Source organism: Streptomyces sp. 2P-4 (genome assembly GCF_030167965.1).
GTDB lineage: Bacteria > Actinomycetota > Actinomycetes > Streptomycetales > Streptomycetaceae > Streptomyces > Streptomyces globosus_A.
This window is the reverse complement of sequence record NZ_CP095011.1, coordinates 4956616-5012596: the sequence shown is the minus strand read 5'-3', so window position 1 is coordinate 5012596 and position 55981 is coordinate 4956616. Positions and strand designations below refer to the sequence as shown.

Sequence of the window (55981 nt, the reverse complement as noted above, 5' to 3'; positions counted from 1 at the left end):
AGTCGAGCCGCTGCTGGTCTCGGGCGGCCCGCTGGCGGACCTGGTCGACGTCCTGCTCGGCCTTGGCCTGCTCGCGGGCGGCGTCGCTCGCCTGCGTCTGCGCCGCCACGAGCAGGTCGCGCTGCTGGGAGAGGTCCTTGGTCAGCGAGTCGACCTCGGCGTGCTCCGGCAGCGACGTCCGCTTGTGGGCGAGCTGCGACAGCCGCACGTCCAGGGCCTGGACGTCGAGGAGTCGGATCTGGTCGGCGGGCTCGGCGTTCAGTTGGGGGCTCCAGGGGTAGTCGGGGAGGTTGCGGACGGCGCGTGCGCCGTCCAGGGGTCGGTGACCGTGCGGGACACGTGGGTGCGCAGGCCCCAGCCGTGGCGCTCGGAGACGGCGTCGAGCTGGGCCGCGGCCTGCTCGCACCAGGGCCACTCGGTGGCCCAGTGGGCGGCGTCGACGAGCGCGAGCGGGCTCTGCTCGCGGGCCTCGGACGCCGGGTGGTGGCGCAGGTCGGCGGTGAGGAAGACGTCCACGCCGGCCGCCCGCACCTGCGCGAACAGGCTGTCGCCGGAGCCGCCGCTGACGGCGACGGTGCGGACGGTCATGTCGGGGTCGCCGGCGATACGGATGCCCTGCGCGGTCCGCGGCAGCCGGGCGGCGGCGCGGGCCGCGAACTCGCGGAGCGTCTCCGGGTGGTCGAGTTCGCAGATCCGGCCGAGGCCGCGGCGGCCCTGCGGGTCGGTCGGGTCCGGCACCAGCGGGCCGGTGATCCGCAGGTCGAGCGCGCCGGCGAGCGCGTCGGAGACGCCCGGGTCGGCCGTGTCCGCGTTGGTGTGGGCGACGTGCAGCGCGATGTCGTTCTTGATCAGCGTGTGCACGGCACGGCCCTTGAACGTGCCGGCGGAGACCGTGGTGGTGCCGCGGAGGTAGAGGGGGTGGTGGGTGACGAGCAGGTCGGCTCCCAGCCCCACCGCCTCGTCGACGACCTCCTGTACGGGGTCGACGGCGAACAGGACCCGCGCGACCTCGGCGTCGGGGTCGCCGCAGACGGTTCCGACCGCGTCCCACTGCTCGGCCCGCGAGGGGGGCCAGAGAGCGTCCAGCGCGGCGATGACTTCAGAGAGACGTGGCACAGGCCAAGGCTACCGTCCGTACGGAATCGGAAAGGTCCGCCCGCGGCTCCCCCGCCGCCGGCCCCCGGCGGGCAGCACAGGCGGCGGCGCGGCCCGGCGCGAAACGCCGCCGGGCCACCCTTAAGGGTGAAGCGGCGGAGGTCGTGTTGTTCGGCTGGAAGTGCGAAAACTAGCTTCCTCACCGGAGGTGACGCACGGATGACTGTCTGTGCCATCGAGATCACGACGGCTGCCCCGTTCACCATCGCAGCGGACGGCTCGTACGCGGCCCGGCTCGCCGGGAGCGGCGAGGCGCGCTACCCGGAGCGCTGGACGCTGGCCGGCCCCGAGCCGTACGCGGTGCCGCTGCCGCTGGCCCAGCCCGAGGAGGCCGACAGCGAGGTGCTGCCGCTCGCCGACGGGCGGGTCCTGATCCACCGGCGGGTCGCGGACCGGCACGCCTTCGCCCTGCTGTACCCGACGGGCGGCGCCGGGGCCGGGTCGCGGACGGGCGAGCTCGCACTGGGCTCCGTTGTCCCGGGCCGGGAGGACGTACGGGTGTCCCTGCTGCCCCCGCCGCCCGGCGGGTCCTGCGCCTACGCCCTGGCCTCCTCGGCCGGCGGCTCCGCCGTCTGGCGGGTGGCGGGCGGCCCCTTCGGGCCCGTGGCCCGGATCCCCGGCCGCTGCACGGGCGGTGTCTGGCTGGACCGCGGCGGCCGCATGCTGGCCCTGGACCGCGAGCGGGAGGGCACGGTGAAGGCGGTCGCCGTGGATGTGGGGTGCGGCGAGGCCACCCCGCTGCTGCAGATCGCGGACGGCAGCGACGACCGGCTGCTGTTCGCCGACCCCGACAGCGGGCTCGTGCTGGTCCGGTCGGACGCCGCGGGCGAGCCGCGCCTGGGCTGGGGCGTCCTCGGCAGCGCCCGGCCGGTCCGCTTCCCCGAGTGCCTGCGCGGCCTGCCGGCGGTCCCGTTCGCGGTCCAGCCGGGCCAGGCGCTGATGCCCGAGACGTGCGGGGTCGCGTTCCGGCTGGAGGACCCGGCGGGCGGCTCCGGCGACTGGGGCGGCGTCGCCCTGTGGCGGCCCGCCGACCGGCGCGTCTTCCGCCTCGCCGCGCCCGCCGGCTGGCTCGGCACCGGGCTGTGGAGCCCCGAGGGCCGCCTGCGGCTGCCGTACTCGACGCCCGAGGTGCCCTGCGGGATCGCCGCCGTGGCGATGCCCGACGCGCCTGCGCCCGCGGTCCGGGTCGAGGCTCGGCCCGCAACCGAGCCGGCCGCACCCGGGGCCGCGGCGGGGGCGGCACCCTGCGCGGCGCCGCCCCGCCCGGTGCCGCCCCGCCCGGTGCCGCTCCAGCAGGCCCCGCTCCAGGGCGCGGCGCACTGACCGGCCCCGGGCCCGCCCCGCACCCGTCCCGGGCCCGCCCTGTGCCCGCCCGATCCGCGCCTATCCGGCCGCCGCCCGGCCGTGCCGCAGGCCGAACACCTCGGCCGCGGCGAAGGTCTCGCCGTCCGGGCGGCCCGCGTAGTGCGGTGTGAGGAGCGCGTCCAGCTCCTCGTACGAGAAGACGTCCTCGGCGGTGTCGAACACGGCCGCCACCCTCGGCCGCTCCATCACCGCGACGATCCCGCCGTGGACGACGAGCAGCTGCCCGTTCACCCGGCCCGCCGCCGGCGAGGCCAGGTAGCCGACGAGCGGGGCGACGTGCTCGGGGGCCAGCGGGTCGGGCCGGCCGTCGTCGGGCACGCCGAACCCGGCGAAGACGTCCTCCGTCATCCGGGTCCGCGCCCGCGGGCAGACCGCGTTGGCCGTGACCCCGTACTTGGCGAGGGCGAGCGCGGTCGAGGTGGTCAGGCCGACGATGCCGCCCTTGGCCGCCGCGTAGTTCGGCTGGCCGGCCGAGCCGCCGAGGAAGGCCTCGGAGGAGGTGTTGACGATGCGCCCGAAGACCGGGCCGCCCGCCGCCTTCGACCGCTCCCGCCAGTGCGCGGCGGCGAAGCGGGTGGTGTTGAAGTGGCCCTTGAGGTGGACACGGACGACCGAGTCCCACTCGTCCTCGGACATGGAGAACACCATCCGGTCGCGGAGGATCCCCGCGTTGTTGACCAGGACGTCCAGCTTGCCGAAGGTGTCGACCGCCAGCCCGACGAGTTCGCGGGCCTGCCCGAAGTCGGCCACGTCCCCGGCGTGCGCCACGGCCAGGCCGCCGGCCGCGCGGATCTCCTCGACGACCTCCTGCGCCGGGCCGGCGGACGCGTCGCCCGAGCCGTCGCGGCCGGACCGGCCCAGGTCGTTGACGACCACGGCGGCCCCGAGCCGGGCCAGTTCGAGCGCCTCGGCGCGGCCGAGGCCCCGGCCGGCGCCGGTGACGACGGCGGACAGTCCCTCAAGCGGAAGCGGCATCTGCGGGTTCCTCTCCGACGGGCGTACGGGCGTACGGGCGTGGGCGCGTGCGCAACGTGCGCAACCCCTCTAGAGCTCGATGCAGGTGCGCAGGGCCGTGCCCGTGCGCATCTGGTCCAGGGCGTCGTTGACCTCGGCGAGCTGCACCCGGTGGGTGATCAGCCCGGCCAGGTCGACGCGCCCGGCCCGCCACAGGCCGATCGTGCGCTCGTAGGACCGCAGCACGTCCCCGCCGCCGTACATCGACGGCAGGATCCGCTTCTCGTCGAAGAAGAGGGAGAACATGTTGACGGAGTAGTCGTCGTCGAGGGCGCCCGCGCCGACCACGACGACGGAGCCGCCGCGCCGGGTCATCTCGTACGCGGTCCGCACCGTCGCGGACCGGCCCACGACCTCGAAGACGTAGTCGAAGCCCTCGCCGCCGGTGATCCGCTGCCGGGCGTCGGCGAGGGCCTCCGGGGCGACGGCCTCGGTGGCGCCGAACCGCAGCGCCGCCTCGCGCCGGCCGGCGACCGGGTCGACGGCGACGACCTGCGCGGCGCCCTGCACCTTGGCGCCCTGGACGACGGAGATGCCGACGCCGCCGCAGCCGATGACGGCGACGGACGACCCGGCCTCCACCTTCGCCGTGTTGATCGCCGCGCCGAGGCCGGTGGTGACGCCGCAGCCGATCAGGGCGGCGATGTCGTACGGCACGTCGTCGGGGATCTTCACCGCGCAGGCGGCGGGGACGACGAGCTCCTCGGCGAAGGTGCCGGTGCCGGCGAAGCCGAAGACGTCGCCGCCTCCGGCGCGCCGGAAGTTCGGGGCGGCGGCGTTCCCGAAGGCCGCCAGGCACAGGTGCCCCTGGCCGCGCCGGCACGCCGGGCAGTCCCGGCAGGGCGGCAGCCAGCAGACGAGGACGCGGTCGCCGGCCGCATGGGTGGTGACGCCGTCCCCGACGTCGGTGATCTCCCCCGCGCCCTCGTGCCCGGGGACGAACGGCGCGGGCTGCGGCAGCACCCCGCTCATCGCGGACAGGTCGGAGTGGCAGAGGCCGGTGGCCCTGATGCGGATCCGCACCCGGCCGGGCCCGAAGCCCACGGCCTCCATGTCGTCGACGACCTCGAGCTTGTCCTGGCCTGTCTCGCTCTGCAGCGCTGCGCGCACGGTGCGGCTCCTCGGCTTGGGGCTACGGGGGTGCGGGGGCGGTGGCGGTGGGGCGGGTGGTGCTAGCCGTGCTCGACGACCGTGTCCGCGAGGACGGGGGCGTCGTCCCGCTCGGCGGCGCCCACCTCGACGCGCACCCGGCCGGGCTCCTCCCACATCCGGATCCGCAGCGTCTCGCCGGGGTAGGCGACGCCGGCGAACCGGGTGCGGTAGGCGCGGACGCGGTTGACGTCCCCGCCGAGCGCGGTGTCGACGACGGCCTTGAGGGCCATCCCGTACGAGCAGAGGCCGTGCAGGATCGGCCGGTCGAAGCCGGCCGTCTTGGCGAACCCGGGGTCGGCGTGGAGCGGGTTCCAGTCCCCGGAGAGCCGGTAGAGCAGTGCCTGCTCCTCGCGGACGGCGCGCTCCACGACCCGGTCGGGGGCGCGGCCGGGTGCCTCGGAGCGGGCGGAGGGGCCGCGGTCGCCGCCGAAGCCGCCCTCTCCGCGGACGAAGACCTGCGCGTCGCTGGTCCACAGGGGGCCGTCGGCGTCGGCGGCCTCGGAGCGGAGCACGATGACCGCGGCCTTGCCCTTGTCCCAGACGGCCGCGACCCTGGACGTGGCCGTGGCCCTGCCCGTGACGGGGATGGGCCGGTGCAGCTCGATGGAGTGGCCGCCGTGCAGGACGGCGGCGAGGTCGACCTCGATCCCCGGTGCGGAGAGCCCGCCGAGCATGGCCATGCCCGCGCCGGCGACGGTGGCGAAGCTGGGCAGGACGTGGAGCCGGGACTCCAGGGTGTAGCGGAGCTCGTCGGGGTCGGTGGCGGGGATTCCGGCGCCGAGGCCCAGGTGGTAGAGCTGGACGTCCTTGTGGTCCCAGGCGATGTCCCCGCGGCGGGGGTCGGCGGCGAGGGCCCTGGCGGCGTCGATCGGCATGGGGATGGTGCTCCTTGTCCGTGGAAGACCTCGGCGCGGTCGTCCGCACCGTCGGCCGCACCGAGGTCGCATGCGGGACCGGTTCTAGAACACGTTCCAGTGTCCACCGGTGAGGCATGTATAACGCACCCCCCACCACTTGGGAAGGCTGCTGACTGCGTGTCAGACAGACGGGTTCCGGCGCGTGTTGCGGCCTCCGGGACGGGGGCCGCGCCCTACGCTGGCGGCGTGGACGACATGCCGGTGGACCGCCGCCCCGCCAGGTCCCTGCGGGTGCTCCTCTTCCCGCCGGACGCGGCGCTGGCGCTGCGGCTGGGGCTCCAGCCGGACATCGAGATGGTCGGCTCCGCGCTGGCCCGGCCCGCGGTGGCGCTCGTCGAGGAGCTGTCGGCCGTCACGGCGCTGCTGGCGGAGGATCCCGAGTGCCGGGTGCTGGTGAGGGCCGGCTCGGCGCACCCCGGGCTGGTGGACGCCGCGCTGGCGGCCGGGGCGGCCGGGCTGGTGGTGCGGGACGGGCCGCTGGAGGAGCTGGCGGACGCCCTCCGGCGTGCCTCCCGCGGCGAGACGGTGGTCGACCCGGCCCTGGCGGCCCCCGCCCGCCCCGGCCCGCGGCCCGACCCCGGCCCGCGCCCCGGCCGCAGCTCCGGCTCCGACCCCGGCTCCGGAGGGCTCAGCGGCGCAGCAGGGTGACGACGGCCGCGCCGCCGAGGCCGATGTTGTGGGCCAGGCCGACCGCGGCGCCGGAGACCTGCCGGGGCCCGGCCTGCCCGCGCAGCTGCCACACCAGTTCGGCGGTCTGCGCGAGCCCGGTGGCGCCCAGCGGGTGGCCTTTGGAGATCAGCCCGCCGGAGGGATTGACCACCCAGCGCCCCCCGTACGTCGTCGCGCCGCTCTCCGCGAGGGCGCCCGAGTCCCCGTCCGCGCACATGCCGAGGGCCTCGTAGGTGAGGAGCTCGTTGACGGAGAAGCAGTCGTGGAGCTCGATGACGTCGACGTCGTCGATGCCGAGGCCGGCGGCGGCGAAGGCCTGCCGGGCCGCGGCCGCCGTCACCGGCTTGCCGACGACGTCGATGCAGGACCCGGAGGCGAAGGTGGCGGGCGTGTCGGTGGCCATCGCCTGCCCGGCGATCTCGACGGCCTCGGCGTGCAGCCCGTGCCGTACGAGGAACCGCTCGGAGACGACGACGGCCGCGGCGGCGCCGTCCGACGTGGGCGAGCACTGGAGCCGGGTCAGCGGCTCGTGGACGGGCTTCGCGGCGAGGACCTCCGCGACCGTGTACACGTCGCGGAACTGGGCGTGCGGGTTGTCCGCGGAGTGCCGGTGGTTCTTCGCGGCGACCGCCGCGAGCTGCTCCGGGGTGGTGCCGTACCGCTCCATGTGCTCGCGGGCCGCGTTCCCGAAGAGCTGCGCGGTCGGCGGCGACTGCCCGAAGCCGTGCCGGGCGGCCATGATCCCGTAGTGCCGGGCGACCGGGGAGGCCCCGAAGTCGCCCGCGCCGGCGCCGGAGCCGAGGGAGCCCTTCTTCATCTTCTCGAAGCCGAGGGCCAGTACGCAGTCGGCGAGGCCTCCCGCGACGAGCTGCCGGGCCATCACCAGCGCGGTGGCGCCGGTCGCGCAGTTGTTGTTCACGTTGTAGACGGGGACGCCGGTCAGGCCCAGCGCGTACGCGGCGCGCTGGCCTGCGGTGGAGGGCTGGAAGCAGTAGCCGACGAGGACGTGCTCGACCTGCTCGTAGCCGATGCCGGCGTCCGCGAGCGCGGCCCGCCCGGCCTCCTCGGCGAGCTCCCAGTACGGCCGGTCGGCCGTTTCGGGCTTCTCGAAGCGGGTCATCCCGACTCCGGCGACGTACGACTTCATGCCCGTCCCTTCCTTCAGTCCCTGGGGAGGCCGAGGATCCGCTCGGCGACGACGTTCAGCTGGACCTGCGTGGTGCCCCCGGCGATGGTCAGGCAGCGGGACAGCAGCATCCCGTGGACGGCCCGCTCCCCCGGCCCCTCCCGTACGGCGCCCTCGGGGCCGAGGAGTTCGAGGGCGAGCTCGGCGACCCGCTGCTGGTGCGCGGTCTGGACGAGCTTGCGGATCGAGGCGCCGGCGCCCGGCTCCAGCCCGGACACCTGCCGGAGCGTGGTGCGCAGCCCGATGCAGGCCAGTGCGTGTGCTTCGGCGGCCAGCGCCCCGATGCGGGCGCGGCGGGCGCCGTCGAGGCCGGGGGCGCGGGCGAGGAGCGCCTCCAGGCCGGTGCCGAAGGCGACCTGGTCGGCCATGTGGACGCGCTCGTTGCCGAGGGTGGTGCGGGCGACCGCCCAGCCGTCGCCGGGCCTGCCGAGGAGGGCGTCGGCGGGCAGCAGCGCGCCGTCGAACCAGACCTCGTTGAAGAGGGTGTCGCCGGTGATCTCGCGCAGCGGCCGGATGTCGATGCCGGGGGTGGCGCGCATGTCGACGAGGAAGCAGCCGAGGCCGCGGTGGCGGGGGGCGTCGGGGTCGGTGCGGGCGAGGAGGATCCCGTGGTCGGCGGTGCGGGCGGCGCTCGTCCACACCTTCTGGCCGGTGATCCGCCAGGCGCCGTCCGGGCCGGTCCGCTCGGCCCTGGTACGCAGGGAGGCGAGGTCGGATCCGGCGCCGGGCTCGGAGAAGAGCTGGCACCAGGCGAGGTCGCCGAGCAGCGTGGCGGGGAGGTACGCGGCCTGCTGCTCCGGGGTGCCGTGGGCGATCAGCGAGGGCACGACCCAGGTGGCGATCCCGAGGTCGGAGATCCGTACGCCGGCCCGGGCCAGCTCCTGGCGGACGACGAGCTGCTCCAGGGGCCCGGCGCCGAGCCCCCAGGGCGGCGGCAGGTGGGGGGCGGCGTACCCGGTGGGGGCGAGGGCGCGGCGGGCGGCGGCCGGGTCGAGGCCGCGGGCGGCTTCGGCGGCGCGGCGGGCGGCGGGCCGGTACCGCTCGGCGTCCCCGGGCAGGTCGGTGCGGATCTCGCGGCGGGCGCCGGCGGCGGCGAGGGCGGCGGCGTGCAGCCGGTGCTCGTCGCCGGGGCCGAGGAGCTGCCGGGCCACGAGGGCGCGCCGCAGGTGGAGGTGGGCGTCGTGCTCCCAGGTGAAGCCGGTCCCGCCGAGGATCTGGATGCAGTCCTTGGTGCAGCCGTACGAGGCGTCCAGGGCGGTGGCGGCGGCGAGGGCGGCGGCGAGCGGGCGGCCGCCGGGCGGGCCGTCGGCGGCGCGGGCCGCGTCCCAGGCGAGGGCGCGGGCCTGCTCCAGCCGTACGAGCATGTCGGCGCACAGGTGCTTGACGCCCTGGAAGCGGCCGATGGGCCGGCCGAACTGCTCGCGGACCCTGGCGTGCCCGGCGGCGGTGTGCACGGCCCAGGCGGCGGTGCCGCAGGCGTCGGCGGCGAAGAGGGTCCGGGCGAGGTCGCGGACGAGGCCGTCGTCGAGGGCGAGGAGCCGGTCGGGCGGGACGGGGGTGCGCAGGGCCCGCACCTCGGCGGTGGGGCGGGTCGGGTCGGCGGCGGTGTGGGTGCGTACGGCGAGGGCGGCGGTGTCGACGGCGAACCAGCGGGTGCCTGCGGGGGTGGCGGCGGCGAGCAGGACGAGGTCGGCCTCGCCGGCGCCGAGGACGGGAGGGGCGAGGCCGTCGAGGAGGTGTCCGCCGCCGGGGGCGGGTGCGGCGGTCAGCGTGCCGGGCCCGAGGGCGACGGCTCCGATCCGGGCGCCGCCGGCGAGGGCGGCGGCCAGTTCGGCGGCTCCGGCCCGGTCCAGCAGGGCGGAGGCGAGGGAGTTGGGCAGGAACGGGCCGGGCAGCGCGGCGCGGGCGGCCTCCTCGACGACGACGGCCAGGTCGAGGAGGGTGCCGCCCTCCAGGTGGGGGGCGAGGAGCCCGGCCGTGGCGAGGCCGTCCCACCAGGCGGGGCGCTCCCCGGTGCGGGGCGGCGCGTCCAGCAGGGCGCGGACCCGGTCGGGCGGGACGTGGCGGGCGGCCCAGCCGCGCACGGCGGCGGCCAGGTCCTGCTGCTCCTGCGTGATGGCGATGCCCATGCGGATCCTGCCGCCTCTCCGGCGTCCCGACGTCCCGGCGGCCCGCCCGGGGTCCCCGGTGGCGCGACCGCGGGCCAGGGTAGAACACGTTTCATTCTGACGGAAGGTCAGATACGTTCCGGGGGTCGCCTCCTGCTCGGACGCCGCAGCCGGAAGCGGCCGGAAATCGCTCTGGATCCGGCCCGCCCCGAATGATCGAATCCGGGGGCGGCCCAGGCCGCCCCCGCAGCCGCCTCCGGGAAGGAAACGGCCCGTGCACCCCCTTCCGTACGCGGACCTCCGCGCAGTGGCGCCCCTCGACATCGAGGCGGAACTGGACGCCGCCGTCCGGCTGCTCGGGCCCGAAGCGGACACGCGCGCCGCCCGCGGCGCGGTCGCGGGTCTCCTGCGCCGCCACCCGCTGCGGCACCCCCTGTGGGTGCTGCCGCTGCTCGTCCACGGCGCACAGACCGGCGACCCCGCCCCCGCCGCCCCGCTCGCCGCCCTGCACGTGCTGTGGTGGACCTCCGCCTGCCACCTCGACGACCTGGCCGACGCCCCCGGCCGTACGCGCCCCGGCGAGCCGGGGCCCGATCGCGGGCCGGGGCCCGATCCCGGACCCCGGCCGAGCGAGGAGCTGATGGCCGCCTTCCTCGCCGGGAGCGTCCTGCCGCTGCGCATCGTCGAGGCCCTTCCAGCCCCTCCGGCGGTACGCGCGGCCCTGGCCTCGGAGATCCTGACCGCCTGGACTGCCGCCGCTCAGGGGCAGCTGGCCGACATCGGCACGGACGCCGCGCACGCCACCCGCGGATCCGCGGTGGCCGCCTACCGCGGGAAGTCCGGCGGCCCCTTCGCGATGATCGCCTCGATGGCAGCGGAGCTGTCGGGGGCGGAGCGGCAAAGGGTGGATTCCTGGCGGGAGTTCGGCACCCTCTTCGGCATCCTGTGGCAGCTGTTCAACGACCAGGAGGACATCCTCACCGGCCGCCACGAGGACCTCCGCAACGGCACACCGACCTACCTGCTCGCCTGCGCCCTCGAAGGCGCCGCCCCGCCCGCCGGCCGGGACCGCCTCCTCACCCTGTGCGGGGCCGCGCGCGTGTCCGCCGCCGCGCGGTCGGAACTCCTGGCGGCCCTCCTCGCGCCCGCCGTGCTCCGCCGCTACGGCGCCGGACTCGGCGCGTTCCGCGCCCGTACGCACCGCGTACTCGCCGCAGTCGGCGGCCACGAGCGGTACCTGGCGGCGCTGCGGCGCCTCGTGGACCACGCCTCGGCCCTGCTGCTGCCGCCCGCCGCCGCGGCGGCCGCTGCCGCGACCGCCCGGCCGACCCGGCCGTGGCGGCCTACCGGGCGGTAGGGCAGCATGGGCTCCGCCCACGCGCAGCACAGGAGGAACCCATGGCCCCCGCCGCCACCCCCAAGCCGGAGACCCTCGCAGCCTTCGAGGCCGCCAAGGGCTTCATGCCCCTGCGCGAGGGGCTCGCCCTGTACGAGGCGGCCGCCGCGGCCGCGGCCCTGGGGCTGCCGCTGCTGGAGGTGGGCACGTACTGCGGGCGCTCGACGATCCTGCTGGCCGACGCCGCCCGCGAGGCCGGCGTGAGCGCCGTCACCGTGGACCACCACCGGGGCAGCGAGGAGCAGCAGCCCGGCTGGGAGTACCACGACCCGTCCGTCGTCGACCCCGAGATCGGGCTGATGGACACCCTTCCGACCTTCCGGCGCACCCTGCACCGGGCGGGGCTGGAGGAGCACGTTGTCGCCGTCGTGGGCCGGTCCCCGCAGGTGGCAGCCGTCTGGGGCGGCCCGCTCGGCTTCGTCTTCATCGACGGCGGCCACACCGACGAGCACGCCGCCGGGGACTACGAGGGGTGGGCCCCGCACCTGGCCGAGGGCGGCACCCTCGCCATCCACGACGTCTTCCCCGACCCGGCCGACGGCGGGCAGGCCCCGTACCGGATCTACCTGCGCGCGCTGGACTCCGGCGCCTTCGAGGAGGTCTCGGCGACCGACTCGCTGCGGATCCTGCGCCGCACGGGTCCCGGCATCTGAGCGGGCGCCGGCCCGGCATCCGGGAGCACGCGGGGCATATCAGCACACGATCGCACCGCGCCCTCGGACGGCCCAGTGCCCGGTCCCGCCCGGGGGCCCGGTCTAGCATCGCGCCGTGCGCTACGACGACAGCCCCCCGCAGCCCGAGAACGCCCCCGCGCCCGGCGCGGACCGGCGGCGCTTCGCACGCCGCTCCGCCCTCGCCGTCGCCGCGGCGGTGATCGCCCCGACCACCCTGGCCGGCTGGGTCCTGGTCCAGGTCGGCACCGGCGCCGGGGCGGACGACGCCCGTCCGCCCCGCGTCGCGGCGCCGGCCGCCGCGGCCTCCCCGCCCGCCTCGGCCACCGCCCCCGCCTCCCCGTCCACGGGCACCGGCCCGAGCACCGCCCCCTCGGCGAGCGGCGCCCCCGCGCCCTCCCCCGGCGCCACCTCCCCCCTCGCCGGCAAGACCGTGGTCGTCGACCCCGGGCACAACACCGGCAACTTCGACCACAGCCGCGAGATCAACCAGCAGGTGGACATCGGCACCGCCCGCAAGGAGTGCGACACCACCGGCACCACCACCCGCGCCGGTTACAGGGAAGCCGACTTCACCCTCGACGTGTCCCGCCGGCTGCGCACCATCCTCGAAGACCGCGGCCTGAAGGTGGTGTTCACACACGAGGCCGACCGCGCCTGGGGGCCCTGCATCACCGAGCGGGCCCGCATCGGCAACGAGGCGAACGCGGACGCCGTCGTCTCCGTCCACGCGGACGGCGTCTCCGAGGGCAGCCGCGGCTACCACGTCATCCTCCCCGCCAAGGTCAAGGGCGGCGCCGCGGACACCGCCGCGATCGTGGGCCCGTCCCGGACGCTCGGCGAGCGGATCGCGGCGAACTTCGCCCGCACCACCGGCTCCGGCCCCGCCAACTACCTGGGCGGCGGAACCGGACTGGTCGTCCGCGACGACCTGGGCGGCCTCAATCTCTCGACCCGGCCCAAGGTGTTCGTCGAATGCGGCAACATGCGTGACAGCAAGGACGCGGCGCTGCTGACGAGTCCGCAGTGGCGGCAGAAGGCCGCGCAGGGCATCGCGGACGGGATCGTCGGCTTCCTCGGCGGGTAGTCCTGAAGAGGGGGGCGGCCTGCCGCCCCGGTCCTCTCGGCCGCGGGAAACCTCCGTACCATGGTCCAGCCCGCCCCCTGCTCCTGGTTGCACGACCGCACCACGAGACGACCGAGACCGAGAAGGACACCTAAGACGTGAACATCCGCTCCCTCACTCGAGGCGACGGCGTGGTGATCGGAGCAGCGGTGCTGCTGTTCATCGCCTCGTTCCTCGATTTCTACTCCGCGACCGGCCTGGACCTGCCGAGCGTGTGGGACACCGACGTCTACCGGCTGGCGCTGCCGTCCGTCTTCCTGCTGGGCTTCGCCGCCGCCGGCCTGCTCGTCGCCGGGCGCTTCCTGCCGGCGGGCCGCCAGCTCGCCGGCCTGCCGCTGTCGGCGTGGGGGACGGTCCTCGCGGTCTCCGCCGCCTGGTCCTCGCTGTGGTCGCTCATCACCAGCCCGAGCGGCGCCGACCTGGGCGCGGGCTGCATCATCGCCTTCCTCGCCACCCTCGTCCTGGCGGGCACCGCGCTCTTCGGCCAGAAGGTCCCGGCGCTCGCCGGCCCGCTGCTCCCGGAGGCCCGCCCGGCCGCGCCGGCGCCGTACGGCGGCCAGCCGCAGCCGGGCACCGGGTACGGCTACCCGGGCGGCCAGCAGCCCCCCGGCTACGGCGCCACCCCGCAGCCCGCGCCGCCGTACGGCGGCACCCCGGGCCCGCAGGACGCGGCGCCTGCCCCGGCGGCGGACTTCGCCCCGTTCTGGTTCGCCGTGCCGGTGGCCCGCCCCCTGTACGCGGAGGACGGCTCGCCGTCGCCGATCGCCGAACTCGCCCCCGGCACCTGGTACCTGGCGGTGGACCAGCGCGGCCCGTCCACGCTGATCGCCCAGACGCAGGACGGCCGCCGCGGCGTCCTGAACGACACCTCCGGCATCCAGCGCGGCTGACGCGCCCGGACGGTTCCGACGGCCCTCCGCCCTTCCGGGCGGGGGGCCGTTGTCCTACAGTCGCCCCGTTCACTGACGTACCGTCAGGAACGGTCGGCGGAAGGGACCGCTCATGCGCCTCGGACTCGCACTCGGCTACTGGGGCCGCGGCCCCGACCCCGCCCACCTCGCCCTCGCCACCGAGGCCGAGCGCCTCGGCTACTCCTCGGTGTGGACCGCCGAGGCCTGGGGCTCGGACGCCTTCACCCCGCTCACCTGGATCGCCGCGCACACCTCCCGCATCCTCCTCGGCACCGCCGTCGCGCAGATGGCCGCCCGCAGTCCGACCGCCACCGCCATGCACGCCCTCACCCTCGACCACCTCTCCGGCGGCCGCATGATGCTCGGCCTCGGCCTGTCCGGACCGCAGGTCGTCGAGGGCTGGTACGGGCGCCCGTTCCCGGCGAGCCCGCTGACCGCCACCCGCGAGTACGTCGACGTCGTCCGCCAGGTCCTGCGCCGCGAGGCCCCCGTCGCCCTGGAGGGCCGCTTCCACAGCCACCCCTACCTCGGCCCCGACGCGACCGGCCTCGGCCGCCCGCTGCGGCCGATCACCCACCCGCTCCGCGCCGACCTGCCGCTGCTCCTCGGCGCGGAGGGCCCCCGCAACGTCGCCCAGACCGTCCGCATCGCCGACGGCTGGCTGCCCCTGTACTGGTCGCCGCTGCGGACGGGCGTCTTCCGGGAGGCCCTCGCCAGACTGCCCGAGGGCTTCCTGATCGCCCCGATGGCCCGCGCCCGTGTCTGCGACGATGTCGCCGAGGGCCTGCTGCCCGTCAAGGCCATGCTCGGCTTCTACATCGGCGGCATGGGCCACGCCGCCCGCAACTTCCACGCCGACCTCATGGCCCGCATGGGCTTCGCGGAGGAGGCCCGCCGCGTTCAGGAGTTGTTCCTCGCCGGGCGCAGGAAGGAGGCGGTGCTCGCCGTGCCGGACGCGTTCGCCGACGAGATCAGCCTGGTGGGGCCGCGCGAGCGGATCGCGGAGCGGCTGGAGCTGTGGCGCAGCGGCCCGGTCACCGACCTGCTGGTCACCGCCCCGGACCCGCACACCCTGCGCGTCCTGGCGGACCTCGGCACCTGAGGCCGCGCCGCGCGCCGCCCGGCCGGGAAGGGCCCCGGCCGGGCGGGCCGCACCCGGCTATCCGCCGAGCTCGGACACGCCGGGCACCTGGTCCTTGACGGGGGCGCCGGCGCTCTGGCCGGCGTCCTTCACCCCGTTGATGATGTTCTGGAAGGAGGTGATGTCGGCGGCGTCGATGTCGCCGCTGCGCAGCTTCGCCCCCATCTCCTTCAGGGATTCGATCCCCGCGGTGAGCGGGGCGAGCGCCTTCGACAGCAGCGGGTCGGCCTGGGCGTTGCCGACGGCCGCCTTCAGCCGGTTGTACGCGAACGCGCCCGCCAGGCCCGCCTTGATCAGCGTGAACGTGCGCCCGCTCGCCCCCTTGCGGAACTTGCCCTGCTGGTACGGCTTGATGATCCACTGGTAGGTGGCGCCGGCCGCGAGTCCCGCGTTCGCGACGAACCGGGCCTTGGCGAACCTCTGGCGCTCGGCCGAGGTGGTGGGCGAGGGCTCCACCTGCGGGAGCGCGGCCCGGGCCGCGGCGTGCGCGGCCTGCGCGCGCAGGGCGCCGCCCTGCTCCGCGTGCCCGAGGACCCGGGCGGCCGCGATGGCCTCGGATCCGGCTCCGCCGCCCTGGCCCCCCGCCCCGGCGGCCGCCGAGCCGCCGCACGCGGCGCCTCCGGCGACCAGCGCGCCCGACAGCGCGAGCGCCGTCAGGCCGCGGCTGCATCGGATGCTCCTGGGTATCGACACGGTTGCCTCCCGATGGAGTGGGGTGTCCCCGGCAGCGTCACCCCCGGGCCCGTGCCCCGCCACTCGGGCCACCCGACCGGCCCACCCGGGTGGCGCGGGCGGCCCTCCGCCCCCACCATCCCCGGCCGCGCCCTCCGGCGGGGAGGCCCGTCAGGGGCGTCCGCAGCAGTCCGGCTCCAGCCCGGCGGGCAGCGACAGCCCCCCGAACACGGTCGTCGTGGCCTCGTCGCCGCCCAGCGCGGCGGCCGCCAGCAGCAGCGAGCCCGCCGTCCACGTCGTCTGCTCCACCGGCCAGACCGCCTCGTCCTCGAAGACGTACCCGGTCCAGTACATCCCGTTCTCGGCGCGCAGGTGCGTGATGGAGCGCAGGATCTCCAGGGCCCGGTCCGACTCGCCGACCGCCCACAGGGCGAGCGCCAGCTCGCAGGACTCGCCGCCGGTCACCCACGGGTTGGGCAGCACGCAGCGCACCCCGAGGCCGGGGACGACGAACTCGTCCCACCGCTCCCCGATGCGCTCCCTGGCCGCCGCGCCCGTCACGGCCCCGCCGAGGACCGGGTAGTACCAGTCCATCGAGTAGCGGGACTTGTCCAGGAACCTCTCCGGGTGGCTGCGTATCGCGTGCCCGAGCGCGCCGGCCGCGAGCTCCCAGTCCGGCTGCGGGTCCGCGCGGTGCTCGGCGATCGCGAGTGCGCACCGCAGTGCCTGGTGGATCGAGGAGGAGCCGGTCAGCAGTGCGTCCGCGACGGGCGTGCCGTCGGCCTCGCGCTTCCAGCCGATCTCGCCGCCGGGCTGCTGGAGCTCCAGGACGAACTCGACGGCCGCGTACACGACGGGCCACATGAGCTCCAGGAACCGGTCGTCGCCGGTGGCCAGGTAGTGGTGCCACACTCCGACCGCCACGTACGCGGTGAAGTTGGTCTCCCGGCCGGCGTCCTGCGGGCTCACGGTGTCGACGCCGCCCGGCCGGTCGGCGTACGCCGCGTACCAGGAGCCGTCGGCGTTCTGGTGCCGTGCCAGCCACCGGTAGGCGCGCTCGGCGGCGGCGTGCTCGCCGGCCGCGTCGAGGGCCATGGCGGCCTCGGTGTGGTCCCACGGGTCGAGGTGGTGGCCGCGGAACCAGGGGATCGCGCCGTCGGGACGCTGCACGGCGAGGATCCCGGCGACGGTCGCCGCTGCCTGGTCCGCCGTCAGCACCCCGTCCAGGGCGAGGCGTTCGGTGCGCCCGGTGGAGCTCACTGGGCGGCACCGACGGGGAGGTGCGGCTTCGTCGCGTACACGACGAAGCTCTTGCCGATGACGGGGTTCAGGGCCTGCTCGGCGAGGCGCGTCGCGAGCGGCTTCTTCATGATGTCCCAGACCAGCAGCTTGTGGTACGCGCGGACGGGCAGGGCCTTGTCGTTGTCGACGCCGAAGGCGCACTTGAGCCACCAGTACGGGGAGTGCAGGCCGTGCGCGTGGTGGGTGCCGTACGGCTTGAGGCCGGCGGCCCGCATCTTGCCGAGCAGCTCGTCGGCCTTGTAGATGCGGATGTGGCCGCCCTCGACCTCGTGGTAGGCGTCGCTGAGGGCCCAGCAGACCTTCTCCGGGCCGTAGCGGGGGACGGTGACGGCGATGCGCCCGCCGGGCCTGAGGACGCGGACCATCTCGGCGAGGACGCCCTTGTCGTCGGGGATGTGCTCCATCACCTCGGAGATGATGACGACGTCGAAGGAGTCGTCGGGGAAGGGCAGTGCGAGGGCGTCGCCCTCCATCGCGGTGGCGGTGGCGCCGGCCGGGGCCTCGCCGGCCTCCTTCATGGCGGCGAACCACTTGGCGACCTCGCGGATCTCCTCGCCGTTGCGGTCGACGGCGACGACCTGCGCGCCGCGCCGGTAGCACTCGAAGGCGTGCCGGCCTGCGCCGCAGCCCAGATCGAGCACGCGGTCGCCTGCGGCGAGCGGGAACCGGGAGAAATCGACGGTCAGCACGGGGTCCTGCCTTCGCGGTCGCGGTGGTGGGGGAACATTCAGCGGGTGCGGCGGGCCTGCGCGATCGCGGCCCGGTAGTGGGCGGCGGTGCCCTCGGCGGCCTTGGCCCACGTGAACCGGGTGAGGACCCGCTCGCGGCCGGCGGCGCCGAGCCGGGCCCGCAGCTGCGGGTCGCCGAGGAGCCGGCCGAGCGCGGCGGCCAGGGCCCCGGCGTCGCCGGGCGGCACCGCGAGGCAGGTCTCGCCGTCGGGTCCCGCGACCTCGGGGATCGCGCCGCCGGTGGTGGCGACCAGCGGGGTGCCGGTGGCCATGGCCTCGGCGGCGGGCAGCGAGAAGCCCTCGTAGAGGGAGGGGACGCAGGCGACCTGGGCGCTGCGCACGAGGTCGACGAGTTCGGCGTCCGTCACACCCTTGACGAAGCGGACGGCGTCCCGGAGGCCGTACGTCTCGATGGCGCGGGCGACGGGCCCCTCCTCGGCGCGCTTGCCGACGACGACGAGGTGCGCGGCGGGCTGCTCGGTGCGCAGCTTGGCGAGGGCTTCGACGAGGAACACCAGGCCCTTGAGGGGCACGTCGGCGCTGGAGGTGGTGACGATCCGGCCGGGCACTTCGGCGACTGCCGGGTCGGGCGACCACAGGTCGGTGTCGGCGCCGATGTGGACGACGTGGATGCGCTCGCCGCGTACGCCGAGGTGCTCGGCGATCTCCTGCTTGGAGGAGCCGGAGACGGTCAGCACGGAGGGCAGGCGGCGGGCGACGCGGCGCTGCATGCGCGTGAAGGCGTACCAGCGGCGGACGGAGACGCGCCGCTTGCGGTCGGGGGCGGCGTCGAGCTCCAGCTGCCGGTCGACGGTGATCGGGTGGTGGATCGTGGTGACCAGCGGGGCGCCGAGGTCGCCGAGGAGTCCGTAGCCGAGGGTCTGGTTGTCGTGGATGACGTCGAACTCGCCCGCGCGCGCGGCGAGGTGGCGGCGGGCGCGCAGGGAGAAGGTCAGCGGCTCGGGGAAGCCGCCGGTCCACATGGTGGCGACCTCCAGCGCGTCGATCCAGTCGCGGAACTCCTCGCGCCGCGGGGTGCGGAAGGGGTCGGGCTGGCGGTAGAGGTCGAGGCTGGGCAGCTCGGTCAGGGAGGCGCCCTCGTCCAGGACCGGATAGGGCTGTGCGCCGATCACCTCCACGGAGTGGCCGAGCCGGACGAGTTCCCGCGAAAGGTGCCGCACGTAGACGCCCTGGCCCCCGCAGAACGGGTTCCCCTTGTAGGTCAGGAGTGCGATGCGCAACGGCCGGTCACCGTCCGTCACAGCCCCTGCGAAAGGGCTCGTCACCACGGCCTCAGCGGTCACTCTCGGCCCCTTTCTGGCTGCAACTTTCGCCGGAGCGTAACCGCTCGGATAATGTAGAACAAGTTTCAGAGTTGATCCGTCGCGGACCATTGAATCTACCGGCCGGAAACCCCACCGTAAGAGACGGAGCAGGTGATTCGCGCCACCACGCGGCGCCTGCCATGCTGGGCCCGCACCAGCCCGGAAACGGCCCCGCACCTGCGGGGCGCTCTCCCAGCCAGCGGCACACCACGGAACGGGGCACATGACAGCGGAAGCCAAGGCCGTCACCACACCGGCGTCCCCTCCCCTGACCGAGCGCCAGGAGGCGCGCCGCCGCCGCATCCTCAACGCCAGCGCCCAACTGGCGGCGCGGGGCGGTTTCGACGCCGTCCAGATGCGCGAGGTCGCGGAGGCCGCCGGGGTCGCCCTCGGCACCCTCTACCGCTACTTCCCCTCCAAGGTGCACCTGCTGGTCGCGACGATGCAGGACCAGCTCCAGCACATGCACACCACGCTCCGCAAGCGCCCGCCGGCCGCGGAGGACCCCGCGGCCCGGGTCGCGGAGACGCTGATGCGGGCCTTCCGGGCCCTCCAGCGCGAACCGCACCTCGCGGACGCGATGGTGCGCGCGCTGACCTTCGCGGACCGCAGCGTCAGCCCGGAGGTGGACACCGTCTCGCGCCTGACGACCGCGATCATCCTGGACGCGATGGGCCTGGAGGCGCCGCCGACCGCGGAGCAGCTCTCGGCGGTCCGCGTCATCGAGCACACCTGGCACTCCGCGCTGATCACGTGGCTGTCGGGGCGGGCCTCGATCGCCCAGGTGAAGATCGACATCGAGACGGTCTGCCGGCTGATCGAGCTGACGGCCCCGCCGGAAAAGGCCTGAACCCGCTGTCGGGCGGCCCGGGGCGGGCCGGGCGCCGCGCCCGCCCCGGGCGCCTCACTCCTCGGGCGGGAACACCGCCTCCCCGCTCTCCGCGAGCATGATCGAGATGGCCTCGACGGGGCAGCCCTCGGCCGCCGCCAGCACGGGCTCGCTCGCCTCGGCCTCCTCCCGGCGCGGGTGCGACTGGCGCGCCGCGTCGAGGGCGAAGCCCTCGGGGGCCAGGCCCGCGCACATGCCGGAGCCGATGCACACCGTCCGGTCGACCTCCACCCGCCACCGGTCGCCCACGGCTCAGGCCCCCGCCCCGTACCCGGCCGGCAGGTGGACCATCTTGTGCTCCAGGTACTCGCCGAACCCCTCCGGCCCGAACTCCCGGCCCAGCCCGCTGTTCTTGTAGCCGCCGAACGGCCCGAGGACGTCCAGGCTGAAGGTGTTCACGTTGAAGGTGCCCGTCCGCACCCCGCGGGCGAAGTCGATGCCGCGCTCGACGTCCGCCGTCCACACGCTGCCGCTCAGCCCGAACTCGGAGTCGTCCGCGATCCGCAGCGCCTCCGCCTCGTCCCCGTACGGGATGAGGCAGACCACCGGGCCGAAGATCTCCTCCCGGGCGATCCGCATCGCGTTGTCCACCTCCCCGAAGAGGGTCGGCTCGACGTACCAGCCGCGCTCCAGGCCGGCGGGCCGGCCGCCTCCGGCCAGGACCTTCGCACCCTCCTCCTGCCCGATCGCGATGTACTCCAGCGACCTGCGCCGCTGCCGCTCGGCGACGAGCGGGCCGACCTGCGTCGCGGGGTCGAGCGGGTCCCCGACGACGAGGGCCCCGGCGGCCGCGGCGAGCGCCTCGGCGATCTCGCCGTAGCGGCTGCGCGGCGCGAGGACGCGGGTCTGGGCCACGCACGCCTGCCCGTTGTTCATCCAGGCGGCGGGCACGATCCCGGCGACGGCCGCGTCCAGGTCGGCGTCGGGCAGGATCACGGCGGCGGACTTGCCGCCCAGCTCCAGGGTGACCCGGGCCAGGTTCCGCGCGGCGACCTCCATCACCCGCCGGCCGGCGGCCGCCGAGCCGGTGAACGACACCTTGTCCACGCCCGGGTGCCCCACCAGGTACTCGCTCACCTCCCGGTCGGCGGGCAGTACGGACAGCACGCCCTCCGGCAGCCCGGCCTCCCGGGCGATGCCGGCGAGGAGGTACGAGTCCAGCGGCGACTCGGGGGACGGCTTCAGCACCACCGGCGACCCCGTCAGCAGCGCGGGCGCCAGCTTCGCCGCGGCCACGAACTGGGGGACGTTCCACGGGATGACGGCCGCGACGACGCCCACCGGCTCCCGCCGCACCAGGATCGGCCCGAGCGCCCCCTGGCGGCGCTCCTCGAACGGGAAGCCGCGCGCCACCTGTACCGCGGCGTCGTAGACCATCATCGGGCCGAGCGCCTGGGCGAGGATGCTCCAGGAGTACGGGGAGCCGTTCTGGGAGCTGATCGAGCGGGCGATCTCCTCGTGGCGGACGGCGAAGGCGTCCTTGATCCGCGCCACGACCGCGATCCGCTCCTCCAGCGGCATCCGCGGCCAGGGGCCCTCGTCGAAGGCCCGGCGGGCGGCGGCCACGGCGCGGTCCACGTCGCCCCGGGAGGCGTGCGGGACGCTGCCGATGACCTGCTCGGTGTGGGGGGAGACGACCTCGATCGTCCCGGCGCCCAGCGGATCCACCCATTCCCCGCCGATGAACAGCTGTCCGTGGTCCACGCGCTCGGTCATGGCTGATGCCTCCTGCGGCTTGGCGTTCCGGAACTGATACCAGTTCCAGTTCGAGGAGTCCACGGCTCCCGCACGACCTCCGGAGATCCGGTACTGGCGATCCGGCCCGGCACATGGTCGACTGGGGCTACCACTGCAACACGTTCTCGCCAAGTGGCTCCGCCGGACGCAGACAGGACCCCCTCATGCCACGGAACGCACCCCAGCAGCCGCCCCGCACCCCGCCGCCGGCCCCTCCTGCGCCCGCCCCGCCCCGCGCCACCGACCACGGCGGAGGCGTCCACTCCCTCGCGGTGCCCATCCCGGACAACCCGCTCGGCCACACCCTCGTCCACGTCCTCGACACCGGCCGCGGCCCCGTCCTCGTCGACACCGGCTGGGACGACCCCGCCTCCTGGGACACCCTCACCGCAGGGCTCGCCGCCCTCGGCACCGCCGTCGGCGACATCCACGGCGTGGTCGTCACCCACCACCACCCCGACCACCACGGCCTGTCCGGCCGGGTCCGCGAGGCCTCGGGCGCCTGGATCGCCATGCACCCCGCCGACACCGAGGTCGTCGTCCGCACCCGGTCCGCCCCGCCCGGCGCCTGGTACGCGTACGTCCACGACAAGCTCGCCGCCGCCGGCGCCCCCGAGGAGCACCTCGCGCCGCTGCGCGCCGCCCGCCGCGACCCGCGCGGCATCCCCGGCCTGCAGGCCGCAGTCCCCGACCGGGACATCGTCCCCGGCGAGCTGCTGCCCCTGCCCGGGCGCCGCCTGCGCGCCGTCTGGACCCCGGGCCACACCCCCGGGCACGTCTGCCTGCACCTGGAGGAGCGCCACCCGGCGGGCCTGCCCGGCAACGGCCGCCTCTTCTCCGGCGACCACCTCCTGCCCGGCATCTCCCCCCACATCGGCCTCTACGAGGACCCCGACGGCACGGCGGGCGCCCTCGACCCGCTGGGCGACTACCTCGACTCCCTCGAACGCGTCGCCCGCCTCGGCCCCGCCGAAGTCCTCCCCGCCCACCAGCACGCCTTCACCGGCGCCCCCGACCGCGTCCGCGAACTGCTGTCCCACCACCGGGAGCGGCTGGCGGGGCTGCGGCGGCTGCTGGCGGCCCGGCCGCTGACCCCGTGGGCGCTCGCGGAGCGCATGGAGTGGAACCGGCCCTGGGAGGACATCCCGTACGCCTCCCGCACCATCGCCGTCTCCGAGGCGGAGGCGCACCTGCGGCGCCTGGTGAAACAGGGCCGGGCGGAGCCGGTCCCGGGCAGCGACCCCGTGGAGTACCGCGCCGCCTGACGGGCCGGCGGGCCGCGGCCGGCGGCCGGACCGGGCACCGCCGCGGCCTGCGGCAGGGGCCGCGGACGGCCGCCGCCTCCGGCCCCCCGCAGTACCGGCCGGTACAGTGAGGGCCGTCGTCCACCCTCCGTACGGGGGAAAGCCGGTGCGATTCCGGCGCTGACCCGCAACCGTGACCCGCCCAGGCAGCCCTGCCGGGCGGCAGCCGGAACGCCCCGTACCGAGGTGCGCGGCTCGCGCCGCCGGATCCCCCGGCGGCCGGCACCGTCGAGGAATACGGAGCCGGAGCCGGTGCCCCCGCACCCTGCCTCCGGCCCCCCTGCAGGAGAGGCACCGCCCCCATGAACGTCCGCCGCAGCGCAGCCGCGCTCGCCGCCTCCGCCGTGCTGTGCGCCGGCGCCGCCCCCGCAGCCCTCGCCGCGCCGGCCACGCCGTCGCCGTCGGCGCCGCCCGTCGTCCCGTCGGGCCTGTACGGCAAGAACGACCCCACCTACGACGGGGTGTGGCGGCAGTCGATCGCGCTGCTCGCCCAGCACACCGTCGGGGTGAAGCCCGCCAAGGAGGCGGTGGCCTGGCTGGCCGGCCAGCAGTGCGCGAACGGCGGATTCGCCTCCTTCCGCGCCGACGCCTCCGCGGCGTGCGGCGAGCAGACCGTGTACGACACGAACGCCACCGCGGTGGCCGTGCAGGCGCTGAAGGCCCTCGGCGGGCAGGACGCCGCGGCGAAGAAGGGCGCGGACTGGCTGAAGTCCGTCCAGAACGAGGACGGCGGCTGGGCGTACGTCCCGGGCTCGCCGAGCGAGGCCAGCTCCACCGCCGTCGTCATCAGCGCCCTCGCCGCCGCCGGCGAGAAGCCGGCCGAGGTGAGGTCGAAGGCCGGCAAGTCCGCGTACGACGGCCTGCTCGCCTTCCGCCTGCCCTGCTCCGCGGAGCCCGCCACGGACCGCGGCGCGTTCGCCTACCAGCCGGTGGACGGCAAGCTCCTCGCCAACGCCGACGCGACGGCCGCCGCGACGCTGGCCGCCCTCGGCAAGGGCCTCGTGGTCGCCCCCGCCGCGAAGGACACCCCGGCGGGCACCGAGTGCACCGACGGCGCCGCCCCCGAGGCCGCCGCCGAGGCCGCCGCAGGGCACCTGGCCGCCGCGCTGAAGAAGGACGGCCACCTCACCGCCGTCGCCCCCGGCGCCGACCAGCCGGCCCCCGACACCGGCAACACCGCCGACGCGGTCCTCGCCCTGGTCGCGGCCGGGCACAAGCAGTCCGCGGCCGGCGCGGTGGAGTGGCTGAAGGGCAACTCGGCCGACTGGGCCAAGGGCAGCCCGGCCGCCCTCGGCACCCTCGTCCTCGTCGCGCACGCCACGGGCACCGACCCGAAGGCGTTCGGCGGGGCGGACCTGGTCACCGCCCTGAACGCGACGGGCCCCGCCCCGCAGGCCGCCGCCGGCTCCGCGACGGACGAGCCCGCGAAGCAGGACGACGACGGCGAGGAGGGCTCCGGCGGCCAGGGCGTCTGGTGGATGATCGCCGTCGGCGCGGCCGCCGGCATGGGCATCGGCATCCTGCTGAGCGGCCGCCGGAAGAAGAACCAGCTCTGATGCGCCGCGGCCTGACCCCCCTCCGCCCCGCCGCCGCTGCGGCGGCGGCCCTGCTGTCCGTGCCGGCCCTGCTCCTGGCGTCCGCCCCCGCCCACGCGGCGGGCTACCGCTACTGGTCGTACTGGGACGGCGCAGCCGCAGGCGGCTGGCAGTACGCCCAGGTCGGGCCGTCGATGGCCCGCCCCGCGGACGGCTCCGTGCAGGGCTTCCGCTTCGCGGTCAGCGCGGACGCGGCGGCTCAGGCCGCCCAGCCCCGCACCCCGGCCGACTTCACGGCCGTCTGCGCCACCACCCCGGCCGCGGAGGGCCGCAAGCGCATAGCCGTCGTCGTCGACTTCGGCGTCCCCGCCGACGCGCCGGCGGGCGAGGCACCGCCGCAGGACGCCCCGCGCACCGCCTGCGCCCAGGTCGCCCCGGACGCCAGCGCCGCGGAGGCGCTGGCCGCGGTGGCGAAGCCGCTGCGCTACGACGGGTCGGCGCTGCTGTGCGCGATCTCCGGCTACCCCCGGCAGGGCTGCGGCGAGCAGATCGCGCAGGAGCCCGACCCGGCGGCCGCGCCGACCGGGAAGCCCGCGGCCGCGGAACCGGAGGCCGGGGCCGACGGCAGCGGCTGGACCGGTCCGCTGGCGGGCGGGGCGGTTCTGGCCGCGGTCGCCGGCGCGGCGGTCTGGCAGTCCCGCCGCCGCTCCCGGTGACACCCCTGCCGAAGACGGGCGCCGGGGACCCGGGCTCGGAGGGCCCGGGCTCCGGGAGGCCGGCCGCCGAGGGCGCGGGCCGTGCGGGCTCCGCTGCGGGCGGGCCGGTCCCCCGCCCCCGGCACACCGGCCGCGGCGCCGCCCCGTCCGCCGACCAGCCCGCCGTCCCGTCCGCCGTCGAGCCCGCTGCCGGGCCCGGCGGGGCGGCCGTTCGCGGGCCCGGCCCGCGGCGCCCCGCCCGCCCCGCCCGTCCCGGGCCGCTCCGGCGGCTGCGGGCCCCGCTGGCACGGCGGGGCAACGCGCTGCACGCCGGGGCGTGGTGGCTGTGGGCACTCGGCCTGGCCGCAGCGGCCTCCCGGACCACCAACCCGCTCCTCCTCGGCCTGATCGCGGCGGTCGCCGGCTATGTGGTGGCCGCGCGGCGCACCTCCGCGCCGTGGGCCCGCTCGTACGGGGCGTTCCTCAAGCTGGGCCTCTTCGTCATCGGGCTGCGCGTGCTCTTCTCCGCCCTGCTCGGCTCGCCGCTGCCGGGCACGCACGTGCTGTTCACCCTGCCCGAGGTGCCGCTGCCGGACTGGGCGCAGGGGGTCCGGCTCGGCGGTCGGGTCACCGCCGAGCAGCTCGTGTTCGCGTTCTACGACGGCGCCAGGCTGGCCGTCCTGCTGGCCTGCGTGGGCGCGGCGAACGCGCTCGCCGGCCCGGCGCGGCTGCTGAAGTCCCTGCCTGCCGCCCTGTACGAGGCCGGGGTGGCGGTCGTCGTCGCCATGACGTTCGCGCCGAACATGGTCGCGGACGTGGCCCGGCTGCGGACGGCCCGCCGGCTGCGCGGCCGCCCGACCGGCGGGGTCCGGGCCGTCCTCCAGATCGGCCTGCCGGTGCTGGAGGGCGCCCTGGAGCGGTCCGTCGCCGTGGCCGCCTCTATGGACGCGCGCGGCTACGGCCGTACCGCCGGAGTCCCGGCCGCCGTCCGCCGTACGACCGCCTGCCTCACGCTCGGCGGCCTGCTCGGGATGTGCGCGGGCACGTACGGGCTGCTGGCCGCGGAGGGCGCCGCGTACGGGGTGCCGGCGCTGCTCGCCGGCCTGGCCCTGGCTGTGGCGGGGCTGCGCCTCGGCGGCCGGCGCAGCGTGCGGACCCGCTACCGGCCCGACCGGTGGGGGGTGCGGGCGTGGCTGGTCGCGGGCTCCGGCGCGGCCGTCGCCGTGCTGCTCGCGTACGCCGCGGGCGCCGACCCGCAGGCGCTGCGGCCGGGCGTCATCCCGCTGGCGGCGCCGGAGTTCCCGCCGGGTCCTGCGGCCGCCGTCCTGATCGGCCTGCTTCCCGCCTTCGTGGCACCCGTACCATCCGAGGAGTCGTCCCCGTGATCCGTTTCGAGCAGGTGTCGGTCACGTACGACGGCGCCTTGCGGCCGGCGCTGGGCGGCGTCGACCTCACCGTTCCCGAGGGGGAGCTGACGCTGCTCGTCGGCCCGTCGGGGGTCGGCAAGTCCACCCTCCTCGGGACCGTATCCGGGCTGGTGCCGCACTTCACGGGCGGCACCCTCCGCGGGCGGGTCACGGTCGCCGGGCGCGACACGCGCACGCACCGGCCGCGGGAGCTCGCCGACGTCGTCGGCACGGTCGGGCAGGACCCGCGGGCCCACTTCGTGACGGACGTGGTGGAGGACGAGCTGGCGTACGGGATGGAGTCGCTGGGCCTGCCGCCGGCCGTGATGCGCCGCCGCGTCGAGGAGACCCTCGACCTGCTGGGCCTGAACGAGCTGCGGGACCGCCCGCTGTCCGCGCTGTCCGGCGGGCAGCAGCAGCGGGTCGCGATCGGCTCCGTCCTCACCGCGCACCCGCGGGTGCTGGTACTGGACGAGCCGACCTCCGCGCTGGACCCGGCCGCGGCCGAGGAGGTCCTCGCGGTGCTCCAGCGCCTGGTGCACGACCTCGGCACGACGGTGCTGATGGCGGAGCACCGGCTGGAGCGGGTCGTCCAGTACGCCGACCGCGTGCTGCTCCTGCCCGGCCCGGGCGCGGCCCCGGTGCTGGGGGCGCCTCAGGAGGTGATGGCCGTCTCGCCCGTCCGCCCTCCGGTGGTCTCGCTGGGCCGGCTGGCGGGCTGGTCGCCGCTGCCGCTGTCGGTGCGCGACGCCCGCCGCCTCGCGGACCCGCTGCGCGCCCGGCTTGCCGCGGCGGGGTCCGGGTCGATGCCGGGGCCGGGGTCCGGGCAGGAGCCGGCGGGCCGCGCGGTCGGCCCCGTACCCGTGTCCCTGCCCGCGGCGGCTCCCGCGCCTGCGGCCGCGCCCCGGCCGGGCGGGCTCCTGGCGCGGCTGCTCCGCCGCGGCGGTGCGACCGCACCCGCCGCCGCGCCCTCCGCCGCCTCGGACGCCGCGGTGGCGCGGGTGCGCGGCCTGTCGGTGCGGCGGGGCCGTGCCGAGGTGCTGCACGGTGTGGACCTGGAGGTGGCGGGCGGCGAGACGGTGGCGCTGATGGGCCGCAACGGCGCCGGGAAGTCGACGCTGCTCTCCACTCTGGTGGGGACCCTCGCCCCTGCCTCGGGGGAGGTGTCGGTCGGCGGCCTGGCCCCGCACCGCACGGCCCCGGCCGAGATGGTGCGCCGCGTCGGCCTCGTCCCGCAGGATCCGCGCGACCTGCTGTACGCGGACACGGTGGCCGGGGAGTGCGCCGCCGCGGACGCGGACGCCGGCGCGGCCCCCGGGTCCTGCCGGGCCCTGGTGTCGGCGCTGCTGCCCGAGGTGGCCGACGGGACGCATCCGCGGGACCTGTCCGAGGGGCAGCGCCTGGCGCTCGCCCTGGCGCTGGTCCTGACGGGCCGGCCGCGGCTCCTGCTGCTCGACGAGCCGACGCGGGGCCTGGACTATGCGGCGAAGGCCCGCCTGGTGGGCATCCTGCGCGCGCTGGTGGCGGACGGGCACGGCATCGTCCTTGCGACGCACGACGTGGAGCTTGCGGCGGAGCTCGCCGACCGGGTGGTGGTCCTCGCGGGCGGGGAGGTCGTCGCGGACGGCCCGACCGCCGACGTGGTGGTGTCGTCGCCGGCGTTCGCCCCGCAGGTCGCGAAGGTGCTGGCGCCGGGCCGCTGGCTGACGGTGGCCGAGGTGGCGCGCGCCCTGGACGGGCCGCCCCTGCCGGCCGGCGCCGATGGGCCGGAGGGTGCGGCGGGTGCCGCGGGGCCGGAGGCGGCGCGGTGAGCCGGCCCGTCCGTATCGGGCCGCGCGCGGCGGCCGCCCTGGTGCTGGTCTCGCTGATCGGTGTGGCCGCGTTCGGCTGGCCGCTGCTGGCCGACGCCGGGTCCGGGCTCGCACACGCGCAGGACGCGCCGTGGCTGTTCGCCGCGCTGCTGCCGCTGCTCGTCGCCGTGGTCGTCGCGACCATCGCCGACCAGGGCCTCGACGCCAAGGCGGTCGCGATGCTGGGGGTCCTCGCCGCGGTGGGAGCCGCGCTGCGGCCGCTGGGCGCGGGGACGGCCGGCCTGGAGCCGATGTTCTTCCTGATGGCGCTGAGCGGGCGCGTCCTCGGCCCCGGCTTCGGGTTCGTGCTGGGCGCGGTGACGATGTTCGCGTCCGCCCTGCTGACCGGCGGGGTCGGGCCGTGGATGCCGTTCCAGATGCTGGCGATGGGCTGGTTCGCGCTGGGCGCGGGGCTGCTGCCGGGGGCGCGGCGGATCCGGGGCCGGGCGGAGCTGGCGATGCTGGCGGCGTACGGGTTCGCGGGCTCGTTCGCGTACGGGACGGTCATGAACCTGCAGGGCTGGGTGCTGCTCCAGGGCATGGGCCAGGGCATCTCCTTCCACCCGGGGGACCCGGTCGGGGCGAACCTCGCGCGGTTCCTGGCGTACTGCGCGGCGACGTCCCTGGGCTGGGACCTGGGGCGGGCCGTCCTGACGGTGGTGCTGACGCTGCTGCTGGGCGGGACGCTGCTGAAGGCGCTGCGGCGGGCGACTCGCAAAGCGGCGTTCGAGGCGCCCGTTTCCTTCGATCCGGGGGCCGGAAGTGGCCCCGACCACACAACAAAAGGGGCATAGGCGGCTACACGGGGTGAGTTCGGGCCCTCTGGAGCGTGAGGCGCCCCATAGGACCCACGTCACATACGACCCCGCCTAGTGGACGGCGGGCGCCCGCCGCCCGGCCGCGGATCGGGCGCCGCGCGGGGGCGGGCGGGGCCCGCCGGGCGGGCCGCACGGAGGGGCCTCCTCCGAGGGTCCGTAGTAGCGGTGGGCCTTTGTCAGGGCCGCCGGGGCCTGGCTAACTGGTGATGTCGCCACGGCGGCCCGGGCCCACAGCCCGCCGCCCGATGAGCCCCTCTCCCCCGTGTGAGTGACTCACGCATGCCTTCTGCATGCGGCGGCCGCACCCCGTCCCCTACGGAAGGCTCTCCGTGTCCATCTCCGTCATCCGCCGCATCGCCGCTTCCAAGAAGACCCTCGCGGGTACCGTCGTCGGCCTTGCCGCCGCCGGTTCCATGCTGGCCGCCGTTCCCGCGCAGGCCGCCCCGACGAGCGCCAAGGCGATCGCCCAGCAGATGATCAAGGACCCGGCCCAGTTCGCCGCCTTCGACAAGATCATCTCCCGCGAGAGCGGTTGGGACCACACGGCGACGAACGCGTCCTCCGGCGCGTACGGCCTGGTCCAGGCCCTGCCGGCCTCCAAGATGGCCTCGGCCGGCTCCGACTGGAAGACGAACCCGGCCACCCAGATCAAGTGGGGCCTGGACTACATGAACGAGCGCTACGGCTCCCCGGTCGGCGCCTGGAACTTCTGGCAGGCCAACCACTGGTACTAAGCCGCGGCAGCATGCCCCGGCACGACACCGCACCGCCGCCCCGGCACGACGCCGGCGCGGCGGTGCGGTGCAGTGCGAAGGCCCCGGTGGCCGGCCTCCCCAGGCCGGCCACCGGGGCCTTCGGCTTCCCATCCCAGTGGGCTTCTCGGTGTCACAGCCGCTGGATGATCGTGCCGGTCGCCTGGGCGCCCCCCGCGCACATGGTGATCAGCGCGAACTCCCTGTCGCGGCGTTCCAGCTCGTGCAGCGCGGTGGTGATGAGCCGGGCGCCGGTCGCGCCGACCGGGTGCCCGAGCGCGATGGCCCCGCCGTTGACGTTGACCTTGTCGAGGTCCTGCTCGAAGACCTGCGCCCAGCTGAGGACGACGGAGGCGAACGCCTCGTTCACCTCGACGACGTCGATGTCCCTGAGGGACATGCCGGCCTTGCCGAGCACGGCCCGCGTCGCGTCGACCGGCCCGTCCAGGTGGTAGTGCGGGTCGGCCCCGACGAGCGCCTGCGCGACGATCCGCGCGCGGGGCTTCAGCTTCAGGGCGCGCGCCATCCGGCGGGAGGCCCACATCAGCGCGGCGGCCCCGTCGGAGATCTGCGAGGAGTTCCCGGCGGTGTGGACCGCGGTCGGCATGACGGCCTTGAGCCCGGCCAGCGCATCCATGCCGGTGTCGCGCAGCCCCTCGTCGCGGTGCACCAGCCGCCACATGCCCTGGCCGGCGGCCTGCTCCTCCTCGGTGGTGGGGACCTGCACGGCGAACGTCTCGCGCTTGAACCGCTCCTCGGCCCAGGCGGCAGCGGCGCGCTGCTGGGAGAGCAGGCCGAGCCGGTCGACGTCCTCGCGGGACAGGCCCCTGCGGCGGGCGATGCGCTCGGCGGCCTCGAACTGGTTGGGCAGGTCGACGTTCCACTCGTCGGGGAACGGCTTGCCGGGCCCGTGCTTGGAGCCGGCGCCCAGCGGGACCCGGCTCATCGCCTCGACGCCGCAGGCGATCCCGATGTCGATGACGCCGCCGGCGACCATGTTCGCCACCATGTGGTTGGCCTGCTGGGAGCTGCCGCACTGGCAGTCCACGGTCGTCGCCGCGGTCTCGTACGGCAGTCCCATCGCGAGCCACGCCGTGCGGGCGGGGTTCATGGACTGCTCGCCCGCGTGGGTGACGGTGCCGCCGACGATCTGCTCGACGCAGTCGGGCTGGATGCCCGTACGGGCGAGGAGCTCGCGGTAGGTCTCGCCGAGCAGGTACGCGGGGTGCAGGTTGGCGAGGACGCCCCCGCGCCTGCCGATCGGCGTGCGTACGGCTTCGACGATGACGGGTTCCGCGGCCATGGGATCGTCCTCTCCTGCGCAGCGCTGCCGGCACGGCGGGACCGGGCGGGCCGTTCCCGGCGCCCCGCCCGCACCCCGAAATTGGTACGCGTTCTAGTTCTCTCCCCGAAGTCTTATGACCGGCGGGCCCGGCACGCAAGGGTCTTGCATCCGGCCTCCACGGATTCCACACGCAACCGGCCGCGCGGCCCCTTGCCACTTCCGGAGCCCGTCACTACCTTCTGCCCAATTGCTGATGGGCCGTCAGACTTGGAGTGCCGCGATGACCTGTCCCGCGCTGCCCGAAGGCTTCGACGCCACCGACCCCGACCTCCTCCGGGAGCGGGTCCCCCTCCCGGAGTTCGCGCGGCTGCGGCAGACCGCACCGGTGTGGTGGTGCCCCCAGGAGCGCGGCACCACCGGCTTCGACGACGACGGCTACTGGGCCGTGACCCGGCACGCGGACGTCCGGTACGTCTCCACGCACCCCGAGCTGTTCTCGTCGGCCACGAACACCGCGATCATCCGCTTCAACGGCGGCATCGCGCGCGAGCAGATCGACGCCCAGCGGCTGATCATGCTGAACATGGACCCGCCCGAGCACACCCGGGTGCGCCAGATCGTCCAGCGCGGCTTCACGCCGCGGGCCGTCCGCGGCCTGGAGGGCGCCCTGCGCGAGCGGGCGCGCCGCATCGCGGAGCAGGCCCGCGCCACGGCGGCAGCGGCAGCGGGCGGAGACGGGGGCAGCGGGGACGGGGGGTTCGACTTCGTCACCCAGGTGGCCTGCGAACTCCCCCTCCAGGCCATCGCCGAACTGATCGGCGTCCCCCAGGAGGACCGGCTGCGCATCTTCGACTGGTCGAACAAGATGATCGCCTACGACGACCCCGAGTACGCCATCACCGAAGCGGTCGGCGCCGAGGCCGCCATGGAGCTCATCGGCTACGCGATGCACCTGTCCGCGGCCCGCAAGGAGTGCCCCGCCAAGGACATCGTCACGCAGCTCGTCGCCGCGGAGGGCCAGGGCAACCTCGGCAGCGACGAGTTCGGCTTCTTCGTCCTCCTCCTCGCCGTCGCCGGCAACGAGACCACCCGCAACGCCATCAGCCACGGCATGCACGCCTTCCTCACCCACCCCGGGCAGTGGGAGCTGTACAAGGCGACGCGGCCCGCGACGGCCGCCGAGGAGATCGTCCGCTGGGCCACCCCCGTCGTCTCCTTCCAGCGCACCGCCACCCGCGACACCGAACTCGGCGGGCAGAAGATCCGGGCCGGCGACCGGGTCGGCCTGTTCTACGCCTCCGCCAACCACGACCCGGAGGTCTTCACCGACCCGGACGCCTTCGACATCACCCGCGATCCGAACCCGCACCTGGGCTTCGGGGGCGGCGGCCCCCACTTCTGCCTCGGCAAGTCCCTGGCCGTGATGGAGATCGACCTCATCTTCAACGCCGTCGCCGACCACCTCCCCGACCTGCGGCTGACCGGCCCGGCGCCGCGCCGGCTGCGGGCCGCCTGGCTCAACGGCATCAAGGAGCTGCGGGTCAGCCACCCCTGACCGCGGGTCCGGGGCGGGGCCGGTCGGGGCCGGGCCGAGCGGCGTACGGAGACGATCTCGACAAGCTGCGGTAACGGCACGCCATCGATGCCATCCCGGCCATTGTGGCGGCGGCGGGACGGGGCCCAGACTGCGCGGATGAACCTCCAGGACAGCGGAACGCATGCCGGCGTGGAGGCCCGCTGGCAGCGCCTGCCGACGACGTGGCGGCTGATGGTCGAGCGCGGCGGCTCCCAGGCCGCCGCGGGCCGGGGCGTCCTCGCCCTCATCGAAGCCGCCGCCGCGCAACCGGAACTGCGCCGGCTGTACCCGTTCACCAGCCACTGCGTCCTCCGCTTCGGCTCCCGCGGCGGCGTCCCGACCGAGGCGGACGCACCCGCCCTGGAACCGACGCGGGACGGCCGCTTCCGCGTCCTGAGCCCCGGCCTGCACCGCGTCATCGGCGAGGCGGACTCCGCGGAGGAGGCGGTGGCCCTGGCCGTCGCCCAACTCCCCCCGCCCTCCGCCTGAACGGCCCGCGCCGCGCCGGGCCCGTACGCGAACGGAGGCCGCGCCAGTCCCCCGTACGGGCGAGCACGGACTCACCCGGGTGGCGGACTCCGCACGCCTGACGGACCATGACAGCACGCGGCGATCCACCCGCGGGGGCGCCGGGGCCGATGCGTCCCGGCGCCCCCGCGGCTCCGCGTACGGCGGCCCCCGCACCACAGCACCGCCCACGGCCGCGTACGGCGGCCCCCGCACCACAGCAGCCCGCGGCCGCGTACGGCAGCCCCCGCACCACAGCACCGCCCGCGGCCGCCCGGGGGTGCGCCCCGCTACCTCTCGCAGCGCCCCAGCACGACCACGTACGTCCCCGCGTCGGACGCCCCGGCGCCCCTGCGCTCCGCGGCGCCGCCCCTCGGCGCGATGCCGAACTCGGTGAGCGAGGGATCCCGGATGATCTCGGCGTGGCCGCCGGTGCTCCGGTTCAGCCACCAGTCCACGGCCGCGCGGGGCGTCCCCGCGCCCGCCCACCCGTTGTACGTGATCTCGTAGCCGCCCCACGACCGGCCGCCCCGGCAGTACCCCGCGTCGCGGATCCGGTTCACGATCTGCTCGCCGCCCGTCCCGGCGGCCTGCGGATTGCGGTGCGGATCCCGCTTGTCCTGCGGGTCCTGCGGGTTCGGCCACCACTTCTGGGCGAGAGCCGCCGCCACATGGCGGTTCGCCGCCTCCCGCAGCTCCCCGGAATCCGTCAGCTCCCGCAGCCCGAGCCTCCGGCGCTCGGCGTTGACCAGGCAGTAGACGCCCGCGGTGGCGGGCAGCACCCCGTATCCGAACCGGCCGGGATCGGCGGGCGGGGGCCGGTCGTAGGCGTCGGCGCCCAACCCCTCGCAGTGCTCCCACGGCTGGGCCGCGGCGGTACCGGCCGCAGCGGCCGGCAGCGGCGGAACCGCGAGCGCGGCAGCCGCGGCGGCGGCAAGCAGGGCGGCGGCGCGGGCGCGCCGGATGCACATGCCCATGGCGGTGCCCGTCTCTCCCCGAGTCGGATGTCCGAGCCGCCGGGCGCGGAAACCCCGGCGGCGACCGGCCTGAACCGCCCTCCCCGGGCGCCCGGTTGCCCGTACCACCGCCCCCGGGGCGCGCTCCGGTGCACCACCCCCCATGGTGCGCCCCGGCACCGGCGCCCGCCAATCGGCCCCGGGACGGGCGCCGAACGGCAGACCGGGGCGCCGGCCTACGAGCGGGCGGAGGCCCGTGCTCCGGCCCCGGCGGCCGGCTCGGCCCCGCCACCGCCGGGCGGGGCGCCCTGCGCCGGCAGCCTCACCTGGAGCCGCCGCGGCCCGGACAGCACGTGCACCAGCCCGAACCCGGCGCCGACGACCGCCGCGCCGCCGACCGCGTCCAGCACCCAGTGGTTGGCCGTCGCGACGATCGCACACACCGTGATCAGCGGGTGCAGCGCCCCGAGCAGCTTCTGCCAGGCCTTCGGCGCCAGTACGACGACCACGATCCCGCACCACAGCGACCAGCCGAAGTGCAGCGACGGCATCGCCGCGTACTGGTTGGAGATGGCCGTCATCGCGCCGTACTGCGGGTTGGCGAGGTCCTGCGGCCCGTGCACCGTGTCGACGAAGCCCATGCCGGGCATCAGGCGCGGCGGCGCCAGCGGGTACAGCCAGAACCCGGCGAGGGCCAGGACGGTGGCCAGCCCCAGCGAGGCGCGCGCCCACCGGTAGTCGGCGGGCCGCCGCCAGTACAGCACGCCCAGGATCGACAGCGGCACCACGAAGTGGAACGACGTGTAGTAGAAGTTGAAGAACCCCTCCAGCCACGGCGTCGCCACCACCGCCTGGTTGACGGCGTGTTCGATGTCGATGCCGAGCGCCCGCTCGACGGCGTGGATCTGCCCGCCGTTCTCCTCCGCGAGGCTGCGGGAGGCGGGCGCGGCGGCCCGGATGTGCGAGTAGACCGAGTACCCGACCCGTATCAGCAGCAGCTCCAGCAGCAGGTTCGGCCGGGTCAGCACCCGCCGCCACAGCGGCAGGAGCGGGATCCGCGACCAGCGTGCCGCCGCCGGACGCCCGTACTCCGTCGGCACCGGCGTCCGCCAGTACGGGGAGCTGCGCGGCAGGAACGGCACGGCGCAGGCCGCAGCGAGCGCCGCCAGCAGCAGCACGTTGTCCCGTACGGGCGCCAGCGCGGCCAGGTTCGGCAGCAGCACCGAACTCGGCAGCGTCACCGCCAGGACCACCGCGACCGGCCACACCCGCCGGTCCGCGGCCCGCGCCCCGACCCGGCCCGCCACCGCCAGCAGCACCCACAGCAGCTGGTGCCGCCACCCCGTCGGCGCCACGGCGACCGCGACGCACCCGGTGACGGCGGCCGCGAGCAGCACCTGGCCGTCGCGGGCGTACCGCACGGCGCGCCGCAGCCCCGCCCACACGATCGCGGCGGCGAGCACCGCGTACAGCACGAACTCGCCGGGCCCGGACAGGCCGAGCCGCAGCAGCGCCCCGTGCACGGACTGGTTGGCGAGCGAGTCGGGGGCGCCGCCGAGGCCGGTACCGGCCAGGTGGTGCGCCCAGTACGCCCAGGAGTCGCGCGGCAGGGCCGCCCAGGACAGGGCGGTGGCCGCGGCGAACGTCGCGGCGGCCGCACCGGCGGCGGGGCGGCGGCCGGTCCGCCACAGCAGCGGGGCGAACAGCAGCAGGGCCGGCTGGAGGGCCGCGGCGAGCCCGACGAGGAACCCGGCCGGGCGGTCGGACGGCACCCGGAACAGCGCCAGGAGGACGAGCAGCACGGGCAGGGCGGGCAGCACGAGGACCGCGCCCCGGCCGCCCGCGGCGGCCTCGCGGACGGGCAGCGAGACCAGCATCAGGCCGACCAGCACGGGCGCGGCGAGGAGGGCGGTGCGCCGCGGGACGGGGTCGGGCAGGCCGCGCGCGGCGACCAGCCCGACGGCGGCGACGGTCAGCAGCGACGCGCACGTCCACAGGACGCCGAGGGAGGGCGGCGGGGCGAGTCCGAGGAACGGCTTCAGGACCAGTGCGGCGAAAGGCGTGCCGGGAAACCGGTCGGGGTCCTGGAGGGCGTGCGGGATGTACAGGCCGTGTGGGTCGTACGGGGCGTAGAGGGAGCCGGGAGTCCACGGGCCGGACGGGGCGCGCAGCACGGCGGCCGCCTGCCGGAGGGCGAGCACGCCGGCCAGCACCCAGAGGAGGAGGCGCACGGCCGTGAGCCGTGCCTCCGCACCCGCCGCCGAGGCGGCTCCCGAGGGGCCGCCCGCCTGCCCGCCTGCGCTTGTGACTCCGGCATGCCCGTGGGCACCGCTGTGCTCCGCCGCGTTCGCCACGCCTCGCAGGCCTCCCGCCCTCAGATGCGCAACCCCCGGTTCAGCCTGGCTGCCGCGCTGGATTTTCCGGGGACGACGATATCCCCCGCCGGGTCCCTGGGATGGCGGTCATGAGCATCGTGAGGACCAACAAGGGTGTCGAGGACTCACATAGGGCCCCACCTGCGGGTGCTCCGCGCTGGTGACGCAAGCATAGGAGCCCCGCCAGGCGGGGTCGGTCTCGCCGCACGAGGCTCGCGGCTGGCCCAGCGGCCAGGTCCCGGCGGAGGACGCCGCCGTGCACCTGCGCCCCGCCCGTCAAGGGCAGGGCGTCTCGAGGTTCCACATGGCCTGTAGGCAGCGCAGGCACTCACAGGGCGGGAACACATCCCCGAAGCCCTCCCAGTAGCCCTCACGGCGGAAGCGCGCCGCGTCGATCGGGTCGCGCACCAGGGGACGCACGGGGTCACCGGACCGGAAGATCAGCACGGGGCCGGCTGAGCCCCCGCTGAGGACGCGGACCGTCAGCCGGGACCGCCCCCTCACCGGACCCGCTCCACCACTGCGACTTCCGAGAACTCCCGCAGGAACGTCATGTGCCCCGTCCGCCCCGTGTGCTCGATGCACATGTCGGTGCAGACGTCCGCGTTGCCCGTCGGAGCGGCCGCCCACTGGCAGTCCGGGTTCAGGCACCGTGCCGTGGCGGTCGTCTCCGCCGACGGATGGCGGTGCATCACGTAGCGGACGTAGCGCAGGACGGCCGGTCATGCCGCCCCCTGTCGCGGGAGTGGTTGCTCAGCTCGGTACGCAGCGACTCCGCAGCGCCCAGGTTGCCGACCGCTTCGGCCACCTTCAGGTCAGCGTCCAGCGCGCGGCACACCCCGCATTCATGCGCGCGAGGCTCCGAACCCTCTGGCCAGGTCGTTTCCTGTCGTGCTGCCGTCGTCATGCCGCACCTCCGTGTCACCCTCGGTGCGGGCATCGTTCCGCCGCCGGGAGGTCCGGCCTAGTGTGATCCGTAGTGGCAACCATCCCCCGGGCCCCGGAATCCCTCTGCCTAGTGGCATCTCTAGTAGCAAGATGGCCGCATGGACATCGGGGAGCTGATCCGGGATCTCCGCACGGCTCGTGGCTGGAGCCAGGGGCTGTTGGCTTCGGAGATCAACAAGGTTCACGCCACGACGCTGACCCGGGAGTACGTGAGCAACTGGGAGCGTTCCAAGGTCAAGCCCGGCCCGTTCTACCTGGCCGCGCTGTCCGCCGTGCTCGACGTTCCCCTGGCTGTCCTTGAAGGTGAAGTGGACCGACGCGAGTTCCTTACCGATGTGGCCGGGGCCGCCATAGCCCCTGTCGTCGCCTCCGATCTGATCAGCGCAGGATTCGCCGCCCGGTTGCGTGGCGGGCCGTCAGCAGACGAGTGGGAGGCCAAGCTGACGACGTACGGCGCCCAGTACATGTCCATGGGTGCGGCGGACATCCAACGCCGCGTCTCCGGTGAACTCGTCACCGTGCAACAGCAGCTCGATGACCCACGGCTGTGGTCCGTCGCCTCCCGCCTGATGACCCTCTACGCCAAGACCTTCCCGGGGTCGGACGGCTCCAAGGCCGTGCACTGGTACCGGATGGCGGCGACTGCTGCGGACGAGTCCGGCAACGACGAAGCGCGGGTGTGGGTCCGGGGCCGTGCCGCTATCGCCCTGGGGTACGAGGGGGCGTCCCTCGGGGTCGCTGATGTGCTGGCCGACCAAGCCATGGCGATATCGGATCGTCCCTCCCTGGGCCTCCTCAACGCCGTGATGGGCAAAGCGCACGCGGCAGCGATCCGAGGGGACCGCGCAACAGCGCTCCACCTGGCGGACCGTGGCCGGCGCATCTTCGACAAGGCGGGGTCTCACGAGCAGACCAGCGACTACACCGTGCCCTGGTGGCGGATGAACGTCTTCCTGTCCCTCCTCCTGGCCCGCCTGGGAGACGAACGCGGAGCAGTGGAAGCCCAGGAGGCCGCACGCCGAGAACTCCCCGCAGAGCTGCCCCGCTTCGCGACGCACCTCGAGATGCACCGGGGCCTCATGCTCGCCCGGTCCGGAGACCTCTTGGGCGGAGCCGCCTATGCCCGGAAAGCGCTGGACGCCTTGCCGCCGGAGAAGCACTCCCTGACGCTGCGGTTGCTCATGGCGGAGATCGAACGCACCTGACGGCCGACGACCGCGAAACCCGTACGCGGGCAGGGCTGCCACCACGTTCCGGTCCCCGAGCTGGCGTTTTTGGGGGCCTCCCCAACTTCCTCACGGGGTCGTTCTCGGGTGCTGATGGAGACGTTTCCGCTGGTCAGCCCCAAACTAGGCCCGAAAAAGGGCACTGCACCCAGGGCGCGGATTCCGAGCTTGGGCCGGGTTCGCCAACGGGCACGCGCGCTGGGCTTTCGGACCGCCCTCCCCTCAGCAGGACGCAGGAAAGACCGTCCACCACCAGGGCGGACAGTCTCTCGGCTTGGCACGGGCTATTCGTTGTCGCCCAAGGCCCGGTACAGCGTGGCGCGGGAGACCCCAAGTGCCTTCGCGATGGCCGTAACGCTCTCCCCCTCTGCGCGACGGCCTTGGCCGCAGCGAGCTTGTCCGCGTCCATCACAGCAGGACGGCCGCCCACACGCCCCTGAGCCCTGGCAGCGTCCAGACCCGCCCGGGGCCGGTCTTTGATCAGGCTGCGCTCAGACTCCGCCATCGCGCCCACCACCTGAAGCATGAGCCGCCCGTCCGGCGTGTTCGGGTCGATGCTCGCCAGCGCTCCTGTCAGCACCTTGAAGCCGACGCCACGGGCAGCGAGCGAGTCCACGAGGGTCACGAGCCAATGAGTGACGCGCACCGGTCGCACTGCGCCACGGGTGGCGCCTGTGAATCGTCCTCACGACGCTTTGACTGACGGATGTAGGAGACTGCTCACACGTGGTCAAGGCTAGGTGCAGCGCCCAGCCTGCTTTTCCTGAGAGGTGTCATGTGCCTAGCGTGGTAAAGATCAACGTCCTGACCGTGCCGGCCGAGCAGCGCGAGGTCCTGGAGCAGCGGTTCGCGTCGCGGGCCGGGGCAGTGGAGGGTTCCGACGGATTCGAGTGGTTCGAGCTGCTGCGCCCGGTGGAGGGCACGGACCAGTACCTCGTCTACACGCGCTGGCGTTCGGAGGAGGACTTCCAGGCGTGGATGGAGGGGCCGATGAAGGCCGCGCACCAGGGCGGCGGCGCGGGTGCGGGCGCTGGTGCGGGCGCGGGCGCGGGCGAGCGTCCGAAGCCGGCGGCTTCGGCGTCGACGGTGTGGTCGTTCGAGGTCGTCCAGCAGGCGGGGCCGAAGGGCGGCGCCGGGGCCGGGGCCGCCGCCGACCGGTAGGCGCCGGCCCGGCCCGGGCCCCCGGGGGCGGCGCCGGGGCCGGGCGTCACCGCCAGAAGGCGTCCTCCTCGTCGATGTCCTGGGTGCACTCGTCGATGTCGGTGATCTTTCCGCCGACGATGGTGAAGAAGAGCCCCTGCTGCACCTCCAGGCCGCGGTCGCCGCGGTCGCCGTAGAAGGTGTGGACGGCCATCGCGTGGCCGCGCCCGTCCACGAGCACCGAGTGCAGTTCGATTCGTACCGTGCCGCCGGTCTCCTCACCGATCCGGCGGTACAGGTCGAGGACGGCCTCACGGCCCTTGTGGTGGCCGGACAGCGGGTTGCTGCCGGGCACGTGGTGGATGACGTCGGCGGTCATCAGGGCTCCGAGGGCCTGCATGTCGCCCTTGCCGAAGGCTTCGTAGCCGCGGCGGACGAGGGTAGCGTCAGGGTGTTCGGACATGGCGTTCCCGCCCTCCCGTTGATGCGATTAACCCCTTTTCCCATCATCAGCCCGCCTCTGTGGATATTCCACGCGTCGCCCGCCGCCCCTCCCCCACACTGGCGCCATGACCACACACACGACACCCCCGCGCCCGCCCCGATCCACACGCACACCCTCACTCACGCCCGCACCCGCAAGCCGCCCCGCCACGGAACCGGCGGCCGCCGCCTCCGGGCGGCGGAGAGACGCCGCGGACGGCGCTCAGTGGGCGGCGTGATCACGCCGCGGCTCGGCGTCGTAGGGCTCCTCGGCGTCCGATCCGCACAGCTCCGCGTTGATCTCCCGGACGAGTTCGGTCAGGTCGGTGGGCCGGTCCGGCCCCCACCAGTCGCCGAGCAGTTCGGCGAGGGACTCCTCGCGGGCGCGGGAGAGCCGGTTCGCGTGTTCCCGGCCGAGGGCGGTCGGGACCAGTTCCAGCCCTTCCCGTACGGCGAGCCGGCGCTCCTCCAACTGGCGGGCCGCATCCGTGACGACCTTGACCGGGACGGCAGTGCGCTCCGCGAGGATCGCGGGCCCGGTGGACCCGTACCTGGCCATCCGCAACAGCATCCAGCTCGCCGCGGGCAGCAGGTCCAGCCCGGCGCGAGCGGTGATCTTCACGTAGACGTCGCGGCGGCCCTCGCGGGTCCCGAGGACGGTCAGGGCACGGGCGACCTCGTCGCGGGATGAGCGGTGGACGGGGTTGGAGGCGAGCGTCTCGGTGACGTCGGGTGCGGTCACCGAGCCGCGGAGCACGTCCTCCCGGAGGAAGAGGGAGACGAGGAAGGCGAGGAGCACGACGGGCACGGCGTAGAGGAACACGTCCGTGATGGAGGCGGCGTAGGCGTCGAGGGCGCGCGGCTGGAGGTCCGCGGGCAGGGTGGCGATCGCCCGGGGGTCGGCTTCGATCTCCGCGGCCGTTCCCGGCGGCAGCGGCTGGCCGGCCAAGGCGGTGGTGAGTTTGCCGTCGAGCCGGTTGACGAAGACCGTGCCGAAGATCGCCACTCCGAAGGAGGCGCCGATCGATCGGAAGAAGGTGGCTCCGGAGGTGGCGACGCCGAGGTCGGCGTAGCTGACGGCGTTCTGCACGGCCAGGACCAGCACCTGCATGACCAGGCCGAGCCCGAGGCCGAACACGAAGAAGTACAGGCTCATCTCCCAGGCGCCGCTCGTGCGGTGCATCTGGTGCAGGAGGAGCAGCCCGACCGCGGTGACGGCGGTGCCTGCGACGGGGAAGACCTTCCACCGCCCGGTGCGGGAGACGATCTGCCCGGAGCCGGTGGAGGCGATCAGCATGCCGAGCACCATCGGCAGCATGTGGACGCCGGACATGGTCGGGGAGACGCCTTGGACGACCTGCAGGAACGTGGGGAGGTAGACCATCGCGCCGAACATGGCGAAGCCGACGATGAAGCTGATCACCGAGCAGAGGGTGAAGGTGCGGACGCGGAAGAGGCCCAGCGGCAGCACGGGTTCGGCGGCGCCCCGCTCGACGAACACGAACGCCGCGAGCAGCACAACGCCGAGGATGCCCAGCCCGGTGATCCGGGCCGAACCCCAGCCCCAGGTGCCGCCGAGGGAGGCGATCAGGACGAGGCAGGTCGCGACGCAGGCGATGAGGAAGGTGCCGAGGTAGTCGATGCGGTGCGGCTCGCGGCGCACCGGGATGTGCAGGGCGGCAGCGATGACCGCGAGCGCCACGAGACCGACGGGGAGGTTGATGTAGAACACCCAGCGCCAGGACAGCTGGTCGACGAACAGGCCGCCGAGAAGCGGGCCGAGGACGCTCGTCGCGCCGAACACGGCGCCGAAGAGGCCCTGGTAGCGGCCGCGTTCCCGCGGGGGGACGATGTCGCCGACGATCGCCATGGACAGCACGATCAGACCGCCGCCGCCCAGGCCCTGGAGGGCGCGGAAGCCGATCAGCTGGGGCATGTCCTGGGCGAGCCCGCACAGCGCGGACCCGATCAGGAAGATGACGATGGCCGTCTGGAAGAGCTTCTTGCGCCCGTACTGGTCGCCGAGTTTTCCCCACAGGGGTGTCGCGGCGGTCGCAGCGAGCATGTAGGCGGTGACCACCCACGACAGGTGGTCCATTCCGCCGAGTTCGCTGACAATCGTCGGCAGTGCGGTCGAGACGATCGTCTGGTCGAGTGCGGCGAGCAGCAGGCCCAGCATCAGTGCGCCGATGGGGACGAGCACGTCGCGGGAGGCGCGTTCGGCTGCGGGGCCCTGGCCGCCTGGACCGGTGTGGGGGTCGCGGGAGCCTGACGTCACTTCCTGGGACATCCGTTCCTCCTCGGGCCGATCAACATCTCCATCCTGAGCGGTGTGTCCGGTTATGGCCTCTCGGGAGGTTGGGCGGGCTGCGAAGGGTCTGCATAATCGCAGGCAATGCCCAGGGAGGGAGTCCAGTGAGCGCTGAGCGCTGTCCAGATTGCGACGCTGCGGGCGTCGACTGCGGGTGCGCGCCGGGCACGGGCGGGGGCGGTTTCGAGCCACTGAGGGTCCGCCCGTACGTGACGCTGCCCCACCCGGGCGCCCCCGCGGACCGCGCCCAGCAGCCGCCGCACCCTGCACAGCCGCCGGTGCACGGCGTCACCGCCGACCACGGACGACCGCACACGCCTCCGCCCGGGCCCGCCCCCGAGGCGGCGACCCCGGCGTACGGCATACCCGTATGGCCGGACACCCCGCCACAGGCGTACTGGGCGGCCGAAACGGCACCCCAGCCGACGGTCCCGCCGATACCGGCCGGACCGTCGGCGACACCGCCGGCACCGGCCCCGCCGGCCCAGGTCCAAGACCTCGGCCTGCTCGCACCACCGCACACCACAGGGGAAAGGGGAGAGGGAGGGGGCGGGGGCGGGGCCCCCAGGCGGAAGCGCACCGGCGGCGGCTCCCGGCGCCGACGGTTCCCGACGGTGCTGGCGGGCACCGGCACGGTGGTCGCCGTGGGCACGGTGGCGCTGGCGATGGGCATGCTGTCGCGTTCCGTCGAGAGCGACACGGTCCTCCTGGATGCCAAGCCCTCGGCGCCCGCCGCGAGCGTCCTCCCGACGACCCCGACGGAGTCCGCCTCCCCCTCCGCCGCCCCCACCAGGTCGGCGTCCCGCTCCGCGTCTCCGAGGGCGTCGAAGTCGGCGTCCCCGTCACCCACCGCGTCGGCTCCGTCAACCGCCGCGGCCCCGGCCACACCGCCCACCACGCCGAGCCCCAGCCGTTCGGCGACCGGCTCCGCATCGCCGTCGAAGGCACCCATCCTCCGCCAGGGCGACTCGGGGCCGGAGGTGGAGAAGATGCAGCGGCTCCTGGCGGCCAACGGCGTGTACCGCGGCAGGATCACCGGCCGGTTCGACAGCCGCACCAAGGAAGCCGTCGCGGAATTCCAGTGGCGCAACGACATCTACGACGACGGCTACGGCGTCTACGGCCCCGCCACCCGCAAGGCCCTGGAGCGCACCGCCTGATGCCCACGAAGCCGCCGCCTGCCCGGAGCAGGGGCCGTGGCGGGCTGCCCTGCGCCCGACCCGGCCGAGGTCCCGGCTGACGAGGCCGTACGACGTCCCCTGCCCCGCGTGCCGCTGCCCGCGCACAGCATGGCCGGCGGGCGGCCCGGGCGGGCGCCGGCTCGCGGCCACCACGGGCCGCCGGCACGCGAACCCACCTCACCCCCCGGCCACCGGACCCGCCGCACTCACCGCCGCCGACTCCCCGCGGGCCGGGCCCCGCCTTCGCCAGGCATCCCACCCGTCCTGACGCCGACTCCTGTCAGGCAGGCCGGCCCTCACGGGCCCCTGCGGACGCCCTCCCCCGCAGGCTGTGTCACTCCCTGCCCTCCATGCGCTTCCCGATGTCCCCACGCCGCCCTCCACCCCGACGACCATGCGGCGCTCCGCCGGCACAGCCGGGGAATGGCCGCCGCCAGAGCCCGCGCCCTCCCCTGCCGCCGCGGCCGCCCCGAGGCCCGGGTCTCGTCCGCATCCGGGGGCGATTGGCGCACCGGGCCCCCTGTTTTGTATCGTGTAGGAACAAAGTGGTTCCGTCCGCATTCCCTGACCGGTGGGCGGAACCGCTTGTTTCTTTCTCCCGCCCCGTCTGGAGCCCCGCCGATGCCGGCCAGCACCACCACCGCCCCCGCCGCCCTCACCGCCAAGGCCCTCCTGCTGGACATGGACGGCACCCTGGTCAACTCGGACGCCGTGGTCGAGCGCTGCTGGCGGGAGTGGGCCGTCTCACACGGCCTCGACCCGGAGGAGGCCCTCAAGGTGGTCCACGGCCGGCAGGGCTACGCCACGATGGCGATCCTGCTGCCCGACCGCCCGATGGAGCTCAACCACGCCGAGAACGCGGTGATGCTCGCCCGCGAGACCGCCGACACCGACGGCGTCGTCCCGATCGGCGGGGCTCCGGAGTTCATGCGGGCCATCGCCGGGCTGCCGCACGCCCTGGTCACCTCCGCCGACGCCGCCCTGGCCTCGGCCCGGATGGAAGCCGCCCGGCTGCCGCTGCCCGAGGTGCGCGTCACCGCCGAGTGCGTCGAGGCCAGCAAGCCGCACCCCGAGGGCTTCCTGAAGGGCGCGGCAGCACTGGGTGTCGACCCCGCCGACTGCATCGTCTTCGAGGACTCCGCCGCCGGCATAGCCGCAGGCAAGGCCGCAGGCATGCGCGTGATCGGCATCGGCCCGCGCGCCGCGGAGCACGGCCCCGCGGCCCACGTCCCCGACCTGACGTCTGTCGAGGTGGCTGCCGCTCCCGACGGCTCGATCCACCTCACCCTCACCCCCGCCGCCTGACCTGGCGTCACGGCAGCCGCGCCGGCCCGGGGAGGGGAGCACCGCCCCGGGCGGCACACCGGCCCCGCACCCCCGTACGCACGTACGCCCGACGGGGACTGGGGCCGGGGCCGGGAACCGGCCGGACCGGCACCCCGCCTCACCTCCGCCCCGGCCGCGTACCCAGGCCAGGCTCAGCCGACGACGGCCTCGTACAGGGAGAACCCGCCCAGGGCGGTCATCACGGCAGCCGCGATCTTCGTGATGAGGCGGAGGGGGACGTACTTCATGAGGGTCCGGCCGCCGAGGATGCCGATGCCGGCGACGGCCCAGAGAGCCAGTACGGCACCGATGCCGACCGAGAGCGGGTTGTCGTAGCGGGCGGCGAGGTTGGCGGTCATGATCTGCGTGAGGTCGCCGAACTCGGCGACGAGGATCAGCATGAAGCCGGCGCCCGAGACCTTCCAGAACGACTGGTCGGCGGGCGGCTTGACATCCTCGTCCCCGTCGCCCTTCTTCAGCAGCAGCATCGCCGCGCCGGCGAGGAAGAGGACGCCGACGACGGCCTGCACGAGCCGGTGGGGCAGCAGGGTGAGGACGCTGCCGGCGGCGATGGCGAGCGCCACGTGCACGGCGAAGGCCGCGGCGACTCCGGCGAAGACGTACGAGGCGCGGTAGCGGGTGCCGAGGACCAGGCCGGCGAGGGCGGTCTTGTCGGGCAGTTCGGCGAGGAAGACGACGCCGAAGGCGATGGCCGTGACGGCGATGCTGAAGTCGGTGCTGAACACGGGGCTGGGACCTCGATCGGTGGGCGGTCGGGCGCCGCTGTTCCGAGAGACCTGGAGTGCTGTGTCAGGGGTCGCTTCGGCTCGGCGGCGCCCTGACGGTGTTCGGTGCGTCCGTGGCGGTGCACGGGTGCGGTGAACGCGGACAGGACACTGCGGCCGAAGGTCTCGCTGGCCGACCGCGGTGTGCGGCCTGCCTCCGGGCGCCGGCTGGGTGGCCCAGCAGTATGTCGACGGTCCGGCGAAGAGCTACTCCCCTTCTGCTCCGCCAAGGATACGCGACGGCGCGGCCGCTGAAACGAGGCAGGCGGCCCGGTCACGACATGTCGGGAAGCCCCGCGGAGGCGTGCGGCGGGGGCACCCGCTGCCCCCGCCGGCCCACCCCTTCCCCCCGCCCCCGGGAGCCGGGCCTCCGCCGTGCCCACCCTCCGGAACCCCAACGTCCGCTCAGTCCGGGGAAGTTGCCCGCTCACAAGCCTGACGTGCACATGTCGCAAGCCGGTAACCTTGCGCCCGCCGACCCGCAATCCGGCACCGCCACCCTGGCCGCGGCCCCCTCCCACGGGGCCTTCCGGCCGCCACACCCCCACCACCCCAGGGAGCTCCCCCATGGCCCTCTCGGCCCGCATACCCTCCGTCTACGCGCGTCGCATCGGCGTGCTCGCGTCCTCCGCCGCGCTTGCCTCCCTCGCGTCCCTCGTGAGCGCCCCCGCCGCGCACGCCGCCCCGCCCACCCCCATCAGCGCCTCCTCCGCCCGGGCCTACCTCGCCACCGTCACACCCCGCACCGAAGGCTCCCTGACCGGCTACAGCCGCTCCCTGTTCCCGCACTGGAGCACCGTCTCCGGCACCTGCAACACCCGCGAGACGGTCCTCAAGCGGGACGGCTCGGGCGTCGTCACGGACTCCTCCTGCGCCTCCGTCCGCGGCTCCTGGTTCTCCGAGTACGACGGCGCCACCTGGACCGCCGCCTCCGACATCGACATCGACCACGTCGTCCCGCTGGCCGAGGCCTGGCGCTCCGGGGCGTCCTCCTGGACCACCTCCAGGCGCCAGCAGTTCGCGAACGACCTCACCCGACCGCAGCTCATCGCGGTCACCGACCACGTCAACCAGGCCAAGGGCGACAAGGACCCCTCCGACTGGATGCCCTCCCGCACCTCCTACCGCTGCACCTACGCCCGTATGTGGGTCCACGTGAAGCAGTACTGGGGCCTGGGCATGGACTCCGCGGAGAAGACGGCCCTGGTCAACGAACTGAACGCCTGCTGAGGGCCGCCCGGACGTCCGCCCCCGCCCGGCCCCGGGTCCTTTTCCCCCGCCCGGGGGAGGCCCGCCACCCCCTCCCCGTCGTACCGTGACCACAGGGTCGTCAGGAGGGGGAGTTCGATGGCCACGCTGCGCCTGGGGCCGCTGTTGCGCCACGTCGACTGGGAGACGGGCGGCTCGGCCACGCTGTGGGTCGAGGCCGACCGCCCGTGCCGGGCCGAGGTCCGCTGCGCCGACGGCGCGGGAGGCGATGCGCGCACGTTCCAGATAGCGGGGCACCACTACGCGGTCGTGCCGGTGTCGGGCCTGGCCCCGGGCACCACGACGGCGTACGAGGTCCTGCTGGACGGGGTCCGTGTGTGGCCGCTGCCCGACAGCGGCTTCCCGCCGAGCACGATCACGACGCCCGCCGTCGCCGGCCCCGGCCGGGCCGCTCCGTCCGTACGCATCACGTTCGGCTCGTGCCGGCATGCGGCGCCGCCCGCCGACCGGCACGGGCCGCACGGGCCGGACGCGCTGGACACCCTCGCCGCGCGGCTCGCCGCCCACCCGGACGAGCCCCGGCCCGACGTCCTGCTGCTCCTCGGCGACCAGGTGTACGCCGACCAGCCGTCCCGGGAGACCCGCCAGTGGCTCGCGGCCCGCCGCGACCTGCGGGACCCGCCCGGCGCGCAGGTCGCGGACTACGAGGAGTACGCGCGGCTGTACGACGAGTCGTGGCGCGACCCGGAGATCCGCTGGCTGCTGTCCACGGTGCCCAGCCTCCACATGTTCGACGACCACGACGTCATAGACGACTGGAACACCAGCGCGGCCTGGCTCGCGGAGATGCAAGCCCAGCCGTGGTGGCGGGAGCGCGTGCTCAGCGGGCTGATGTCGTACTGGGTGTACCAGCACCTGGGCAACCTCTCCCCGGCCGAGCTGGCCGCCGACCCGCTGTACGGGGCGGTGTGTGCCTCCCCGGACGGTACGGAGGCGCTGCGCGCCTTCGCCTCCGCGGCCGACTCCGGCCCGGCAGCCGTGCGCTGGAGCTACCGCCGGGACTTCGGCCGGACCCGGCTGCTGATGGTGGACACGCGGGCAGCCCGGGTCCTGGCGGAGGACCGGCGGGCCATGCTGCATCCGGCGGAGGAGCAGTGGCTGCGGGAGAACGCCCTCGCCGGCCACGGGGGCTTCGACCACCTGCTGATCGGCTCGTCGCTGCCCTGGCTGATACCGCCTCTGATCCACGACGCCGAGGTGTGGGACGCCGCGCTGTGCCGCGGGGAGCGGGGGCCGCGCTGGGCGCGGGTCGGCGAGCGGCTGCGGCGGCTGGCGGACCTGGAGCACTGGGCGGCGTTCCCCGGCTCGTTTGCCGCGCTCGGCGACCTGATCGAGGAGGTGGGGACGGGCCCGCGGGCGCCGGCGACCGTGGCGGTCCTCTCCGGGGACGTCCACCATGCGTACGTGGCCGAGCCCCGGATGGCCACGGCGGCGCGGGTGTTCCAGCTGACGTGCTCGCCGGTGCACAACTCGGTGCCCGGGGTCGTCAGATGGGGCTTCCGGCTGGGCTGGTCGCGGCTGGGCCGCCGGCTGGGCCGGGTCCTGTCCCGGCACGGGCGGACGGCGCGGCCTCCGCTGGCCTGGCGGCGCACGGGCGGGCCGTGGTTCGGCAACCAGCTGATGACGCTGTCGCTTTCGGGCCGGGAGGCGCGGCTGCGCCTCGACCAGGCGCGCCGCAGCCGCGGCGGCCGCGGCGGGCGGCGCGCTGCGCGGCTGGTGGGTGTGCTGGACCGGCGGCTGACACCGGACGGTTGAGGGCCGGGACCCGCGCGGAGGGCGGGCGGGTCCCGGGCGTACGCTGTGTGGCTGTCAAGCCGCTCCTGCCGCTCCCCCGCGACGTCGCGGCGCTGCATGCCGTCGCACGCCAACCGGACTGGGGAGTCCCGCTTGTTTGAGACGCTGGGGTCGCTGACCACGAGCCCGTGGATCTACGCCGTGGTGGCCTTGTCGGTGGTGCTGGACGTGTTCCTGCCGGTATTGCCGAGCGGCGTCCTGGTGATCACGGCGGCTGCGGCCGCGGCGGCGGCCGGCGCGGCCGGTCCGGTGCCCGTGCCGGAGCAGGTGCCGGACATCGCGGCGCTCCTGGTGATCGCCGCGACGTCGTCGGTGCTGGGTGACATGGCGGCGTTCCGGGTGGCCCGGCGCGGCGGGGGCCGGCTGGAGCGGGCCATCGCCCGGTCCCGCAGGCTGACGCTCGCCCAGGAGCGCCTCGGCACGGCGCTGGCCCGAGGCGGCGGCGCCCTGGTCGTGATCGCCCGGTTCGCGCCCGCCGGCCGGTCGGTGGTCTCCCTCGGCGCCGGCAAGACCCACCGCAAGGTCACGGAGTTCCTTCCCTGGTCGGCACTGGCCGGCATGGCCTGGGCCGGCTACAGCGTCGCCCTGGGCTACTTCGGTACGCAGTGGCTGGGCGCGGCCTGGCTCGGCACCGCCGTGTCGGTACTGGCCCTGTTCGCCGCGGGGGCCCTGGCGGGCTTCGTGATCCGCCGCCCGTCGCCGGCGGTGTAGCAGCAGCGGCAACACGTACGCGTCACGCATCCCCCGGACGGCGCACCGGCTCACCCGTTCACCCAGCCTGAATCGCCGTGCCCGGCGGGGGCTCCTAGCGTCACAGAGAGGCGCACAGCCGAATTCCGCGTCACATCCGTGGCGGGGTCGCGCCGTTTCGAGGAGCCCCGAGGAGTTCTCTCCATGACCGCCAAGCTGCCGAACCGCCGCCTGCTGGGCCTCGCGGCCGCGACGCTCGCCGTGGCCGCCGCGACCGCCACTCCCGTCACCGCAGCCCCGTCCGTCACGTCACCGACCGCGACGGTCTCCCCGACCAGTGCCGCCCCCGGCAGCCGCGTCAGCCTCACGCTCCGCGGCTGCGCGACCCGGGCGGCCAGGGCCACGTCCACCGCCTTCGGCGATGCCCGCCTCGCCCCGGCGACGGGCGACGGCACGGCCCTCTTCGGTTCGGCGACCGTCTACAACAACGCCTCCACGGGTGCGCACTCGGTCACCTTCGACTGCGGCGACGGCTCCAGGATCACGGTGTCCCTGCAGGTCACCCCGGGCGCGGCCCGCGGCGGTACCGGCGGCAGCATCGGCGGCGCCAACCCGGCCCTGATCGCCGTCGGCGGCACCCTGGCCGCGAGCGCCCTCGGCGCGGGCGTCTGGGTACTGCGCCGCCGCACCCGCACCACCTGACGGCCGGCGGGGCGGCTACGCGGCCGGCGCCGCCGCCCCCCGCACCTTCAGCCCTTCGAGCAGGTCCCGCGTCGCCTCGGCGACGGCGTCCACGGCGGCGTCGAAGACCTCCTGGTTGTGCGCGGCGGGCGCCCGGAAACCGGACACCTTCCGCACGTACTGCAGTGCGGCGGCGCGGATCTCCTCCTCGGTGGCCTTCTCGGGGATGGCGGGCGGTCGCAGCGTCTTGATGGAACGGCACATACCCCCACTATCCGCTACCGGGGCAGTTCCGCTCCGGACAACTTCACGATCAAGGCGGCCTGGAGCCGCGCCCGCACCTCGGGGTCGGCGACCTCGTCGAGCAGCCCGACCGCCTGCTGCATGGCCGCGGCCGCCCGCCGGTCCTCCCTGAGGGACGCCGTCTGCGCGGCCATGTGCCGCAGCGCGATGTCGGCCCGCCGGTGGAGGAGCTGCCCGATCAGCGTGACGACCACCCCGACGGAACACGTCACGACGCCGAGGTAGAGGTCCCCGGAGGTCTCGGCCCGCCACACGGCGAGCGCCACCCCGAACAGCAGGATCGCGGCCCCGGCCCCGGCGAACCACTGGCTGGTGACAAAGCTGCTCCGCGCCTGCGCCAGCCCATAGGCGTAGTACTCGACAAGCACGGACGTGAAGTCCCCGTCCCCCCGCCGCCCGCCCCGCGGAAGGGCCCCGACATCCGCGTACTTGGCATCCGGCTCCCCCTCCCGTTCCCCCATCCCTGCGAGCAGCCGCTCCCGCTCAACCCCCCGCCACCGCTCAAGCCTCTCCCCGAACAAGCCCACCACCCCCACAGCCGCCTGCCCGGACGCGCCCGGTGCCCCGCTCACTCCTCGCAGCCGCACTCCGCCCCGCTGCTGTCCGCACGGTGCGGATTTCAGGAACACCGTCACCGGGGGGAACCAGCAGACGCCCGGCAAGCGCAGTCCTACGGGATTCGCCTCGATGACGACCTCTCCCCCGAGCTTCCGCAACTGGCACTGAACCGTCTCCCGAAGTCATGCCCCGTACTGACCGCCCCAACCAGCCGCCCGCCCGGCTCACGAACGTGCATGGCGGGCACAACGAACGGGGTGGTCAGGTGGTGGCAGTTCCGTACTCGGCTGACCCTTGTTGCCCGACGCTGCTGTGGAGGCAGCGGGGGGGACCAGCCTTCGATGTCCCCGAAGATCGCGCTTCCGGCAGCCGTGTGGGTGCGCCAGGTGCGTCGACCGACGAGATCGTGCACGATGCGTGGCACAGGTACGTGCGCCAGCTGCGCTCAGCAGCCCAGTAGGGCGTTGCCGTCACTCGTAACGTCAAAGCCCCGTCGAGTTCGGCGGGGCCTCTGGAGAGGTGAGCGACGGTTTCGAACGCCGACATCTACCTCGTAAGCTCGCCCGTCGGGCCCCGAGCGTAGGGAAGCGTGACAGCAGTCCTCAAGGTGCAGCCCACCTTCCTCCACCGTCCGACGGCTTAGCCGCCACGACCGGCCGGTAGTCATCGTTGAGCACGTGCGAGTCGCGTGTCGCCGCTTCCTCGCCTCCTCCGCCTCGGGCACGTCAAGATCGAAGCGCCGTTCGTTTGTAACTACGGCACGGTGGGGCGCCCCTGTAGTCAAGTGCCTGCCGCGCGGCACCAGGATTGGGTAGTCTCGGGATACTTCGACCGGGGAGGGGCCCGCAAATGAGCGTCGTAATTTCGTTCTTTAACAACAAGGGCGGCGTGAGCAAGACCACTACTTGTTTCAATCTCGGCTGGATGTTGGCCGAGAGGGGCAAACGGGTGCTAATTGTCGACGCAGACCCGCAGTGCAACCTGACCGGAATGGTGCTCGACCTCAGCAACAATAACGCACTTGACAGCTTTTATGCGAATAATCCGCAGCGCAATCTCAAGGATGCACTCGAGCCGGCCTTCGCTTCGCGGCCTAAACCTCTCGAGCCTGTGGATTGTGTGCCCGTCCCCGGAAGGGAAGGCCTTTTCCTGATTCCAGGCCATGTTGGACTGGCCGAATACGAGGTATCTCTAGGGATCGCACAGCAGCTGTCCGAGTCGGTGCAGGCACTGAAGAACCTCCCAGGGAGCTTCAACTACCTCTTCGAGATTACCGCGGAGAAATATGAAGCTGACTACATTTTGGTGGACCTGAGCCCGGGCCTCGGATCGATCAATCAGAATCTTGTCGCAACGGCAGACTTCTTCGTGGTGCCAGCCAGTCCCGATGTCTTCTCCGTAATGGCAATCGACTCCCTTTCGAGGGTGATTCCACGATGGATCCGCTGGGCGGAAAGCGCGGCACAATTGGAAGCCCTGTCAACTGCCGACTACCCATTTCCTGAGCCGAAGCTGAAATTTCTGGGGACGATCATTCAGCGATATCGACTTAAGGGCGGTGAGCCTACGGAGGCCTTCCGCACATATTTCGAAGAGTTGGACTCCGCGATCGACAATGTACTTGCACCCGCCTTCAGGAAAGCCGGCGTTCTCCTGGCGGACACAACCTACGAGGAAGCTGGACTGGATGCATACCTGCGACTCGCCTCCATTCCAGATTTCAATACCTTGATTGCAAACTCTCAACAGGCACGGAAGCCAGTCTTCATGCTCACTCAGGAAGATGTCGGCCGGCGAGGCTTCGTCTGGGCCACCCAAAAGAAGAGCATCGAGTCGTTCCGGCAGGTATTCGAGCAGCTGGCCGAGCGGGTGGAAGTGCTGGCGGTGCAGTAATGCCCGGACTTAGGTTCAATCATTTCGAAATTAACTGTCAGCGTGCCCGAGATTTGATCGGTCTAGGGCAAAGCCTCGGCAGCCTTACACAAGGGATAGTCGATTCGTCGGACTTGTTCCGAGGAGCTCTGACCCAAGTGGTGGCCGCTCTGGACTCCTACGTCCATGGAATCGTCCTGGATAGGGCAGTCGACATCCTCATGGGTCGAATTGAACCGGCTCGTTCGTCCACCAAAGTTGGCCTCCATTTCAACGCAATCAGAGAAATCGTCGACAATTCCGATCCGATTGACCGAGAGATTGCTGCTAGAACGCACATCGCCCAGCGCCTGGCTCTAGAGACGTTCCAGAAGCCAGATGATGTGGGCAATGCCCTGGCCATGGTAGGGGTCAACAAAATTTGGACCCTCGCCTTTCCGGAAAACGTTGAACAGACCAAGAAGTCTTTGGGGCTCGTAGTGGCGAGGAGGAATCGGATCGTTCACAGTTGCGACATGGACCCGATAGCAACTGGTTCGGTGACTCCTATGTCGAGTCAGGATGCTTTGGATGCTGTAGACATTGTGGAAAATATTGTGCGCGCGATCGACAAAGCGATTTGAAAGTTCATGACCCGGCTCGGCCCGCCGCCTCGCGTCCGTCACCATCGGGCGGTGCAGGCGGATCCCGGCCTCCCCACTCGCCGCGTACGTCGCTCGCCAGATCGAGGAGGTTGCCTGATGGCAAGCGCCAGCGCAACAGCGCCGGCGCCATCAACAAGCAGGCAGCTCGTCGCGGCGGCCAGGTACACCGCGGTCGAGGGCCCGACCGGCCCGCAGGGTCCCGCCGGGCCGCAGGGCGAGGTCGATCCCGAGGAGCCGCAGCCGCCGCTCGGCGCGGCCGGGGCAGGCGCGGGCGTCGCGCTTCGCAGCACCGACGCGCGGACGCGGACGGTTCATGCGGCATCGCACGCGTCCGCCGGCTCGGACCCGGTGACGCCGGCTGCGATCGGCGCGGAGACCCAGGCCGGACTGACTGCGCAGGTGTCCGGCATAGTTCGGCGTCGGATCGCACGGCTACCGCGCGACACCGCGGCCCGGTATGTGCCGCTGCTGTCGATCCTGGCCGCGGTCAAGACGGCCGACGAGCAGGTGACGAGCAACATCGTCCTCCAGGACGACGACCACCTCGCACTGACGGTTGCCGCGGGCGCCACGTACGCCCTCGACGCCTACCTCGACGTGGAGGCCGACCCCGCGGCGGACATCACGTTGGGGTGGTCGGCGCCGGCCGGGGCGACGCTGCCGTGGACGGAAAGCGGCATCAGCGCGGGCAACGCCGGCAACATCGGATCGATCAAACAGTCCCGGGGACCTGGCGACCTCGTCCGGCGTCGGCATCATCTCTACCGGCTCCGTTGTGCGCCTGGCCGGGGTCCTCAAGACCGCTGGCACGCCCGGGACTCTGCAACTGCGGTGGGCCCAATCGGTTTCGTCCGGCACGCCGACGACGCTGAAGGCTGGCTCCTGGATCCGTCTCACCCGCATCAGATGACACTGCCCCCTCTCGGCCTTCCTTGGGTTCCATCGATCCCCGCAACACCCTGGAGTCCAGGGTGTTGCGGGGATCGATGGAACCCAAGCACCGACGACGGGGTCTCTCTCCCGGGGCGGGCCTCCCCGCCCGAACTCCCAGGCTGCGAGCAGCGTGAATCTGGCGCACGCGGGGAGTCGCGCCGACCCTGCTCGTTCTGCACTCTAACCCGATGATATGCCAGCAGTGCAGCCCCGTTCGGGTGATGACCTACGCCCTCGCCGGTGGGGATGTGGCATCGATGTGGCATCCGGGCACCAGAAGGGCCCACCGTTCGATTACGAACGATGGGCCCTACGATCTGACCTGCTAGTTCCTACCTGGTGGGCGCGGACGGTTTCGAACCGCCGACATCTGCTTTGTAAGCCTGGCGCCGCTCACACAGCGGTCTTGGCTGGTCAACGGGCGTACACCGACGCTCCGGGCCCCACGCTTCCCTGCACCGCCGCGGACCCCAATTGACCGTGGTTGACTGCCCGATCTGGCACGGATCTGGCACGGGCCCTGGCGCCGACACCTGCCTTGCACGTTCGTCCACCGTGCCCCCGATCAGCAGCGGGCCACTGGTCACTCAGTTTTGGATGTCAGCTCCCGCGACAACCGCGAGGAACCTGGTCACTCTTCGTCGCTGCGCTCCAGGACCAGGCCGACGGACCCGTCTTCCAGCCCGTTGCCGTCTTCGAGGTGCAGATGGGCCCCATCGGGAACTCCTTCGCCTGCCAGCACCAGAAGGTGCCCGGCAAGCGTCCTGAGCCCCGCGGCGTTCGCCTCGATGACGACTTCGACCCCGAGGTTCCGCACCTCGATCCGGGCATCGGCGTCCCAGGTGAAGCGGAGCCCCGTGCCCTCAACGGCGGCCGTGACGTGAGTGCTCTCGATCGGCGCTGAGCCGGTTCCGGAAGTCATGGAACTCATGATGCCGCTGCACGGACCGGGTCAAGGGACCAGGGCACTTGTCCTCGTACGTAGAACACTGCGGGAAGTACAGGAAGCCACGGTCACCAGTCGCGCCATGCATCAGTGATCTCGGCCCGGTTCATGCCTCTCCTCTCCGCCAGAGCAGCCACGTCCACACCGTGCTCGCCCAAGGTGAGATCGATGTATTCGCACAGCTGCTCCCGCTCTTCGGTGCAGTAGCCGGCGCCACCATGGCTGTCGTCCCCGTCGACGGCGTTGAGCGCCAGAACAACCCTCTCAACAACCCCGAAGACCTCTTCATCGGAAGGCCCGACGAGCGCACATACCTCCGCCTCGAACGCCTCCAGCGCTGAGTCCGTCGCCCTCAGCAAGGATTCGGG

General features: G+C 74.3%; 53 protein-coding genes and 1 pseudogene (2 of these 54 running past the window's edge). 28 read left to right on the top strand and 26 right to left on the bottom strand.

Features of this window, described 5'->3' with window-relative positions; all coding sequences use genetic code 11:
* Together MUK52_RS22205 and MUK52_RS22200 are read right to left on the bottom strand one after the other, a co-directional pair.
* Nucleotides 1-262, bottom strand: partial view of a zinc ribbon domain-containing protein gene (locus MUK52_RS22205; RefSeq protein ID WP_284581752.1) — the start only. Its footprint begins 482 nt before the window's first position; the window shows 262 of its 744 coding nt (coding positions 1-262); its start codon is at nt 260-262; its stop codon lies beyond the left edge, outside the window.
* Nucleotides 259-1116 carry a Nif3-like dinuclear metal center hexameric protein gene (locus MUK52_RS22200; protein WP_114057370.1) on the bottom strand — a complete coding sequence of 286 codons (858 nt, stop codon included), beginning with the start codon at nt 1114-1116 and terminating at the stop codon, nt 259-261. The genes MUK52_RS22205 and MUK52_RS22200 overlap by 4 nt, the downstream gene beginning before the upstream one ends.
* A gap of 198 nt (nt 1117-1314) precedes the next feature.
* Between MUK52_RS22200 and MUK52_RS22195 the strand changes: the two genes are divergently transcribed.
* Nucleotides 1315-2478: a hypothetical protein gene (locus tag MUK52_RS22195; RefSeq protein WP_284579430.1), complete on the top strand. Its 1164-nt coding sequence runs from the start codon at nt 1315-1317 to the stop codon at nt 2476-2478.
* Nucleotides 2479-2538: 60 nt separating this feature from the next.
* On the opposite strand, the gene MUK52_RS22190 is transcribed toward MUK52_RS22195, so the two are convergent.
* The 3 genes from MUK52_RS22190 to chsH3 all read right to left on the bottom strand — a co-directional run bounded on the left by MUK52_RS22190 (nt 2539) and on the right by chsH3 (nt 5561).
* Nucleotides 2539-3495, bottom strand: a complete 957-nt coding sequence (locus tag MUK52_RS22190; RefSeq protein ID WP_284579428.1) for a 3-oxoacyl-ACP reductase — start codon at nt 3493-3495, stop codon at nt 2539-2541.
* Between the two features lie 69 nt (nt 3496-3564).
* Nucleotides 3565-4644, bottom strand: a complete 1080-nt coding sequence (locus MUK52_RS22185) for a Zn-dependent alcohol dehydrogenase (protein ID WP_114057373.1) — start codon at nt 4642-4644, stop codon at nt 3565-3567.
* Nucleotides 4645-4706: 62 nt separating this feature from the next.
* Nucleotides 4707-5561, bottom strand: a complete 855-nt coding sequence (chsH3, locus tag MUK52_RS22180) for an enoyl-CoA hydratase ChsH3 (protein WP_114057374.1) — start codon at nt 5559-5561, stop codon at nt 4707-4709.
* 237 nt (nt 5562-5798) lie between these two features.
* Between chsH3 and MUK52_RS22175 the strand changes: the two genes are divergently transcribed.
* On the top strand, nt 5799-6251 hold the full coding sequence (locus tag MUK52_RS22175; protein WP_246042882.1) for a response regulator: 453 nt from the start codon (nt 5799-5801) through the stop codon (nt 6249-6251).
* On the opposite strand, the gene MUK52_RS22170 is transcribed toward MUK52_RS22175, so the two are convergent.
* Nucleotides 6232-7419, bottom strand: coding sequence for a thiolase C-terminal domain-containing protein (locus MUK52_RS22170; RefSeq protein WP_284579424.1), 1188 nt, complete (start codon nt 7417-7419; stop codon nt 6232-6234). The genes MUK52_RS22175 and MUK52_RS22170 overlap by 20 nt on opposite strands.
* 14 nt (nt 7420-7433) lie before the next feature.
* Nucleotides 7434-9587 (bottom strand): acyl-CoA dehydrogenase family protein, encoded by a 2154-nt coding sequence (locus tag MUK52_RS22165; protein WP_284579422.1) that lies wholly within the window; start codon nt 9585-9587, stop codon nt 7434-7436.
* A gap of 253 nt (nt 9588-9840) precedes the next feature.
* Between MUK52_RS22165 and MUK52_RS22160 the strand changes: the two genes are divergently transcribed.
* The 5 genes from MUK52_RS22160 to MUK52_RS22140 all read left to right on the top strand — a co-directional run bounded on the left by MUK52_RS22160 (nt 9841) and on the right by MUK52_RS22140 (nt 14772).
* Complete coding sequence (locus tag MUK52_RS22160; RefSeq protein WP_284579420.1) at nt 9841-10923, top strand: polyprenyl synthetase family protein; 1083 nt, start codon at nt 9841-9843, stop codon at nt 10921-10923.
* A gap of 41 nt (nt 10924-10964) precedes the next feature.
* A complete protein-coding gene (locus MUK52_RS22155) occupies nt 10965-11615 on the top strand; it encodes a class I SAM-dependent methyltransferase (protein WP_114057378.1) in 651 nt (216 codons plus the stop codon).
* Between the two features lie 115 nt (nt 11616-11730).
* The gene (locus MUK52_RS22150; RefSeq protein WP_114057379.1) at nt 11731-12720 is read left to right on the top strand and encodes an N-acetylmuramoyl-L-alanine amidase; all 990 of its coding nucleotides are present in this window, start codon (nt 11731-11733) and stop codon (nt 12718-12720) included.
* 137 nt (nt 12721-12857) lie between these two features.
* The gene (locus tag MUK52_RS22145) at nt 12858-13649 is read left to right on the top strand and encodes a DUF5336 domain-containing protein (protein ID WP_114057380.1); all 792 of its coding nucleotides are present in this window, start codon (nt 12858-12860) and stop codon (nt 13647-13649) included.
* 112 nt (nt 13650-13761) lie between these two features.
* Nucleotides 13762-14772 carry an LLM class F420-dependent oxidoreductase gene (locus tag MUK52_RS22140; protein WP_114057381.1) on the top strand — a complete coding sequence of 337 codons (1011 nt, stop codon included), beginning with the start codon at nt 13762-13764 and terminating at the stop codon, nt 14770-14772.
* Nucleotides 14773-14829: 57 nt separating this feature from the next.
* Here MUK52_RS22140 and MUK52_RS22135 read toward each other — a convergent pair whose 3' ends face one another.
* The 4 genes from MUK52_RS22135 to MUK52_RS22120 all read right to left on the bottom strand — a co-directional run bounded on the left by MUK52_RS22135 (nt 14830) and on the right by MUK52_RS22120 (nt 18817).
* Nucleotides 14830-15498, bottom strand: a complete 669-nt coding sequence (locus MUK52_RS22135; protein WP_114058889.1) for a hypothetical protein — start codon at nt 15496-15498, stop codon at nt 14830-14832.
* 156 nt (nt 15499-15654) lie between these two features.
* Complete coding sequence (locus tag MUK52_RS22130) at nt 15655-16743, bottom strand: prenyltransferase/squalene oxidase repeat-containing protein (protein ID WP_284579416.1); 1089 nt, start codon at nt 16741-16743, stop codon at nt 15655-15657.
* A complete protein-coding gene (locus tag MUK52_RS22125; protein WP_114057383.1) occupies nt 16740-17474 on the bottom strand; it encodes a class I SAM-dependent methyltransferase in 735 nt (244 codons plus the stop codon). The genes MUK52_RS22130 and MUK52_RS22125 overlap by 4 nt, the downstream gene beginning before the upstream one ends.
* A 38-nt stretch (nt 17475-17512) precedes the next feature.
* Entirely contained in the window at nt 17513-18817 is a 1305-nt protein-coding gene (locus tag MUK52_RS22120) for a glycosyltransferase family 4 protein (RefSeq protein WP_114057384.1), read from the bottom strand.
* Between the two features lie 244 nt (nt 18818-19061).
* On the opposite strand from MUK52_RS22120, the gene MUK52_RS22115 reads away from it, so the two are divergent.
* Nucleotides 19062-19688, top strand: coding sequence for a TetR family transcriptional regulator (locus MUK52_RS22115; RefSeq protein WP_114057385.1), 627 nt, complete (start codon nt 19062-19064; stop codon nt 19686-19688).
* Between the two features lie 54 nt (nt 19689-19742).
* Here the strand turns inward: MUK52_RS22115 and MUK52_RS22110 are convergent, their stop codons facing one another.
* Nucleotides 19743-19976 carry a ferredoxin gene (locus tag MUK52_RS22110; protein ID WP_114057386.1) on the bottom strand — a complete coding sequence of 78 codons (234 nt, stop codon included), beginning with the start codon at nt 19974-19976 and terminating at the stop codon, nt 19743-19745.
* A gap of 3 nt (nt 19977-19979) precedes the next feature.
* On the bottom strand, nt 19980-21443 hold the full coding sequence (locus tag MUK52_RS22105) for an aldehyde dehydrogenase (protein WP_114057387.1): 1464 nt from the start codon (nt 21441-21443) through the stop codon (nt 19980-19982).
* A gap of 185 nt (nt 21444-21628) precedes the next feature.
* Here MUK52_RS22105 and MUK52_RS22100 point away from each other — a divergent pair, with 185 nt between their 5' ends.
* The 7 genes from MUK52_RS22100 (at nt 21629) to MUK52_RS22070 (ending at nt 29806) form a co-directional block, all read left to right on the top strand.
* Nucleotides 21629-22729, top strand: coding sequence for a Strvi_7410 family MBL fold metallo-hydrolase (locus tag MUK52_RS22100; RefSeq protein WP_284579409.1), 1101 nt, complete (start codon nt 21629-21631; stop codon nt 22727-22729).
* Between the two features lie 341 nt (nt 22730-23070).
* Nucleotides 23071-24324 carry an SCO2321 family membrane protein gene (locus MUK52_RS22095; protein ID WP_284579407.1) on the top strand — a complete coding sequence of 418 codons (1254 nt, stop codon included), beginning with the start codon at nt 23071-23073 and terminating at the stop codon, nt 24322-24324.
* Nucleotides 24324-25019 carry an SCO2322 family protein gene (locus MUK52_RS22090; RefSeq protein WP_284579404.1) on the top strand — a complete coding sequence of 232 codons (696 nt, stop codon included), beginning with the start codon at nt 24324-24326 and terminating at the stop codon, nt 25017-25019. Before MUK52_RS22095 ends, MUK52_RS22090 begins: the two co-directional genes overlap by 1 nt.
* Nucleotides 25020-25288: 269 nt before the next feature.
* Nucleotides 25289-26383 carry an energy-coupling factor transporter transmembrane protein EcfT gene (locus MUK52_RS22085; protein ID WP_114058890.1) on the top strand — a complete coding sequence of 365 codons (1095 nt, stop codon included), beginning with the start codon at nt 25289-25291 and terminating at the stop codon, nt 26381-26383.
* The gene (locus MUK52_RS22080) at nt 26380-28215 is read left to right on the top strand and encodes an ABC transporter ATP-binding protein (RefSeq protein ID WP_284579402.1); all 1836 of its coding nucleotides are present in this window, start codon (nt 26380-26382) and stop codon (nt 28213-28215) included. The genes MUK52_RS22085 and MUK52_RS22080 overlap by 4 nt, the downstream gene beginning before the upstream one ends.
* A complete protein-coding gene (locus tag MUK52_RS22075; protein ID WP_114057392.1) occupies nt 28212-29048 on the top strand; it encodes an ECF transporter S component in 837 nt (278 codons plus the stop codon). The genes MUK52_RS22080 and MUK52_RS22075 overlap by 4 nt, the downstream gene beginning before the upstream one ends.
* A 353-nt stretch (nt 29049-29401) precedes the next feature.
* Complete coding sequence (locus MUK52_RS22070) at nt 29402-29806, top strand: aggregation-promoting factor C-terminal-like domain-containing protein (protein WP_246042676.1); 405 nt, start codon at nt 29402-29404, stop codon at nt 29804-29806.
* Nucleotides 29807-29957: 151 nt separating this feature from the next.
* Here MUK52_RS22070 and MUK52_RS22065 read toward each other — a convergent pair whose 3' ends face one another.
* A complete protein-coding gene (locus MUK52_RS22065; protein WP_284579397.1) occupies nt 29958-31127 on the bottom strand; it encodes a steroid 3-ketoacyl-CoA thiolase in 1170 nt (389 codons plus the stop codon).
* Between the two features lie 262 nt (nt 31128-31389).
* Between MUK52_RS22065 and MUK52_RS22060 the strand changes: the two genes are divergently transcribed.
* Complete coding sequence (locus tag MUK52_RS22060) at nt 31390-32664, top strand: cytochrome P450 (protein ID WP_284579395.1); 1275 nt, start codon at nt 31390-31392, stop codon at nt 32662-32664.
* A 138-nt stretch (nt 32665-32802) separates the two neighbouring features.
* The gene (locus tag MUK52_RS22055; RefSeq protein ID WP_114057396.1) at nt 32803-33174 is read left to right on the top strand and encodes a DUF6193 family natural product biosynthesis protein; all 372 of its coding nucleotides are present in this window, start codon (nt 32803-32805) and stop codon (nt 33172-33174) included.
* Nucleotides 33175-33482: 308 nt separating this feature from the next.
* Here the strand turns inward: MUK52_RS22055 and MUK52_RS22050 are convergent, their stop codons facing one another.
* The 3 genes from MUK52_RS22050 to MUK52_RS22040 form a co-directional block, all read right to left on the bottom strand.
* Entirely contained in the window at nt 33483-34169 is a 687-nt protein-coding gene (locus MUK52_RS22050) for a CAP domain-containing protein (protein WP_162793290.1), read from the bottom strand.
* Nucleotides 34170-34384: 215 nt separating this feature from the next.
* Nucleotides 34385-36379 carry a bifunctional glycosyltransferase 87/phosphatase PAP2 family protein gene (locus tag MUK52_RS22045; protein ID WP_284579390.1) on the bottom strand — a complete coding sequence of 665 codons (1995 nt, stop codon included), beginning with the start codon at nt 36377-36379 and terminating at the stop codon, nt 34385-34387.
* Between the two features lie 644 nt (nt 36380-37023).
* Complete coding sequence (locus tag MUK52_RS22040) at nt 37024-37236, bottom strand: DUF7848 domain-containing protein (protein WP_502963631.1); 213 nt, start codon at nt 37234-37236, stop codon at nt 37024-37026.
* A 333-nt stretch (nt 37237-37569) separates the two neighbouring features.
* Here MUK52_RS22040 and MUK52_RS22035 point away from each other — a divergent pair, with 333 nt between their 5' ends.
* Complete coding sequence (locus MUK52_RS22035) at nt 37570-38676, top strand: helix-turn-helix domain-containing protein (protein ID WP_284579386.1); 1107 nt, start codon at nt 37570-37572, stop codon at nt 38674-38676.
* 305 nt (nt 38677-38981) lie between these two features.
* Here the strand turns inward: MUK52_RS22035 and MUK52_RS22030 are convergent, their stop codons facing one another.
* Nucleotides 38982-39044 carry a helix-turn-helix domain-containing protein gene (locus MUK52_RS22030; protein ID WP_284581751.1) on the bottom strand — a complete coding sequence of 21 codons (63 nt, stop codon included), beginning with the start codon at nt 39042-39044 and terminating at the stop codon, nt 38982-38984.
* 143 nt (nt 39045-39187) lie between these two features.
* A pseudogene (locus MUK52_RS22025) lies at nt 39188-39313 on the bottom strand (recombinase family protein); the annotation flags it as partial.
* A 161-nt stretch (nt 39314-39474) separates the two neighbouring features.
* Here MUK52_RS22025 and MUK52_RS22020 point away from each other — a divergent pair.
* Nucleotides 39475-39858, top strand: a complete 384-nt coding sequence (locus MUK52_RS22020) for an antibiotic biosynthesis monooxygenase family protein (protein ID WP_114057404.1) — start codon at nt 39475-39477, stop codon at nt 39856-39858.
* A gap of 46 nt (nt 39859-39904) precedes the next feature.
* On the opposite strand, the gene MUK52_RS22015 is transcribed toward MUK52_RS22020, so the two are convergent.
* Both MUK52_RS22015 and MUK52_RS22010 read right to left on the bottom strand, forming a co-directional pair.
* Nucleotides 39905-40300, bottom strand: coding sequence for a nuclear transport factor 2 family protein (locus tag MUK52_RS22015; protein ID WP_284579384.1), 396 nt, complete (start codon nt 40298-40300; stop codon nt 39905-39907).
* 243 nt (nt 40301-40543) lie between these two features.
* Entirely contained in the window at nt 40544-42610 is a 2067-nt protein-coding gene (locus MUK52_RS22010) for a DHA2 family efflux MFS transporter permease subunit (protein ID WP_284579382.1), read from the bottom strand.
* 635 nt (nt 42611-43245) lie between these two features.
* Here MUK52_RS22010 and MUK52_RS22005 point away from each other — a divergent pair.
* Together MUK52_RS22005 and MUK52_RS22000 are read left to right on the top strand one after the other, a co-directional pair.
* On the top strand, nt 43246-43791 hold the full coding sequence (locus MUK52_RS22005) for a peptidoglycan-binding domain-containing protein (protein ID WP_284579379.1): 546 nt from the start codon (nt 43246-43248) through the stop codon (nt 43789-43791).
* Between the two features lie 642 nt (nt 43792-44433).
* Entirely contained in the window at nt 44434-45117 is a 684-nt protein-coding gene (locus MUK52_RS22000) for an HAD-IA family hydrolase (protein WP_284579377.1), read from the top strand.
* 173 nt (nt 45118-45290) lie between these two features.
* Here the strand turns inward: MUK52_RS22000 and MUK52_RS21995 are convergent, their stop codons facing one another.
* A complete protein-coding gene (locus MUK52_RS21995; RefSeq protein WP_284579375.1) occupies nt 45291-45884 on the bottom strand; it encodes a TMEM165/GDT1 family protein in 594 nt (197 codons plus the stop codon).
* Between the two features lie 624 nt (nt 45885-46508).
* On the opposite strand from MUK52_RS21995, the gene MUK52_RS21990 reads away from it, so the two are divergent.
* The 4 genes from MUK52_RS21990 (at nt 46509) to MUK52_RS21975 (ending at nt 50378) form a co-directional block, all read left to right on the top strand.
* Nucleotides 46509-47153, top strand: a complete 645-nt coding sequence (locus MUK52_RS21990) for an HNH endonuclease family protein (RefSeq protein ID WP_114058891.1) — start codon at nt 46509-46511, stop codon at nt 47151-47153.
* A gap of 117 nt (nt 47154-47270) precedes the next feature.
* Complete coding sequence (locus tag MUK52_RS21985) at nt 47271-48947, top strand: alkaline phosphatase D family protein (RefSeq protein ID WP_284579372.1); 1677 nt, start codon at nt 47271-47273, stop codon at nt 48945-48947.
* Between the two features lie 132 nt (nt 48948-49079).
* Nucleotides 49080-49697 (top strand): DedA family protein, encoded by a 618-nt coding sequence (locus MUK52_RS21980; RefSeq protein WP_284579370.1) that lies wholly within the window; start codon nt 49080-49082, stop codon nt 49695-49697.
* Nucleotides 49698-49880: 183 nt separating this feature from the next.
* On the top strand, nt 49881-50378 hold the full coding sequence (locus tag MUK52_RS21975; protein ID WP_114057412.1) for a hypothetical protein: 498 nt from the start codon (nt 49881-49883) through the stop codon (nt 50376-50378).
* Between the two features lie 15 nt (nt 50379-50393).
* Here MUK52_RS21975 and MUK52_RS21970 read toward each other — a convergent pair whose 3' ends face one another.
* Both MUK52_RS21970 and MUK52_RS21965 read right to left on the bottom strand, forming a co-directional pair.
* The gene (locus MUK52_RS21970; protein WP_114057413.1) at nt 50394-50621 is read right to left on the bottom strand and encodes a DUF2277 domain-containing protein; all 228 of its coding nucleotides are present in this window, start codon (nt 50619-50621) and stop codon (nt 50394-50396) included.
* Between the two features lie 14 nt (nt 50622-50635).
* Nucleotides 50636-51028, bottom strand: a complete 393-nt coding sequence (locus MUK52_RS21965; protein WP_246042680.1) for a TRADD-N-associated membrane domain-containing protein — start codon at nt 51026-51028, stop codon at nt 50636-50638.
* A 1039-nt stretch (nt 51029-52067) separates the two neighbouring features.
* Here MUK52_RS21965 and MUK52_RS21960 point away from each other — a divergent pair.
* From MUK52_RS21960 to MUK52_RS21950, 3 genes are all read left to right on the top strand, one after another.
* The gene (locus MUK52_RS21960) at nt 52068-53111 is read left to right on the top strand and encodes a ParA family protein (RefSeq protein WP_284579367.1); all 1044 of its coding nucleotides are present in this window, start codon (nt 52068-52070) and stop codon (nt 53109-53111) included.
* Nucleotides 53112-53251: 140 nt separating this feature from the next.
* Entirely contained in the window at nt 53252-53713 is a 462-nt protein-coding gene (locus tag MUK52_RS21955) for a hypothetical protein (protein WP_284579364.1), read from the top strand.
* Nucleotides 53714-53830: 117 nt separating this feature from the next.
* Nucleotides 53831-54859: a hypothetical protein gene (locus tag MUK52_RS21950; RefSeq protein ID WP_284579362.1), complete on the top strand. Its 1029-nt coding sequence runs from the start codon at nt 53831-53833 to the stop codon at nt 54857-54859.
* Between the two features lie 439 nt (nt 54860-55298).
* On the opposite strand, the gene MUK52_RS21945 is transcribed toward MUK52_RS21950, so the two are convergent.
* Nucleotides 55299-55589 (bottom strand): Imm32 family immunity protein, encoded by a 291-nt coding sequence (locus tag MUK52_RS21945; RefSeq protein ID WP_284579360.1) that lies wholly within the window; start codon nt 55587-55589, stop codon nt 55299-55301.
* 92 nt (nt 55590-55681) lie between these two features.
* Nucleotides 55682-55981 carry the 3' portion of a hypothetical protein gene (locus tag MUK52_RS21940; RefSeq protein ID WP_284579359.1) on the bottom strand. It continues 108 nt past the right edge of the window, so the window shows 300 of its 408 coding nt (coding positions 109-408); the start codon falls outside the window, past its right edge — the gene reads right to left on this strand; it ends in the stop codon at nt 55682-55684.

What these genes read in the sequence shown, in the direction of transcription:
- MUK52_RS22195 (WP_284579430.1), top strand. Translation starts at nt 1,315, where the DNA reads ATGACTGTCTGTGCCATCGAGATCACGACGGCTGCCCCGTTCACCATC.
- MUK52_RS22190 (WP_284579428.1), bottom strand. Translation starts at nt 3,495, where the DNA reads ATGCCGCTTCCGCTTGAGGGACTGTCCGCCGTCGTCACCGGCGCCGGC.
- chsH3 (WP_114057374.1), bottom strand. Translation starts at nt 5,561, where the DNA reads ATGCCGATCGACGCCGCCAGGGCCCTCGCCGCCGACCCCCGCCGCGGG.
- MUK52_RS22175 (WP_246042882.1), top strand. Translation starts at nt 5,799, where the DNA reads ATGCCGGTGGACCGCCGCCCCGCCAGGTCCCTGCGGGTGCTCCTCTTC.
- MUK52_RS22170 (WP_284579424.1), bottom strand. Translation starts at nt 7,419, where the DNA reads ATGAAGTCGTACGTCGCCGGAGTCGGGATGACCCGCTTCGAGAAGCCC.
- MUK52_RS22165 (WP_284579422.1), bottom strand. Translation starts at nt 9,587, where the DNA reads ATGGGCATCGCCATCACGCAGGAGCAGCAGGACCTGGCCGCCGCCGTG.
- MUK52_RS22155 (WP_114057378.1), top strand. Translation starts at nt 10,965, where the DNA reads ATGGCCCCCGCCGCCACCCCCAAGCCGGAGACCCTCGCAGCCTTCGAG.
- MUK52_RS22140 (WP_114057381.1), top strand. Translation starts at nt 13,762, where the DNA reads ATGCGCCTCGGACTCGCACTCGGCTACTGGGGCCGCGGCCCCGACCCC.
- MUK52_RS22115 (WP_114057385.1), top strand. Translation starts at nt 19,062, where the DNA reads ATGACAGCGGAAGCCAAGGCCGTCACCACACCGGCGTCCCCTCCCCTG.
- MUK52_RS22105 (WP_114057387.1), bottom strand. Translation starts at nt 21,443, where the DNA reads ATGACCGAGCGCGTGGACCACGGACAGCTGTTCATCGGCGGGGAATGG.
- MUK52_RS22100 (WP_284579409.1), top strand. Translation starts at nt 21,629, where the DNA reads ATGCCACGGAACGCACCCCAGCAGCCGCCCCGCACCCCGCCGCCGGCC.
- MUK52_RS22095 (WP_284579407.1), top strand. Translation starts at nt 23,071, where the DNA reads ATGAACGTCCGCCGCAGCGCAGCCGCGCTCGCCGCCTCCGCCGTGCTG.
- MUK52_RS22090 (WP_284579404.1), top strand. Translation starts at nt 24,324, where the DNA reads ATGCGCCGCGGCCTGACCCCCCTCCGCCCCGCCGCCGCTGCGGCGGCG.
- MUK52_RS22065 (WP_284579397.1), bottom strand. Translation starts at nt 31,127, where the DNA reads ATGGCCGCGGAACCCGTCATCGTCGAAGCCGTACGCACGCCGATCGGC.
- MUK52_RS22060 (WP_284579395.1), top strand. Translation starts at nt 31,390, where the DNA reads ATGACCTGTCCCGCGCTGCCCGAAGGCTTCGACGCCACCGACCCCGAC.
- MUK52_RS22055 (WP_114057396.1), top strand. Translation starts at nt 32,803, where the DNA reads ATGAACCTCCAGGACAGCGGAACGCATGCCGGCGTGGAGGCCCGCTGG.
- MUK52_RS22050 (WP_162793290.1), bottom strand. Translation starts at nt 34,169, where the DNA reads ATGGGCATGTGCATCCGGCGCGCCCGCGCCGCCGCCCTGCTTGCCGCC.
- MUK52_RS22035 (WP_284579386.1), top strand. Translation starts at nt 37,570, where the DNA reads ATGGACATCGGGGAGCTGATCCGGGATCTCCGCACGGCTCGTGGCTGG.
- MUK52_RS22015 (WP_284579384.1), bottom strand. Translation starts at nt 40,300, where the DNA reads ATGTCCGAACACCCTGACGCTACCCTCGTCCGCCGCGGCTACGAAGCC.
- MUK52_RS22010 (WP_284579382.1), bottom strand. Translation starts at nt 42,610, where the DNA reads ATGTCCCAGGAAGTGACGTCAGGCTCCCGCGACCCCCACACCGGTCCA.
- MUK52_RS22000 (WP_284579377.1), top strand. Translation starts at nt 44,434, where the DNA reads ATGCCGGCCAGCACCACCACCGCCCCCGCCGCCCTCACCGCCAAGGCC.
- MUK52_RS21985 (WP_284579372.1), top strand. Translation starts at nt 47,271, where the DNA reads ATGGCCACGCTGCGCCTGGGGCCGCTGTTGCGCCACGTCGACTGGGAG.
- MUK52_RS21975 (WP_114057412.1), top strand. Translation starts at nt 49,881, where the DNA reads ATGACCGCCAAGCTGCCGAACCGCCGCCTGCTGGGCCTCGCGGCCGCG.
- MUK52_RS21970 (WP_114057413.1), bottom strand. Translation starts at nt 50,621, where the DNA reads ATGTGCCGTTCCATCAAGACGCTGCGACCGCCCGCCATCCCCGAGAAG.
- MUK52_RS21960 (WP_284579367.1), top strand. Translation starts at nt 52,068, where the DNA reads ATGAGCGTCGTAATTTCGTTCTTTAACAACAAGGGCGGCGTGAGCAAG.
- MUK52_RS21950 (WP_284579362.1), top strand. Translation starts at nt 53,831, where the DNA reads ATGGCAAGCGCCAGCGCAACAGCGCCGGCGCCATCAACAAGCAGGCAG.
- MUK52_RS21945 (WP_284579360.1), bottom strand. Translation starts at nt 55,589, where the DNA reads ATGACTTCCGGAACCGGCTCAGCGCCGATCGAGAGCACTCACGTCACG.